Below are 56858 nucleotides of genomic sequence, written 5' to 3' on the forward strand. Positions count from 1 at the left end.
TAACAACCCAATACAGAATGTCCCTAAGCCAACGATTAATATAGTAATAACCAGTGCTTTTTTGCGCCCGACCTTATCGCCAATATGCCCAAAGACAATTCCTCCTAATGGTCTAGCCAGGAAACCAACGGCATAGGTTGCAAAAGCAGCCAGCGTACTAATTAACGGATCGTCACTTGGGAAAAATAAATGACCAAAAAAGAGTACGGCTGCTGTCCCATATGCAAAGAAGTCATAGTATTCGGCAGCAGTACCAATTGCGGAGGCTGAAGCCACTCTGCGAATAATGGGTTTATTATCTACGTTATTTTTAATATCGACTGAATTAACCATAAGTTTTACCTTCTGTAGGGTATTGAGTTAATCAACATCTTTCGTACGTAAAATTTATATTTACCAGTTCCACAACGTGCCATCTTCCAGACGAGCAACAGGCAGATATGCAGGGTCATACGGATATTTCGCCGCCAGCTTTTCATCAAACTCGATCCCAAGACCTGGTTTGTCTCCAGGATGCATATAGCCGTTATCAAAGGTCCAGTTGTGCGGGAACACTTCCAACATTTGCTCGGAATACCCCATATATTCCTGTACGCCGAAGTTCGGCACCCACAGATCAAAGTGCAACGCGGCGGCCATGCATACTGGAGACAGATCGGAAGGTCCATGCGAACCGGTACGTACCTGATACAGCGACGCGAAATCGGCAATTCGACGCATGCCAGTGATACCGCCCGCATGGGTGATGGTGGTGCGGATATAGTCGATCAATTGCTCTTCGATAAGCTGTTTGCAGTCCCAGATGCTGTTGAAAACTTCCCCTACCGCAATCGGCGTGACCGTATGCTGGCGGATCAGGCGGAAGCATTCCTGGTTTTCAGCCGGGGTTGGGTCTTCCATCCAGAACAGACGGTATTGCTCGATGCTTTTGCCGAAACGGGCCGCTTCAATTGGCGTCAGACGGTGGTGCATATCGTGCAAAAGATGTTCGTTGAAACCAAACTTGTCGCGCACGGCTTCAAACAGTGTTGGTGTGAAATCGAGGTACTTCTCCGTTGACCATAACTGCTCTTCTGGCCACTGCCCTTTGGTGGCGGGTTCGTAGGCCAGTCCTTTGCCTTTAGACATACCGTAAGTGGTTTTCATACCCGGCACGCCGCACTGCACGCGAATTGCTTTAAAGCCCATCTCTTTATGACGCGCATAATCTTCGAGTACGTCATCAACGGTATGGCCTGTGGTGTGACAGTAAACCATAACGCCTTCACGAGATGCACCGCCGAGCAGCTGGTACAACGGCATATTCGCCGCTTTCGCTTTGATGTCCCACAATGCCATATCCACCGCGGAAATCGCCGACATGGTGACCGGACCACGACGCCAGTACGCGCCTTTGTAGAAAAACTGCCAGATATCCTCAATTCGGTGCGCATCGCGACCAATCAGCTGCGGACAAACATGATCTTTCAGATAGGACGCTACGGATAACTCGCGTCCGTTTAACGTGGCATCTCCCAGCCCAGTGATCCCATCGTCTGTCGTAATTTTCAACGTGACAAAATTACGCCCCGGACAGGTGACAAACACTTCAGCCCCAACAATCTTCATCTCTTATTCCTTGCATTTGTTCTTGTGATGCAGGAAATTTACCCAACTGAGCTACTACCATACAAGTATGAAGATCAAAAAAGCGCTGATTGATCACAAAAAAGGCGCTATGCGCGCCCCCATCCAACCACAATAATCAGCATGCCGCACAGGGCCACCAGCGCACCTGACCAGTCGTACAGGCTAAGTTTTACGCCGTCAACAATGCGTAGCCAAAGCAACGCAGTCACCACGTAAACTCCACCATAGGCCGCGTACACACGCCCACTTGCTGCCGGATGCAGCGTCAGTAACCAGACGAATAAGGCCAGTGACATCCCGGCGGGTATCAGCAGCCAGGCCGTAGCCCCTCGCTTAAGCCAGAGCCAGGGTAAAAAGCAGCCAATGATTTCGCATAACGCGGTGATGAAAAAAAGGAATGTGGTCTTAAGCATTGATGTTATTCAGTTACCTTCGGTTTAACCATGATACGACAGAATGTCGTTAGCGTATCCATCACCGCAGAGTGGGTATGCCCGCAAGCCAGAATAGTGTAGAATTTAGCCCTGTTTTATTGTTTTTTCCCTTTCCCATAAAAGGAATTCACCATGAATATTACACTGACCAAACGCCTGTGCCTGACGGCTATGCTGACGCTGGCTGCGGCTGTGTACACCTCTTCCGCATTTGCTGAAACCAGTAAATTGATCATTGAATCCGGGGACAGTGCGCAAAGTCGTCAACAGGCAGCAATGGAAAAGGAACAATGGAACGATACGCGTCAGTTACGCCAGAAGGTCAACAAGCGTGCAGAGAAAGAGTGGGACAAAACCGACGCAGCTTTCGATAGCCGTGATAAATGCGAACAGAGCGCTAATATTAATGCGTACTGGGAGCCCAACACCTTGCGCTGCCTCGACCGCCGCACTGGCCGCACCGTTGCCCCATAATGATTGCACTTTGAAAGATATTGAAAGGATACGATATGACTAGCGCCCTCAGTGTTAAGCTGCGCCCGCTGGAGCGTGAAGATTTACGATTTGTCCATCAGCTTGATAACAACGCCAGCGTAATGCGTTACTGGTTTGAAGAACCTTACGAAGCATTTGTTGAGCTGTCAGATCTGTATGACAAGCATATCCACGACCAAAGTGAACGTCGCTTTGTTGTGGAATGCGACGGTGAAAAAGCCGGACTGGTGGAGCTGGTTGAAATTAACCATGTGCACCGCCGGGCAGAATTCCAGATCATTATTTCGCCGGAGTATCAGGGCAAAGGCTTGGCTTCCCGGGCTGCTAAGCTGGCGATGGATTACGGCTTTACCGTACTTAACTTATATAAGCTGTATCTGATCGTTGATAAAGAGAACGAAAAAGCCATCCACATCTACCGTAAACTCGGGTTTATGGTCGAAGGCGAGCTGATTCATGAATTCTTTATCAACGGTCAATACCGCAACACTATCCGCATGTGTATCTTCCAGCAGCAGTATCTGGCAGAACATAAAACGTCAGGTCCCAACCTGCTGCAACCTACCGCTCAATAAAGACTGACTAATAGTAATCGATGGTGTTTTCAATCGAGTAATGGTGTTCAACTGCCGGCTTCACGCTCTCGTCAACGATAATAAGCTGGCAGTTGACCGGATTAGCATAGTCATCATACTTGCACGTTTGTTTTACATTACCTAACGGATGGTTATTGAGCAGGCTTACCGCGGTGTAATCCAGCTTCTTCAACGGGTCAACCGACGGTTTGGCATCAACCTGCAAGGTATTGTCCTTATTGACGGTGGTTTTACCCAGCGGGTAACCTTCCGCATCATAGCGATATTGCACCTTCATCTCTTTTCCCGTGGCGGAAACGACAAAACCGTTATCGTCGGTATCCCATACCACGCCCGCCGCAGGCAGTTCTGCTAACTGACATTTACCCTGTAAGCGGATCCGTTTTTCCAGCGTTTTGGCGTCCCGGTAATAGTTAGCATCCAGGACCAGCGCCATGCCGGTATTGCTTTCAATATCATGCAATTCAAGCGTATCGAAGCACCCTTCCTGTGAGAGCGTACCGACAACGCGCTTGGTGACTTCACCTTTGTCATTAAGCAGCGTCTGGCTGAAATCTTTAACCGGCCCGCGCAGCGGATCGAAATCAAATTCATTGGAAAAACTGGCCATTTCCGGCGTAAAGGAATCCAGGCCTTTGGCGTTATCACACCCGGCCAGCACGACGCACAGGAAACCTAATAAGATCTTTTTCTTCACATTTTTCACCGGGATAAGAAGATAATTCTCAATCATATTAGCAAATACAGTTATTTACACCAGAAATGCTAATCTTAGTCCAGGTCGATCATAAAGGAGCTGATGATGAAATACATAACAGGAATTGCCGCGCTCTTACTGGCCGTCGCGTCCCCGCAGGTTTTGGCGGCACCGGCGTCATGTGAACGCGTGAAAAGCGATATCGAACAGCGGATCATTAATAATGGCGTTGCTGAATCCAGCTTTACGCTGAACATTGTTCCCAACGATCAGGCCGATCAGCCTGATTCACTGGTCGTGGGACATTGTGCAAACGATACGCACAAAATTCTCTATACCCGAACCAACAGTGGCAACGCCCCTGCCAATAGCACCCCTGCCCAGGACGGGCACGTCGCCGAACCGCAATAAATCACGCCCTCCGTGCGCGGAGGGTCACTCCAGTTTGATATGCATTAAGATGACATACCCATAAGTGGGTAAACTCAAACCATTATTAGCATGCTATTAATTTCGTTATAGAAATTAATATATAGCGATAACTATAATGGGGTGAGTAATGTCAAAAACTGAGCAATATGGAGGCATTAGCCGCAGGACGTTAGTGAAATCCTCGGCAATCGGTTCGCTGGCGCTTGCCGCGGGTGGGCTGTCGTTACCTTTCGGAATGCGCACTGCCGCCGCAGCGGTACAGCAGGCGATACAACCCGTTGAAGAAAAAGTGGTTTGGGGCGCTTGTTCCGTAAACTGCGGCAGCCGTTGTGCCCTGCAACTCCACGTCAAAGATAATGAAGTCGTATGGGTGGAGTCCGATACGACCGGGAACGATATTTATGGTCAACACCAGGTTCGCGCCTGTTTGCGTGGCCGCTCAATCCGTCGACGGATCAATCATCCGGATCGCCTGAATTACCCCATGAAGCGCGTGGGCAAACGCGGTGAAGGTAAATTTGAGCGTATAACCTGGCAGGAAGCACTGGATACCATCAGTGCCAGTTTGAAAAATACCGTGCACAAATACGGTAACGAGGCCGTGTATATCAACTACACCTCTGGCATTGTAGGCGGCAACATTACTCGCTCCTCCCCTTATGCCTCGCTGGTCGCTCGCCTGATGAACTGCTATGGCGGATTCCTGAGTCATTACGGCACCTACAGTACCGCACAAATCGCGGCGGCAATGCCTTATACATATGGTTCAAACGAAGGCAACAGCACCTCCGATATCGAAAACACGAAGCTGGTGGTGATGTTCGGCAATAATCCCGCCGAAACGCGTATGAGCGGAGGTGGAATAACTTACTTCCTGGAACAGGCCAGGGAGCGCTCTAATGCCCGGATGATCGTCATCGACCCGCGTTATACCGATACCGCAGCGGGTCGTGAAGATGAATGGATCCCTATTCGTCCGGGGACCGATGCCGCATTAGTAGCCGGAATCGCCTGGGTCCTGATTCACGAAGATCTCGTTGACCAGACGTTTCTGGATACATACTGCATCGGTTACGACGAGAAAACCCTGCCCGCCGACGCACCCGCTAATGGGCACTACAAAGCCTATATTTTGGGCAACGGTGATGACGGTATCGCTAAAACTCCCCAGTGGGCCTCACATGTTACCGGGATCCCAGCCGAGCGCATTATCAAACTGGCTCGGGAAATCGGCAGTACAAAACCCGCATATATTTGTCAGGGCTGGGGTCCGCAACGCCAGGCTAACGGCGAGCTGACCTCACGCGCAATCGCGATGTTGCCGATCCTGACCGGCAACGTTGGCATCAACGGCGGCAATAGCGGTGCACGAGAATCAACCTACACCATCACGATTGAGCGTATGCCGCTGCCAGAAAATCCCATTAAGACCCAGATATCCTGCTTTAGCTGGACCGACGCAATCGTCCGGGGCCCGGAAATGACCGCTACCCGCGATGGCGTACGTGGGAAAGATAAGCTCGACGTGCCGATTAAATTTATCTGGAACTACGCGGGCAACACCATCACCAATCAGCACTCAGATATCAATAAAACGCATGAGATCCTTCAGGACGACACGAAATGCGAAATGATTGTGGTCATTGAAAACTTCATGACCTCTTCGGCCAAATATGCCGATATTCTGCTGCCTGATTTAATGACCGTCGAACAGGAAGACATCATTCCTAACGATTATGCAGGCAACATGGGTTACCTCATTTTTATTCAACCCGCGACGTCGCCTAAGTTCGAGCGCAAACCGATCTACTGGATAATGAGTGAAGTCGCAAAACGTCTTGGCGATGATGTCTATCAACGGTTTACTGAAGGCCGTACCCAGGAGCAGTGGCTTCAGTATTTGTATGCAAAAATGCTGGCTAAAGACCCCGCGCTCCCGACTTATGACGAGCTGAAAAAAATGGGGATCTATAAACGCAAAGATCCTAACGGACACTTTGTCGCCTATAGAAAATTCCGCGAGGATCCACAGACCAACCCGCTCAAAACGCCGTCTGGCAAGATTGAAATATACTCCAGCCGACTGGCGAAAATTGCCAGTACATGGGAACTGCAAAAGGACGAAGTAATCAGTCCGCTTCCCGTTTATGCATCCACATTTGAAGGCTGGGATGACCCGAAACGCAGTTCATTCCCGCTGCAGATGTTTGGTTTCCACTACAAATCCCGCACCCACTCCAGCTACGGCAATATAGATGTTCTCCAGGCGTCCTGTCGTCAGGAAGTATGGATAAATCCCATCGATGCCCAAAAACGGGGGATTGCAAATGGCGATATGGTGCGAGTCTTTAACGATCGCGGTGAACTGCGTATCCCAGCAAAAGTAACGCCACGAATTTTGCCCGGAGTAAGCGCAATGGGCCAGGATGCATGGCACGATGCCGATATGGCTGGCGATAAGATTGACCATGGCGCCTGCGTCAATACGCTGACAACTCAGCGCCCGTCGCCGCTGGCAAAAGGCAACCCACAGCATACTAACCTGGTCGAGATCGAGAAGGCATAAGGACTAACCCATGACAACTCAGTATGGATTTTTTATTGATTCCAGCCGTTGCACGGGGTGTAAAACCTGCGAGCTGGCCTGCAAAGATTACAAGGATCTCACTCCCGACGTCAGTTTCCGGCGTATTTACGAATACGCTGGAGGCGACTGGCTGGAAGATAACGGCGTCTGGCAACAGAATGTCTTCGCCTATTACCTCTCCATTGCCTGTAACCACTGCGAAGATCCGGCCTGCACCAAGGTTTGCCCCAGCGGCGCTATGCATAAGCGTGAAGATGGTTTTGTGGTGGTGGATGAAGACGTATGCATAGGCTGTCGCTACTGCCACATGGCCTGCCCTTACGGCGCACCGCAGTACAATGCCGCCAAAGGTCATATGACCAAGTGCGATGGCTGTCATGACCGCGTGGCCGACGGCAAAAAGCCCATCTGCGTCGAGTCCTGTCCGCTGCGCGCGCTGGACTTTGGTCCAATTGATGAGCTGCGCAAAAAGCACGGTGAACTGGCGGCGGTCGCTCCGCTGCCAGGTGCGCACTTCACCAAACCGAACATTGTGATCAAACCCAACGCCAATAGCCGCCCGACCGGGGATACCACGGGTTATCTGGCGAATCCGCAGGAGGTGTAACATGGGCAATGGATGGCATGAATGGCCGCTGGTCCTGTTTACGGTGCTGGGCCAGTGCGTGGCCGGAGCGCTGATAGTGAGTGGCTATGGCTGGCTGACCGCTAAAGACGAGGTGGCAAAACAACGTATCGTGCGCAGTATGTTTTTTCTGTGGCTGATAATGGGCATCGCCTTTCTCGCCTCGGTAATGCACCTGGGTTCGCCACTGCGCGCCTTTAACTCGCTGAACAGAGTTGGCGCATCTGCGCTGAGTAACGAAATCGCCAGTGGTTCACTGTTTTTCGCCGTCGGTGGCCTGTGGTGGCTGGTGGCGTTTCTCGGTAAAATGCCCGCAGCGTTAGGTAAAATCTGGCTGCTGGTGGGCATGCTGCTGGGTCTGGTATTTGTGCTGGCGATGACCAGCGTCTACCAGATAGACACTGTCCCGACCTGGTATAACGGCTACACTACGGTGGCATTTTTTATGACGATGTTGCTGAGCGGACCGCTGTTTGCCGCCCTGCTACTGCGTGCTGCGGGTGTTTCCTCTGGCACCGCCAGATTCGCCTACGTGAGCGTTTTGGCCCTACTGGTGATCGTGGCGGTTATTGTTCTGCAGGGACTGTCACTCGGCGGGATCCACAGTTCGGTACAATCCGCCAGCGCGCTGGTTCCCGACTACGGAAGCTTGCAGGTCTGGCGCATCATTCTGCTGGCCGCCGGTCTGGGCTGCTGGATATGCCCGCTGATCTGTCGTAAAGCACCATCCGTCGGCGGCCTGGCGCTGGGCTTAGTGTTAGTCCTCGCCGGTGAAATCATTGGCCGCGGATTGTTTTACGGTTTACATATGACAGTCGGAATGGCTGTTGCAGGTTAACTTTCGGGTGCGGGGCAACCCGCACTGTTCAGGATTGTTTGCATGACCCATTTTTCGCAAGGTGACAACTTTTCTACCGCGGCGCGCGTACTCGGCGCACTGTTTTACTATGCGCCAGATAGCGCGGAAACCTCTGCATTAGTCAGTGCGTTAAGAGCCGATGGCTGGCAGGCGCAGTGGCCGCTCGATCAGGCAATGCTTTTCCCGCTGGCAGCACGGCTACAAGCCGAGGTCGATGAGCCTCTCCCGCAGGCCTGGCAACGCCTGTTTGTCGGTCCATATGCGCTACCCTCTCCGCCCTGGGGATCCGTCTGGCTGGATCGTGAAAACGTGTTGTTTGGCGACTCTACGCTGGCACTCCGTCAGTGGATGCGGGACAACGGCATCCAGTTTGCCATGCAGCAAAATGAGCCAGAAGATCACTTTGGTGCACTGCTGTTGCTGACGGCCTGGCTTGCTGAAAATGAACGCCACACCGAGTGCGAACAGCTGCTGGCCTGGCATCTGTTCCCGTGGTCATCCCGCTTCCTTGATGTGTTTATCGAAAAAGCTGATCACCCGTTTTACCAGGCGCTGGGGGAGCTGGCCCGTCTGACGCTGGCGCAATGGCAGTCGCAGTTACTGATCCCGATAGCCGATAAGCCACTTTTCCGTTAGTTTCATCACAGGCAGGATGTGTCCTGCCTGTGTAGCATCCTGTTGCGCACGCTGAGCTTTTGCTTCTGTTGCCAAATAGCCGCAAAATAAAGCGTCTGAAATTTCCTGTCTGGCCACTCATGCATCATTTACATGCTTATCCTGACCTGCGCGCCATGTTCCGCCGCCTGCTGATTGCTGCGCTGATTGGTATCCTTGCTGCGTTGGCCGTCGCAGGATTTCGCCACGCCATGCTCCTTCTTGAATGGTTGTTCCTGAGCAATGACACAGGGAGTCTGGTCAACGCGGCAACAAACCTTTCCCCTGTAAGACGCATGCTGACACCTGCGTTAGGAGGGCTGGCGGCGGGTTTGCTGCTTTGGGGATGGCAAATGTTCAACCGGTTACGCCCGCAGGCTCCCACTGATTACATGGAAGCCTTGCAAACTAATGGACAATTTGACGTCAGTGCAAGCCTGGTGAAATCGCTGGCCTCGTTACTGGTCGTCTCCAGCGGGAGTGCCATCGGGCGCGAAGGTGCCATGATTTTACTGGCAGCGCTGGCAGCCTCCAGCTTTGCTCAACGCTTCACCCCGCGCACGGAATGGAAGTTATGGATTGCCTGCGGAGCCGCTGCGGGTATGGCCGGAGCGTATCATGCCCCACTGGCGGGCAGTCTATTTATTGCTGAAGTGTTGTTTGGCACCTTGATCCTCGCGTCACTGGGACCGGTGGTGGTATCCGCCGTCGTCGCCTTGCTCACCACCAATATGCTGAGCGCCAGCAATGCGCTGCTGTATGCCGTGCACTTCACACGGGAACTGCATGCGCTGGAATACGTCATGATCATCAGTACCGGTCTGGCTGCCGGCGTTTGCGGACCGCTATTCATGTGGTTGATGACCGCCAGCCATAATGGTTTTTTGCGCTTAAAACTCTCGCCCCCGTGGCAACTGGCGCTCGGCGGGCTGATCGTTGGCCTGCTGTCATTGCTCACGCCTGCGGTCTGGGGTAACGGCTACAGCGTGGTGCAGTCATATTTACTCTCCCCACCGCTGCTGGCCGTGGTGAGCGGGATCTTCATCTGCAAATTACTGGCGGTGCTTGCCAGCAGTGGTTCCGGTGCGCCTGGCGGTGTGTTTACGCCAACGCTGTTTGTCGGTCTTTCGGTGGGTATGCTGCTGGGACGAGTGTGGGGATTATGGCTTCCGGGTCCGGATGAGATTGCCATTCTGCTGGGATTAACGGGGATGGCCACGCTGCTGGCAGCGACCACGCATGCGCCAATAATGTCGACACTGATGGTTTGTGAAATGACCGGGGAGTATCGTCTGCTCCCCGGATTGCTGATTGCCTGTGTGGTGGCGTCTGTGCTGTCGCGAACGTTACGCCAGGACTCTATCTACCGACAACACGCTGCCGAGCATTGACAGACGGATGTACTGAGACAGCTCGCGCTGCTCTGCACGAGGCAGATAAGGCAGTTCACCGATCAGCGGTGCGGGTAATTTTTTGCCCAGCACATCAATGATTTCCGCATAATGTGCTAGCCCCGGATTGATTCGGTTCGCGACCCAGCCAATCAAAGGCAATCCGTCGCTGGCAATCGCCTGTGCGGTGAGGATGGCATGATTAATACAGCCTTCCTGGATACCCACCACCATCAGTACCGGCAGTTGTTCCTGCACCACCCATTCAGATAACGGACGCAGATCGTTCATCAGGCTCCGCCAGCCTCCTGTGCCTTCCACGACAACGTGATCCACTTTTTCGCTGAGGCTTGCAAGGCCGTTGGATAACAGGGTGTAATTGACCGGACCACTATGCGCTACGCTGCTTTCATCCTCACTCAACGCAATCGGGTTGACCGCCTCGTAGGGCAGTTCGATAGTGGACACGCTTTGCAGCACCAGCGCATCTTTGTTGCGCAGACCTTCAGGTGTCTCTTTGCTTCCTTTGGCCACGGGTTTATAGCCCGCAACGCTTTTACCCCCTGACGCTAACGCTTGTAGTAATGCGCGGGAAACCACGGTCTTCCCAACAGAAGTGTCTGTACCTGTAATAAAGAAACGCTTCAGCATCACTAACTCCACCGTTATGCTTTGAAAATATAAGTCAGGAAAATAATACAGTGGAGAAAGTCTAAGGTATGACGACGAGAATCGGCTTGAGATAGCGCAATTTTTCGTACAACAGTTAAAAAATGTTAACCCTGTAATAGACGAATCAACAAAGAACCGTTATACATCGCGTCCTTCACGAGCGCCGCCCCTGCCATCGTCCCTTGATTGGTGAACTGCGTACTTTCGACGACAATATGCTGACTGTAGGCCGGGAGCGCTTGCTGACGAATGCTGTCAGCAATAGTGGGAAACAAAATATCCGCCGCTTTACTGAGCGGAGAACCAATCAATATCTTTTGCGGGTTGAACAAATTCACCATGATGGCCAGAATCCGTCCGACATGGGTCCCGACACCGCTAATGATATCTTTCGCCAATAAATCCCCCTGCATCGCCGCCAGACACAGCGCGTCTACCGTTAACGGTTGCCCGTGTAGAGAAGAACTCATTGACTGCTTCAAGCGTACCTGTGCCAGTTCGAGCACGCTGTCGACGCTGGCGATCGTTTCCAGGCAACCATGGTTGCCGCAATAGCAGCGTTTGCCGTAGGGGTCCACCTGGGTATGACCAATTTCCACCAGGCTACTGCTGCCGGCATGCAGTAGATGACCGTCGGTGATTACTCCGGCCCCCACGTTATGATCGATAACCACCTGAATGACGTCGCGTGCGCCGCGCGATGCGCCAAAAAGCGCCTCGGCCATAGTCCAGGCGCTGATATCATGCTGAATATAGACCGGCACGCCGGTATGATTTTCAAGCGCTTCACCCAGCGGCATCTCTTTGACATCGTCGTAGAATGGCATGCGATGAACGATACCGTTTTCAGTATCAATAATGCCGGGTAAGGTAATGGCGATGGAGGTTAAGCGCTCCAGCTTTTGCTGGTGGCGGATGAAAAACTGATCGACCTGGGTAATAACGCGTTCCAGCAATGGTGTTTCACTGACCAGCGCCATTTCAAGACAATCTTCAACCACCAGTTTGCTGCTCAGATCGCGCAGCGCCAGAAAGATCTCGCCGCGACTGATACGAATGGATAAATAGTGCCAGGCTTCCGTTTCCACAACCAGCCCAACGGCCGGACGTCCACGGCTGCCCGCTTCCTTGATTTCCAACTCTTGCACCAGGTGCGCTTCGAGCATTTCGCGGACAATTTTAGTAATACTGGCAGGCGCCAATTGTGCCAGGCGAGAGAGATCAATGCGCGATACCGGACCCAGCTGATCAATCAGGCGATAAACCGCGCCCGCATTGGTCTGCTTAATTTGATCGATATGCCCAGGCTGACTATCAGCAACCACCACTTACTCCCTTTATTTTCGCGCTCCGAAATAATCTGCGGGCTATGGTGAAGCACTTCAATGGCTTCCGTCAACTTTTTACTTAGCCTTGTGATTTACTGCACATTTTCGCCCATTTTTAAACTAAATTAATCGCCTGAACGGCCGCCAGTAGTTGCTCGCGAAAGCGTTGCGCGGCGTGACTTTGCTCATGATGTTTTGGCCACACCAGCCACATTTCCGAAACGGCATCGTCTTCCGCTATCGGGATCCAACACATTTCATACAATTGCACCCGTTTAAAGGAAGCGGGAAGAATGGAAACACCTAATCCTGCGGCCACCAGCCCGATGATAGTCATCGCCTCGCCAACCTCCTGAGTGATAGTCGGCTTCAGTCCATAGCGACGCATGAGGCCAAGAATATCGTCATACAACCCCGTCCCCACATGCGGATCAAAAAAAACAAATGGCTCATTGGCCAACTCCGCCAATGTGACCACCGGCTTTTGCGCCAGCGGATGCGCGCGCGGGATCATTGCCATCAGCGGCTCATGCAGAATGATTTCACGCTCCAGCGTTTCCGGAAGCTGCGTGTTGCGCAGAAGTCCCAAATCCAGCGTTCCTTCATTGAGCGGAGCAATTTGCTCGCGCGTGTTCATTTCACGGGTTTGCATATGTACAGCGGGGTAGCTCTGGCGAAAGAGGGATAACGTATCTGAAACCGCTTTGATAAACGGTGCCGATGACGTAAAGCCGATACGCAATTCCCCCGCTTCTCCCAGATGCAGACGCTCAGCCCTGGCAGCGGCCTCATTAACCAGCCCCAGGATCTGCCGACTGTCTGCCAGAAACTGCTTTCCGGCAGAGGTCAGCGCCACGCTGCGGTTAGTGCGCGCCAGAAGTCGGGCGCCGACCTGCTGCTCGAGGATCTGGATTTGCTGGCTCAGCGGCGGTTGCGAAATATTCAGCCGTGCCGCCGCCCGGCCAAAATGCAATTCTTCGGCAACCGCTACAAAGTAACGTAAATGACGCAGCTCGATATTCATATTTTTAAGATATCATTTGAGATTATTAATATATTAGACAGAATAATGCGATTTTCATACTCTTAAAGCTAGTCATGTAGAGGTAATTGATTGAGCAAGGATTTCAAGTGAGCCGTACAACCACTGTCGATACCGCGCCGACAAGCGATGTTGATGAACAGAGAGTTACCCCGCCGGATAGTTTTATCAAACGCGGAACATCCCCATTTATGCGCGTCACGCTGGCGCTGTTTTCGGCCGGACTGGCGACATTTGCTCTCCTCTATTGCGTGCAACCCATACTGCCAGTGCTCTCGCACGAGTTTGGGGTCTCTCCCGCCAGCAGCAGTATTTCGCTTTCCATCTCAACGGCGATGCTCGCGATCGGTTTACTGTTTACCGGTCCACTTTCCGATGCGATAGGCCGTAAGCCGGTGATGGTTACCGCCCTGCTGCTCGCGTCCTGTTGTACGTTGCTTTCGACGATGATGACCAGTTGGCACGGTATTTTAATCATGCGTGCGCTGATAGGTCTTTCGCTCAGCGGCGTGGCGGCAGTGGGAATGACCTATCTGAGCGAGGAAATACATCCCAGCTTCGTCGCCTTCTCAATGGGCTTATATATCAGCGGTAACTCGATTGGTGGTATGAGTGGCCGTTTGATAAGCGGCGTGTTTACCGACTTTTTTAACTGGCGTATCGCGCTGGCGGCGATCGGTTGTTTTGCCCTCGCCTCCGCGCTGATGTTCTGGAAAATCTTGCCGGAATCTCGTCATTTCAGACCAACGTCGCTACGACCGAAAACGTTGTTTATCAACTTTCGTTTGCACTGGCGCGACAGAGGGTTGCCGCTGCTGTTTGCGGAAGGTTTTTTACTGATGGGGTCGTTTGTCACGCTGTTTAATTACATCGGCTACCGTCTGATGCTCTCGCCGTGGGAACTCAGCCAGGCGGTTGTCGGTCTGTTGTCCGTGGCCTATCTGACCGGGACCTGGAGCTCACCGAAAGCGGGGTCGATGACCACCCGCTATGGACGTGGTCCGGTAATGCTCTTTTCAACCGGCGTGATGCTAGTTGGACTGTTGATGACCCTGTTCACGTCGCTGTGGCTGATCTTCGCCGGGATGCTGCTCTTTTCAGCCGGGTTCTTTGCCGCGCACTCTGTGGCAAGCAGTTGGATTGGACCACGGGCAAAACGCGCTAAAGGCCAGGCATCTTCCCTGTATCTGTTCAGCTATTATCTGGGTTCCAGTATTGCCGGTACGCTGGGTGGCGTATTCTGGCACAGCTACGGCTGGAACGGCGTGGGCGGATTTATCGCCCTGATGCTGGTGCTGGCGTTGCTGGTCGGTGCACGTCTGCACCATCGTCTGCACGTATAATCCACGATGCCCGGGTTCCGGGCATCGCCTTCATCAGCCATGCTGTAACGTCTGAGCCCCCATTTGCAGGGCAATAACCGTCCCGTTCATCGCTATATGGAGTATAACCGGCATCAACAGGCCGTTGCTTTTCAGTCTGGCGATGATCAAAACCTGCGACACAAGAAACAGCATCAGCAACGTGCGCAGATCCACATACTGGGTATGCATGATGGCAAAAATGACCGATACCACCACCGACGACAGCCAGGTTTTATTATTGAACCAATACTGGAATGCATTGAATAAACAGCCCCTGAAAACAATCTCTTCATACACTGGCGCAATAAATATCAGGGTCAGAGTGGATAACCACAGCGCGTAGCTGTTTAGGGATATCTGGCTGGTCACCCACGCTTCGGTTTGTCTGAGGCCCAGAAACCATGGCAGGATAAGCTGAATAAACAGCAGCGCCACGAACAAAATGGCAAACCATCTGGCGTTGAAAATTCCCTTTCCCAGCCCCTCTCTTTTTCTGAAGAAGAAGTAATACAGCGGGACCAGCACAACAAATTCCAGCGCAAACAGCAGCGGAAAAAGTAGCCCTTTGGCAAGCAGAACCTGGCTGGCGGGGAAAAACAACGGAATAAACGTGAGGCCAAACATCAGCAAAAACATGGTAAAACAGCCAGCAACCGCTTTGGTCCTGACGATATACAGGTTGTCGGCATCCTGTGACATACGATCTCCTTGCGCTTATCAAAGATAACTTGATGAATTATCAATATATGATAAAAATTCTCATTATCACTGACAACCTACCAACTTTTACGCAATGCCCACGGTTTACAACGTGTATAGCGTTACAGACTCTTTTCAGCGGAACATTCTCATCAGCTACTCAGTGGAGAATCCGCCAGCGGCAACGAAAAACGGAAACAGGCCCCTGCCGTTGAATTAATCAGGCGGATATCTCCCCCATGCAGTTCGAGCATTCTGCGCACGATCAGTAAGCCCAGACCACCACGCTCAGCCCGCTGCTCACGGGGTAGTAACGCCGTCGGGCGCTGAAATAATACTTCGCGAACAGCCTCTTCGACGCCAGGCCCGCTGTCCTGCACTTCTGCTAACAAGCGGTCTTCCTCACGCCAGACTTTTAACCACACTTCGCCCCCGTCAGGCGTATGACGGATAGCGTTATCCAGCAAATTCGTGACGATTCTTTCCATCATCGATAAATCGGCATTCACCAGCGGTAATGGACCAATTACGTCAAGGTGCAACTGCAAATGACGCGTGGCAACGGGTAGATCAAATTTCTGTGCCACATCCTGGATCAGCTCGCCAATAGCAAAACGTTCACGCTGCGGTTTTATGCCGCCATGCTCAAGTCTCGCCAGCTCAAAAAGCTGTTGTGACAGATGGCGAACCTTATGCCCCTGGCGCAGTGCAATGCTTAGATAATGCCGGTTTTCCTCCGGCGTCATCGTATCGGCTTTCAGCGACAGCATTTCCAGATACCCCAGCAGTGAAGTGAGCGGCGTACGTAAATCGTGCGAAATATTAGCGATAAACTCTCTGCGCTGACGATCGCTGTCAGCTAATAAATCCCATTGGTGAGCAATTTTCTGTGCTAACTCAATAAATGCATTGTTCAGCAACGCAATTTCATTCGCCGGAGCTAAATCGGGCTTTTTCTGCGCCAACTGTTTGATGACGCTAATGCTGTCCTGCTCCAGATTAACCACCTGACCGGTCAGCCTTTTCACCGGATTCGTCACCCATCTCCACACCAGGTACCCCGCGATTGCACCGGCTAATAAAACCAGTATTAACGTCCCGGTCACGGTGTTCCAAAGCGTTTTTTGCCAGGCGGCATTCGCCAATATATTGAGATCTTCGCCCTGGAGAATAATGTATAAATAGCCATGCAGCTTGCCGTTAAATAAAACTGGCGCGGCGCTGAATACCTTTTGCAGGCTGCTGCGCGGATCATTGCCATAGACGGGCAACTCGTCCGAATTAAGGAAAACCTGAATCGGCTGTACGCTAATGTTCTGGCGCTGAATATGCCCAGGCGGAGCGGCATCAGCAAGTATCTCGCCTGACGGTGAAACCAGATACAGCTCCACGCTTGGGTTTAGCGTCATCAGGTGATTGAACAGTCCTTTTAAGGTCTGCCGATTAACCTGCCCGCTGGCATCAATAAGCGACTCACTTTTGACAATCTTGCTCGCCAATTCCAGCGAGAGCCTTTGCACCATGGCGTCGCCATACTGTTTACTGCTGCGGATCTGGACAACGCTGACCGCAACCGCGCAAATCAACATAATAGCGGTAAAGACCAGGGTCAGACGCTGGCTCAGCGACAATCGATAAATCATGGTTGATGCTCCGCGTTAACCGCAGCAAGCTTATAGCCCCGTCCCCAAACGGTAAGAATAATTTCCGGCTCCGCAGCATCTTTTTCAATTTTAGTGCGCAGGCGATTAATATGACTGTTCACCGTATGCTCATATCCTTCGTGCTGGTAGCCCCACACCTGGTCTAACAACGCCTGACGCGAAAAGACCTCGCCGGGATGGCGGGCGAAAAAATAGAGCAGATCGAATTCACGCGGCGTTAAATCGAGGGATTTACCCTGCAGGCGGACTTCCCGGGCTAATGGATCAATCTCCACACCATGGACGGTGATAATCCCCGCCTCCATACGCAGGTTCTGACTCATCGCCTCCTGACGGCGAAACAACGCCTTCACCCGGGCCATCAATTCCAGCACCGAGAAAGGTTTGGCTAAATAATCATCGGCGCCCATTTCCAGCCCCAGTACGCGGTGAGTTTCACTGGTGCGAGCGCTGATAATAATGACAGGTAGATAGAAGCTCATTTGCCGAATGCGACGACATATCTCCAGACCGTCCACGCCCGGCAGCATCAAATCGAGGATAACGGCATCCCAGACGTGCTTCTCCAGTAGCTCGACCGCTCGTGCCCCATCAGCCTCATGAATAATTTCGTACCCCTCATCCTTCAGGCTAAGTTGCAAAAGTGAGGCAATATCGCTGTCATCTTCCACCAAAAATATCTTTTTTGCGCCTGCCATCAGTGTCATCCCCCTCTCGTCATGCTGAAAGCTTACCTCAGGCAAGGGGCGGAAGTTATCACAAAATTTTTAACTTTTCGTGAGGAATCAGGGATACGCATGCGTCCAGTATGACGTTATAGATAGGTCAGGCATCAACAGGGAAACGTCGATTTGTTTTCCTTAACATGAAAATAAAAAGGAAAAGTTATGCAGAAAAAACATCCACTTCGGGAAGCTGATGTTACCGCCGAGTCCGTTTTTTTTATGCAACGACGACAGATCCTCAAAGCTCTTGGGATAGGTGCGGCGGCGGCTTCGTTCTCTTCCCCGACACAGGCCGGTCTGCTGAATTGGTTTAAAGGCAACGATCGTCCGCCTGCACCGGCGGGCAAACCGCTCGAGTTCACAAAACCCGAGATCTGGCAAAACAATCTGCCCTTGACGCCGGAAGACAAGGTAACGGGCTACAACAATTTCTACGAATTTGGTCTGGATAAAGCCGATCCTGCCGCGAATGCCGGTAGCCTGAAAACCGATCCCTGGACGTTAACCATCAGCGGTGAAGTGAACAAACCTTTAACGTTGGATCATGATGCGCTGACGACTCGTTTTCCATTAGAAGAGCGTATTTACCGGATGCGCTGCGTTGAGGCGTGGTCGATGGTTGTACCGTGGGTCGGCTTTCCTTTGCATAAATTATTGGCGCTGGTTGAACCCACCAGCCATGCCAAATACGTCGCCTTTGAAACACGCTACGCGCCTGATGAAATGCCCGGCCAGAAAGATCGCTTCATTGGTGGCGGGTTGAAGTATCCCTATGTTGAAGGTTTACGTCTGGACGAGGCCATGCACCCGCTTACCCTTCTGACCGTGGGCGTGTATGGCAAAGCGTTGCCGCCGCAAAACGGAGCGCCAATACGCCTGACCGTACCCTGGAAGTACGGCTTCAAGGGCATTAAATCGATAGTCAGTATTAAGCTGACGCGTGAACAGCCGCCGACGACCTGGAATATGTCGGCACCTAACGAATACGGTTTTTACGCCAATGTCAATCCGCAAGTCGATCACCCCCGCTGGTCTCAGGCCACAGAGCGTTTTATCGGTTCGGGTGGCATTCTCGATGTGCAGCGACAGCCCACGTTGCCTTTTAATGGTTATGCCGATGAGGTGGCTTCTTTATATCAGGGCATGGATCTACGGGAGTATTTTTAAGTGAGGTTAACCGCAAAACAGATAACCGGCCTGAAAGTACTGCTGCATCTCGCCGGTTTATTACCCCTGCTATGGCTCTTCTGGGCCGCGCAGCGTGGTGAGTTGGGGGCCGACCCGGGTAAAGATATCCAGCACTTTACGGGCATCACCGCGCTGAAGTTTCTGCTTGCTACCCTGCTGGTGTCACCGCTTGCCCGCTACGCAAAGCAGCCGTTGTTGTATCGCACCCGTCGATTATTAGGGTTATGGTGTTTTGCATGGGCCACGCTGCATATGACCAGCTATGCGCTGCTGGAGTTGGGTATACAAAATCTGGGATTATTGGGACGTGAACTGGTTTCACGCCCATGGTTAACGTTGGGCATGACTGGTTGGATAATCTTATTCCTGCTGACGCTGACCTCCACGCAAGCCGCGCAACGTAAAATGGGCAAACGCTGGCAAACGTTGCACAACTACGTCTACCTGGCGGCCGTTTTGCTTCCGCTGCATTATCTGTGGTCGGTAAAAGTGTTATCACCGCTCCCCATTATTTATGCCCTCTGTTTTCTCGTGCTACTGGCTTTTCGCTATAAAAAGCTGTTACGCAAAGTCGCGTACAAAGGTGTGTTTATGAAAAGTGAATGAATCACGGTAAACTTCTCATCACACCTAAACAGAACGAGAACAAAAAATGAGTAACAATGATAATTACCATCAGCTCACCCGCACGTTCCAGCGGCTCTCTCGCTTCTCCCACCTCTCGGCAATCGCCAGTTGGGACATGTTTACCATGATGCCATCTGGCGGCAGCAAAGCTCGCGGCGAAGCACTGGCCGAGCTGAGCGTGCTTGAGCACCAGTTGTTAACCGACCCGGAGGTGGCAACGTGGATCGCCGCAGCCCAACAGGAAGACCTTAACGATGTTGAGCAGGCCAACCTGCGCGAAATGTCGCGACTGCATCATCAGGCATCCCTACTACCTGAATCGTTGGTAGAAGCGAAATCACTCGCGGGTAGCCGCTGTGAGCATGCCTGGCGCAGCCAGCGACCAGCCAATGACTGGGAGGGATTTTCCGAAAACCTGAAAGAGGTCGTGAAGCACAGTCGTGAAGAAGCCCGGCTGCGTGCCGAAGCCACAGGCTGTTCGCCGTATGACGCGCTACTGGACATATTCGAACCAGGGATGACCAGTGCCCAATTGGATGTCTTGTTTGCAGACGTTAAGAGCTGGTTACCGGATCTGCTCAACAAGGTGGTGGCAAAGCAGTCTCAGCAGTCGCTCATCGCCCCGGTTGGGCCTTTCCCAACCGCAATCCAGCGAGAGTTGGGCCTTGAAACGATGGCGCAGTTGGGATTCGATTTTACTGCTGGTCGACTGGATATCAGTGCGCACCCCTTCTGTGGTGGCGTACCTGAAGATGTGCGTATCACCACCCGCTATGATGAAAACGAATTACTTAGCGCGCTGTTTGGCGTGATCCATGAAACCGGTCACGCCCGCTATGAGCAAAATCTGCCGCACAGTTGGTCAGGGCAACCTATCGCCCTGGCACGCTCAACCGCCATTCATGAGTCCCAGAGTCTGTTCTTTGAGATGCAACTGGGGCGCAGTAAAGCATTTCTGACGCGGTTAATTCCTGCTGTGACGCGCCACTTTGGCGATCAGGCTGCGTTTGAAGAAAGCAATTTCATCGCCTGGAACCAGCAGGTTAAACCCGGTTTTATCCGTGTTGATGCCGACGAGGTGAGCTATCCTGCTCACGTTATCCTGCGTTATGAAATCGAACGCGCGCTCATTAATGGCGATATTGAAGTAGATGATATCCCGGCATTGTGGAATGAGAAAATGCAGTCCTGGCTTGGGCTGTCAACCATCGGTAACTATCGTAACGGTTGTATGCAGGATATTCACTGGACCGATGGCGGCTTTGGCTACTTCCCTTCCTATACTTTAGGCGCCATGTATGCGGCGCAGTTATTCAGTGCCGCTAACCGCGCATTGCCTGATTTAGAGCAGTCTATTGCGCAAGGTGAGTTTGGTGCCCTGTTTGACTGGTTACGTCAGAATATCTGGCAGCATGGCAGCCGTTTTACCACTGAACAGCTTATTACCCAGGCCACCGGAGAGCCGCTCAGCAGCCGTTATTTCCGCGCTCACCTGGAAGCCCGCTATTTGTAATCTCATACCGTGAGTCATTGTACATATCGTTACACGCCGAAACCAATGACTCACGGAAGCCCTGTGATTACAGCGATATAGTTATTTCAACGGCCCCGCAGTGGGGTTGAATGAAAAGCCAAATCGAGGGTATGAGAATGAAAAAAGTATTAGCTCTGGTTGCTGCCGCTGCTATGGGTCTGTCTTCTGCTGCATTTGCTGCTGAAACAACTGCTACCACCGCTCCGGCTGCTGCTGCAACCACCAAAGCAGCTCCGGCAAAAACCACTCATCATAAAAAACAGCACAAAGCAGCACCGCAGAAAGCGCAGGCTGCCAAGAAACACGCTAAAAAATCCACCACAAAACCGGCTGTAGAACAGAAAGCGCAGGCAGCTAAGAAACACACCAAAAAAGCAGCGACCAAACCCGCTGCAGAACAAAAAGCACCAGAGCAGAAAGCTCAGGCAGCAAAAAAACACACCAAAAAAGCCGTAAAACACGACACCGCTAAACCCGCTGCTCAACCAGCTGCATAACACATTTATAGTTACTATGGCGTCCCCCACGCCATAGCATACGGCGCTAAATCGACCTGATTTAGCGCCGCCTTTTGGAGGGTAAAATGGTGTCACATTATCGCTTTGAGTTCATTCTTATTACCCTGATAATTTGCGCCCTCATTGCCATGCATTTTTATCTTTCCTGAGTGTAGTTATCTGATTTTACTCCCACTTTCCCGCCGTCCCGTCTATAGTATTAACTGAGGGTTTGCTGTTAAAAATCATAATTCCCCACCAGAGTGTGATATGCATAAAACCATTGCTGTGTTACTGGGTTCAATTTGTTTACTTCCTGTCGTTGCGCATGCGGACCAGCCTGCAACGGCCAGCGCTGAAGCAGAAAACGTAAAAACGCTGTTTTTTGGTCATGACGATCGCATAAAAGTGACTGACCCAACGCAATCTCCTTGGGACGCTATCGGGCAACTGGAAACCGCCAGCGGTAACCTGTGTACCGCCACGCTCATATCACCACGTCTGGCACTGACTGCCGGACACTGCTTACTCACCCCCCCGAAAGGCAAGCCGGATAAAGCCGTGGCATTACGCTTCGTGTCGAAAAAGGGTGTCTGGCGCTACGAGATCCACGGCATTGAAGGACGGGTTGATCCCTCGCTCGGAAAACGTTTAAAAGCCGATGGCGATGGCTGGATTGTGCCGCCTTCCGCGGCCCCGTGGGATTTTGGTCTGGTGGTGCTGCGTTACCCACCTTCTGGCATCACACCGCTGCCATTATTTGAAGGTGATAAAACGGCATTAACCGCGGCGCTGAAAACCGCAGATCGTAAAGTTACGCAGTCGGGTTACCCGGAAGATCATCTCGATGACTTGTACACGCATCAGGATTGCGTGGTGACCGGTTGGGCGCAGAATACCGTTTTGTCGCACCAGTGCGACACACTCCCGGGCGACAGCGGTTCACCATTGATGTTGAAGACAGATACTGGCTGGCAGTTGATTGGTGTACAAAGCTCCGCTCCGGCGGCGAAAGATCGCTGGCGGGCCGATAATCGCGCCATATCCGTGACCGGTTTTCGCGATAAGCTGGATGAGTTGGCGAACAAATAACTTATGCTGCCCGTAGTAACGGGCAGCACTGAGATCAGGCAAGTTTAATCATCACCATTCCGGCAAGCAGCAGCGCCAAACCGATCCAGCCTTTATGATTCAGGCGCTGACCAAACAATACCCAACCTGCCGCTAACGTCGCGGCAATCCCAAAGCCGCCCCACAAGGCGTAGGCAACAGAAAGGTCGATACCTTTTACCGCCTGGGACAGCGCGCTAAAGGCCGCTAACACCGCTGCCAGCGACAGCACGCCATAAGTCTTGCGGCGAAACCCATCTGAAAATTTCAAAAAGACGTTAGCGACGATTTCGAGCACAATGGCTATGCCAAGCCATGCGCCGTGAACCCACTCAAACTGCTGCATGGCTCACCTCTCTGCCCGCCTTTGTCGGTTTTCGTGTACCGGATTTAATCAGCACAATACCTAACACCAGCGAGACCAGTCCAGCCACCTTCATCGTGGACAAGGTTTCGTCAAATAACAGCACGCTGAACAGCGTAATAAATAAAATACCGATACCTTCCCATAAGGCATAGGCCACACCAAGGGCAATTTTTTTAACGGCAAAACTGAGAAAAATATACGATAAGGCAATCATTACCAGCATTAAAATAAAGCCCGAATTACCATGGCCGACGCTTGCCCATTTCATTGACAGCGTACCAGTAATTTCAGCCGCGATGGCCAGACCTAATAATATCCAGTAAAACATAATGCTTCTCCTGCTTGAGAATATAGTCCTTTGGGCCTACTGCATGCAGTAAACCAAAAAATAAAATTAGTTAGCTCAGCGCACAGCGCCAGCTCAGGCAGAAGAAAGGACTAAAGCGCGTTGCGCCAGTGTTGCTCACCCGCAAGCAAGAAAGTGGAGGAGGTACGAAGAAGTGAAGGTAAACGCAAAAACATCCTGAACATATTGTCCATAATATTACAATTATCCGCAGTGTTGCTTCTCATCATCGCGGATGATAATTGTCCTCGGTAGTTAAACACAGATGATTTGTACCATAGCTTCAATGCGAACTCAAAGTCTTTTCACTTCTTTACCTGCCCCATTTGATTTTTGTTATAACGGCTCGACGCAAATCACATTATTATTCAGATTCAAAAATGAAAAATGCAGGAATACACATGGCGAAACCGATCATCACGCTTAACGGCCTAAAAATAGTCATTATGCTGGGCATGCTGGTTATCATCCTGAGCGGCATCCGCGTTGCCGCAGATATCATCGTCCCATTTATTCTGGCGTTATTTATTGCCGTCGTGCTTAACCCCGTGGTGCAGCGGATGGTCAAACTTCGCATACCGCGCGTAATAGCGGTATCATTGCTCATTGTTATTATTGTGATGCTAATGGTGTTGCTATTAGCGTATTTAGGTACATCCTTAAATGAGCTTGCACGAACGCTGCCGCAGTATCGCTCTTCACTGGTTATCCCCCTCAAAAACCTTGAGCCGTGGTTACAGCGCGCAGGGATCGGCGTTTCCGTGGATGAACTCGTCAAATATATCGACCCGAACGCGGCAATGACGCTGGTGACCAATTTACTGGCGCAGTTGTCTAATGCCATGTCATCGATATTTTTACTGCTGTTGACGGTGGTTTTTATGCTGCTGGAAGTACCGCAGTTACCCAACAAACTCAAACAAATGATGAGTCGTCCCATTGAGGGAATGGCGGCGATTCAACGAGCCATCGACAGCGTTTCCCACTATCTGGTGCTCAAAACGGCGATCAGCATTGTGACCGGGTTGGTGGCCTGGGGCATGCTTGCCGCACTCGACGTGCGTTTCGCTTTTGTCTGGGGACTGCTGGCCTTTGCGCTCAACTATATTCCTAATATCGGTTCGGTGCTGGCCGCCATTCCCCCTATTGCTCAGGTGCTGGTATTTAGCGGCCTTTATGACGCCCTGGTGGTTTTCGCAGGTTATCTGGTCATTAACCTGGTGTTCGGGAATATCCTCGAACCGCGGATCATGGGGCGTGGACTTGGGTTGTCTACGCTGGTGGTGTTTCTGTCGTTAATCTTCTGGGGCTGGTTACTGGGGCCTGTCGGGATGCTGCTTTCTGTGCCGCTGACCATCATCGTGAAAATCGCGCTTGAGCAAACCAACGGCGGTCAAAGCATTGCCGTGTTGCTGAGCGATCTCAATAAAGAGTGAATTCGCCCCGCCATTGCGGGCATTTTTATCGTTTAGCCCGTAGCGCCAGAACGGCGCTACACAACGTAAATAACGCAATTATCCAGGCCATAGTCCATGGTGTTCCGTCGCTGAAGGCGGCCAGCAGCAATGACGAGATAATGCCGCTACCGTATTGTAACGCGCCAATCAGCGCGGAGGCTGAACCGGCGATGCTCGGTACCGCGTCCAGCGCGGCAGCGGTTGAAGTAGCAGCAATAATGCCATTCATTGAGAAAAACAGAAAAACGGTGATGATAATGGCTTCAACGCCACCTGACTCCAGCTTAACCAGCACCGCAAGCGCCACTGCAGCCAGCGCCGCCAGCATCGTCGCATACTTTAGCAGTTGCTCCAGAGAATGCCGTTGCACCAGACGACAGTTTACTACGCTCATGACCATGACTCCGACAATATTGAGCGCAAACAGCCAGCCGTAATGCTGTGGTTCAACATGATAATAGCTAATATAAACAAACGGCGAACCGGTAATAAACGCATACGCGGCAACGTAATAACACGTCAGGCTCAGGGTGTAGCGCATAAAACGTCCATTGGCGAATAGCGAACGATAATTACGAAATGCGCCAGCTAAAGAAGCTTTCACCCGTTTCTCTTCCGGCAATGTTTCCGGCAGCCAGTTTAAGGAGATAAACATCAGCGCTCCTATCACCGCCAGCAGCCAAAAAACAGAGTGCCAGGTGCTCAGGCGAATAATTTGTCCGCCAATCAACGGTCCTGCTATTGGCGCAATCGCCATGACCAGCACCAGAGTTGAAAGCATTTGCGCCGCGCGAGTACGTGCAAAGAGATCGCGGATCATCGCCCGCGCCAGCATAGGTCCGGTACAGGCCCCAAACGCCTGAAAAACTCGCCAGAAAACAATTTGCGTAATACTCGTGGACATCGCACATCCTGCGGAGCCGATGATAAAAAGCACCATGCCAATTAACAGCGGTTTACGCCGTCCCAGATGATCGCTTATCGGCCCCCAAATCAATTGCGCAATGGCGAAACCTACCAAAAAACCGGTGATCGTCAGTTCTACATTGCCATGTAAATCCTCTGCCATTGTCGGCATTGCCGGAAGATAAATGTCGGTGGAAAGCGAGGCAAAGGCCATCAGGCCACTGAGGATCAGAATAAAAGTAAGACCAGTCTGGCTTGCTATAGCCGCCGACGAGGCATGTTTACGTGTACTCATAGCGCCCTGTTATGTTCTAAAAAGTCAGGAAGCAGTATATACACGGCGTTTTACGGTGATTAGACGGTTAAAACCGTATGGGTTTATGAGTGGTAATCATGAATAGCGGAGTATTAAAAAAACGGCCTCCGCAGAGGCCGTCTTGGTTTGCGCTGACGATTACAGCGCTTTCAGGATCGCATCCACGCTGGCTTTGGCATCGCCAAACAGCATATGGGTGTTTTCTTTAAAGAACAGCGGATTCTGCACGCCAGCATAGCCGGTGTTCATAGAACGTTTGAACACGATAACGTTCTGCGCTTTCCATACTTCCAGCACCGGCATACCGGCGATTGGGCTACGCGGATCGTCCTGCGCCGCCGGGTTTACCGTATCGTTGGCGCCAATCACCAGCACGGTATCGGTATCGGCGAAATCATCATTGATTTCATCCATTTCCAGCACGATGTCATAGGGTACTTTGGCTTCCGCCAGCAGCACGTTCATATGACCTGGCAAGCGCCCTGCTACCGGGTGAATACCGAAACGTACCTTGATGCCGCGCGCGCGCAGTTTCTCGGTGATTTCAGCAACCGGATATTGCGCCTGTGCCACGGCCATGCCATAGCCCGGGGTGATTATCACGGAGTGCGAATTCTTCAGCATTTCTGCCGTGTCTTCCGCATTAATCTCACGATGCTCACCGACTTCTTCATCAGACCCCGTAGAAGAACCGTCAGAACCAAAGCCACCGGCAATCACGCTGATAAACGAACGGTTCATCGCCTTACACATGATGTAAGACAGGATCGCACCGGAAGAACCGACCAGCGCACCGGTGACGATCAGCAGATCGTTGCTGAGCATAAAGCCCGCCGCCGCCGCCGCCCATCCTGAATAGGAGTTAAGCATTGAAACGACGACCGGCATATCCGCACCGCCGATGGACGCCACCAGATGCCAGCCAAAGGCTAACGCAATAATGGTCATCACCAGCAGCGCCAGAACCTGCAGACCCACGCTTTCGGTACGAACAAACACCACCAGCAGCAGGAAAGAAACAACCAGTGCCGCCAGGTTCATTTTGTGACGATTCGGCAGCATCAGCGGTTTAGAAGAGATCTTACCGCGCAGTTTGCCAAACGCCACCACGGAACCGGTAAAGGTCACCGCACCGATGAAGATACCAAGGAACACTTCCGTCAGGTGAATGTTCACCAGAATCGGTTCCAGGCCCGTGTCGTGATACAGGTAGCTGTTGAAACCCACCAGTACCGCCGCCAGACCGACGAAGCTGTGCAGAATCGCCACCAGCTCCGGCATCTCGGTCATCTCGACTTTCTTCGCCAGACGAATACCAATCGCGCCGCCGATGATCATCGCCACCAGGATCCACGCAACGTTGCCGGTCTCCGGGCCAAAAATCGTGGCAATCAGCGCAATCGCCATCCCGGCGATACCGTAGTTGTTACCCTGTTGAGAGGTTTCGTGTTTCGAAAGCCCCGCCAGGCTGAAAATAAACAGGATCGCGGCAACAATGTATGCAGCTGTAACTAATCCTCCAGACATATGTTACCCCTTAGTTTTTCCGGAACATTTTCAGCATGCGCTGAGTCACGGTGAAGCCACCGAAAATATTAATGCTGGCAATAAGCACCGCGATAAAACTCAGGAAACTCACCCAGCCACCCTGGCCAATTTGCAATAACGCCCCGACAACGATGATCCCGGAGATAGCGTTTGTCACGGACATCAGCGGAGTGTGTAGCGCGTGCGACACATTCCAGACCACGTAGTAACCCACTACACAGGAAAGCGCGAACACCGTAAAGTGCCCCAGGAACTCTTTCGGCGCGACATCAGCAAGCCATCCAAACAGTATGACGACCAGTGCCATCAACGCATATTTGCGCCACGGTGAGGCCGGTTTTTTCTCTTCTTTCGGCGCGGGCGCGGCTTTTGGCGCAGCCTGCGGCTGAGCAGAAACCTGGATCGGCGGCGCAGGCCAGGTGATTTCACCCTCGCGAACCACCGTAACGCCACGTACGACCACGTCGTCAAAATCGACGGTGATATTGCCGTCTTTCTCTTTGCACAACAGCTTGAGCAGGTTAACGAGGTTCGTGCCATAAAGCTGGGAAGACTGCGTCGGCAGTCGGCCTGGCAGATCGGTATAACCGATAACCTTCACCCCGTTCTCGGTGGTGGTCACCTGGTTAGGCACGGTATATTCGCAGTTACCGCCGTTTTGCGCGGCGAGATCGACAATCACGCTGCCCGCCTTCATCGAATCGACCATTTCGCGGGTGATCAGTTTCGGTGCCGGTTTGCCCGGAATCAACGCGGTGGTAACGATAATATCAACGTCTTTCGCCTGCGCGGCGAAGAGCGCCATTTCGGCTTTGATGAACGCTTCGGACATCACCTTGGCGTAACCGTCGCCGCTGCCGGCCTCTTCTTTAAAGTCCAGTTCGAGGAATTCAGCGCCCATACTCTGAACTTGCTCTTTCACTTCCGGACGGGTGTCAAAAGCACGAACGATAGCGCCCAGGCTGTTTGCCGCACCGATAGCAGCCAGACCTGCCACACCCGCACCAATCACCATGACCTTGGCAGGTGGAACCTTGCCCGCGGCGGTGATCTGCCCGGTGAAGAAGCGGCCAAATTCATGAGCGGCTTCAACAATGGCACGATACCCGGCGATATTCGCCATCGAGCTTAAGGCATCAAGCGACTGCGCGCGCGAAATACGCGGCACGGAATCCATCGCCATAACCGTCACGTTGCGCTCTGCCAGCTTCTGCAACAGCTCAGGGTTTTGCGCGGGCCAAAGAAAACTCACCAGCGTCGTGCCCGGGTTGAGCAACGGGATTTCCGCCTCTTCCGGCGCGTTGACCTTCAGGATGATCTCTGACTGCCAGACGGCATTTCCGTCAACAATTTCTGCGCCTGCTTGTACAAACGCCTTATCGTCAAAACTTGCCAGTTGACCTGCACCGCTTTCAACCGCGACGCTGAAACCCAACTTAAGCAGCTGCTCAACCGTCTTCGGCGTAGCTGCGACGCGGGTTTCATTGGTTAACCGTTCTCTTGGTATGCCAATTCGCATAATGTTCCCTTCCATCTGTATTTGTGATGATGGTTTATCAATGTTCGCACGAGGCATGCGCGCACTCTCGAAAGAGGTCAGTGTTACCCCAATAAAATAAAACAGTAACAAACTCTGTATAACCTACTGAAAATGACGCCTGTGATCTAGCGCCAAAAAACAGTATTTATTATGAAATTCGCGAAATAGAGATGAATCGAACCGCTGGCAGATAAAATACCCTAAAAATAGCCCACAAAGGCCGATAATTCGCTCAAGCGAAGCGGCAAAACATGATTACGTGCCTGCCAAAAACAATTGATTAACATTAAATTAACTTATGAAATTCAACTGCTTTATCAGTTTTGGTCGCCAAACGCCGAAATTTTCGACATATCACAAAATGTTATCTGTGTTGTTACGTCACGTGGCACGATGAGTGAAAAATGACGCAGACACTGACACAATTTAAATGCAATAATCAGCGACGTTTCTAGTCAATAACAATACCAGTACCTGGTTTGCGCAAGGCGAAGGATTATTTTTATGAAGCTTAAGAACACTCTCCTGGCGTCCGCACTTATTTCTGCGACTGCTTTTTCTGTAAATGCAGCGACAGAATTGACGCCGGAGCAAGCGGCTGCCCTGAAACCCTATGACCGCATTGTGGTTACCGGTCGTTTTAATGCTATCGGTGACGCGGTGACCGCCGTATCACGCCGTGCAGATAAAGACGGTGCAGCCTCCTTTTATGTTGTTGATACCTCAGATTTTGGCAGCGGCGGTAACTGGCGCGTTGTAGCCGACATCTATAAAGCCGATGCTGAAAAAGCGGAAGCGTCCAAAAACCGTGTCATTAACGGCGTGATGGAATTACCGAAAGATCAGGCCGTTCTGATAGAACCATTCGATACCGTTACGGTGCAGGGCTTCTACCGCAGCCAGCCTGAAGTGAACGATGCCATCACCAAAGCAGCGAAAGAGAAAGGCGCTTACTCCTTCTACATCGTGCGCCAGGTCGATGCCAACCAGGGCGGCAACCAGCGTATTACCGCATTCATCTATAAAGCTGATGCGAAAAAACGCGTAGTACAAAGCCCTGATGCGATCCCAGCAGATTCAGATGCCGGACGTGCCGCATTAGCCGCCGGTGGCGAAGCCGCGAAGAAAGTTGAGATCCCAGGCGTTGCGACTACCGCGTCTCCGAGCGCTGAAGTCGGTCGTTTCTTCGAAACGCAATCCACCAAAGGTGGGCGTTACACTGTCACGCTACCGGATGGAACCAAAGTTGAAGAACTGAACAAAGCAACCGCCGCTATGATGGTGCCGTTCGACAGCATCAAGTTCACCGGTAACTATGGCAACATGACTGAAATCTCTTACCAGGTTGCCAAACGCGCAGCGAAGAAAGGCGCTAAGTATTATCACATCACCCGCCAGTGGTCTGAACGTGGTAATAACATGACCATCAGCGCTGACCTGTATAAGTAATACTCAGTACCTTATCAGGTCTACAGCCTTGTAGACCTGATAATTTCCCGCCATCCTCCCCTCGGGCGAAACAAAAACAGCAGTATTAAGACTACTTTTCACACTATTAGTCACAAATCTCTCTATCCCCATTGCATGCGTTCTCTTCTCTCCGTAAAATCCCGCGCCTTAGTGGCTTTCACCATTTTTATGCGGTTTGCCAAAATAATTATTCTCTCACTCTCGTTTTTGTCACTGGATACAAATGGAAAAGAAATTGGGTCTGAGCGCACTCACCGCGCTGGTTTTAAGCTCAATGCTCGGCGCTGGTGTTTTCAGCCTGCCACAAAATATGGCGGCGGTAGCAAGCCCGGCTGCATTACTGATTGGTTGGGCGATTACCGGTGCGGGTATCCTTTTGCTCGCCTTTGCCATGCTGATTCTGACGCGTATCCGTCCTGAACTGGATGGCGGCATATTTACCTATGCACGTGAAGGTTTCGGTGAGCTGATTGGCTTCTGCTCCGCGTGGGGATACTGGCTGTGTGCTGTTATCGCTAACGTTTCGTATCTGGTGATCGTTTTCTCTGCGCTCAGCTTCTTTACCGACACGCCGGAGTTACGTCTGTTTGGCGATGGTAATACCTGGCAGTCGATTGTTGGCGCATCGGTGCTGTTGTGGGTGGTCCATTTTCTGGTGCTGCGTGGTGTGCAAACGGCAGCCAGTATTAACCTGGTGGCGACGCTGGCGAAATTACTGCCGCTTGGTCTATTTATCGTGCTGGCGTTTATGCTGTTTAAGCTCGACACCTTTACCCTCGATTTTACCGGCGTAGCGTTGGGCGTTCCCGTCTGGGAGCAGGTAAAAAACACCATGCTCATCACCCTGTGGGTTTTCATCGGTGTGGAAGGCGCGGTGGTGGTTTCAGCTCGTGCCAGAAACAAACGCGATGTCGGACGCGCTACGCTGCTGGCGGTACTCGCCGCGCTGGGCGTTTATCTGCTTGTCACCCTGCTGTCTCTGGGCGTTGTCGCACGTCCCGAACTGGCGGAGATCCGCAACCCGTCAATGGCCGGTCTGATGGTGAAAATGATGGGGCCATGGGGTGAGATTATTATTGCCGCAGGTCTGATTGTCTCCGTGTGCGGTGCTTATTTAAGCTGGACGATTATGGCGGCGGAAGTGCCGTTCCTCGCCTCCACGCACAAAGCGTTTCCACGCATTTTTGCGCGGCAGAACGCGCAAGGCGCGCCATCGGCGTCGCTGTGGCTGACCAATATCTGCGTACAGATTTGCCTGGTGCTGATCTGGCTCACAGGTTCCGACTACAATACGTTATTAACCATCGCCTCAGAAATGATTCTGGTGCCCTATTTACTGGTCGGCGCATTTCTGCTGAAAATTGCCACTCGTCCAATTCATAAGGCTGTCGGTATCGGAGCGAGTATTTATTGCATATGGTTATTGTATGCGTCAGGTCCGATGCACCTGCTGCTGTCTGTGGTGCTGTATGCGCCAGGGCTGCTGGTCTTCCTTTATGCCCGTAAAACACACGCGCATGAAAACGTATTAAAACGCCAGGAAATGGCGCTGATCGGCCTGCTGCTAGTTGCTGCTGTTCCGGCGACCTGGATGTTGATGGGGTAACATTGTCCCCATCGTTCGCGACACATGGAGATTACGATGGGTAAAAAACCCCCTTTGCCAATTCTTATCACCGGAGGAGGTCGACGTATCGGCCTCGCCGTCGCATGGCACTTTATTAATCAAAAACAGCCAGTTATCGTTAGCTACCGCACGCATTATCCGGCTATTGATGGCCTGCGAGATGCGGGCGTGCTGTGTATCCAGGCTGATTTTTCCACCGATGAAGGCGTACTGGCCTTTGCGGATGAGGTCAAAGCACAGACGGATGGCCTGCGAGGTATTGTGCATAATGCCAGTGCCTGGCTTGCAGAAAAGCCCGGTGCGCCGTTAACCGAAGTACTGTCGGCCATGATGCAGATTCACGTCAATACCCCCTACCTGCTCAACCACGCGCTGGAAGGATTGCTGCGCGGGCATGGACACGCGGCCAGCGATATTATCCATTTTACGGATTATGTTGTAGAGCGTGGCAGCGATAAGCACATCGCTTATGCAGCCAGCAAAGCGGCGCTGGACAACATGACCCGCTCGTTCGCGCGCAAACTGGCACCGGAAGTAAAAGTGAACGCGATTGCCCCCTCGCTAATCCTGTTTAACGAGGGTGACGATGCAGAGTATCGTCAGCAGGCATTGAACAAATCACTGATGAAAACAGCGCCGGGTGAAAAAGAGGTCATTGATTTAATTGACTATCTGTTGACCAGCTGTTTTGTCACCGGGCGTAGTTTTGCCCTTGATGGCGGGCGTCATCTGCGTTAGTGCAGTTTAATCCAACAAAAAATAAGCAACCACGCGCTCAGGCCCCAGCACACCACTGAACCGCCGAGCGCAACGGGTAAGCGCATAAATCCAGTGAAATACCACAGCGAAACGAGGTAAACAAAATAGGGAATAATCGACCACATGCTGAAGACAATGGTTGTACGTAACGCTTCGATCCCACGTTCACTGGCCACGATATAGTGGGCAATCAACGCAAAGGTCGGGAACAACGGAATTAATCCGGCAATATAGTAGTTCTTTGTTTTCGCCAGCACACCAATTAACACCACCACCAGCGCACCGAGCGCCGCTTTTATAACGAGTCCCATCACTCTGCCTTAACACATCAATAACATCAGCCCCTAGCATAACGGAAGCGTTCTTGTTTAGAAAAGATTAATGGAAGGAAAAACCGGGGCGGTGTATGTTGGCGTTTTATATTCAAAATGAATGATATGAACACCATCGTATTTGTTGAAGATGATCCCGAAGTTGGCTCGCTGATTGCAGCCTATCTGGCCCGGCATGATATTGAGGTTATCGTTGAGCCTCGAGGTGATTTGGCCGAGGAGAAAATCCTGCAAGTTCAACCCGATTTGGTGTTATTAGATATCATGCTGCCGGGCAAAGATGGGATGACTATCTGCCGCGATTTGCGCGGACGCTGGCAGGGTCCAATTGTCCTGCTCACCTCGCTGGACAGCGATATGAACCATATCCTGGCGCTGGAAATGGGTGCCTGTGACTATATTCTGAAGACAACGCCGCCAGCAGTGCTGCTTGCTCGCCTGCGTCTGCATCTGCGCCAGAATGAACATTCAGTCCAGTCTAAAGGCATTCAGGCGGCAACCATCACGCCGCACACGACGCTGCGCTTTGGCACACTCACTATCGACCCAACCAATCGTTCCGTGCTGCTCGGCGGCGAGCAAGTCTCTCTTTCCACCGCAGATTTTGAATTACTGTGGGAGCTGGCAACCCATGCCGGGCAAATTATGGACCGCGATGCGCTGCTGAAGAACCTGCGCGGCGTAAGTTATGACGGCATGGATCGCAGCGTTGATGTCGCGATTTCCCGGTTACGCAAAAAACTGCTCGATAACGCGACTGAACCCTATCGAATCAAAACGGTGCGCAACAAAGGTTATCTGTTCGCACCGCACGCCTGGGACGATGAACCTCAAATGTAATCCCATCGGGCCGACCATTATACGTTACACCGTCACTTATAATATCACCCAGATTTGGGTGATGAAGATGGTGTGTATCATCACCGCGAATTAGTCAGCCCTCAAGTAAGATCCGAGCCTTCCCTTTCACGGAAGGCTTTCTTTTGTGTTAACTAAACGTCAGCCCGTCGTATTTTTTCCAACGGTAATTTACTGCAGAAATAATCCAGCAGCCGATAAAGACGCCAATAATCGCAAACCCGACATTCCCCATATGGTCACTCAACTCGCTGACGGTATCCCACAAACCTCCCTGGAGCGAAAATGCGTCAGAGAGAAGCCCCAGCGCCTCCAGCCCGCCAATAAATAGCGCAACAATTACCGAGGTCCCGGTGATGGTCATATTGTAATAGAGCTTACGCTGCGGCTTATTGAATGCCCATCCGTAGGCCTCAACCATCAGGATACTGTCAAGGCAGTCAATCAGCGCCATGCCGCAGGTAAACAGCGCCGGGAACACGAGAATTGACCACACCGACATGCCACTGGACGCGCTTGAAGCAGAAATTCCGAGCAGAGAAATTTCAGTAGCGGTATCAAAACCCAGGCCAAACAAAAAGCCGACAAAATACATATGCCAGTCTTTGCCTACCAGCCGAAACGCCGAGCGGAAAAGCCAGTTCAGCGGGCCTGAAACTGTCATATCCTCTGTGGTGCCATCGTAAGTACCGGTGCGTTTTAGATGACGAAAAGCCTTCCAGACATGACAGAAAATAACGAGATTAATGGTAGCCAGAATCAGCAGAAATACGGCAGAGACCGTGGTACCTATCAGACCGCCGACATTCTGAAACCATGCCATGTGTTGCTTAAACACGCTGGTGGTCAACGCAATGCCAATGCTTGCCAGTACCACAATGGTGGAATGCCCCAGGGAAAACCAGGCTCCCGTCGTCAGGGCGCGTTTTTTCTGCTGCATAAGTTTGCGCGTAGCGCTATCTATCGCGGCGATATGATCGGCATCAACAGCATGGCGCAAACCATAGCACCATGCGATCAGACTAAGCGCCAGTAACGACGTGTTGTTGCTAAACGCGGTGAAAGCCCACAGCCACGCCACGATGTTTGCCCCGATGAGTAAGACCATCAACAAAATAATGTTCGGGCGCTTTTTTAATAATAAAAACAATGCGTTCATTGCTCACAGCCTGTCAAATTTGCGCTAAAAAACACACTACACCGCCGTTCACTGATTGATTAATAAAACATTTACCAGGCTAATGATAACTCTAAAGAATTACCAGCCCAGTGTCGTAGATCAAAATTGATTACCCCCAAAAGCGAGTTCCGCGCTCGCTAACTCTGCGATGCGCAGGGGTATCGTGGCGCAGTCTCCTTCTTGCAGAAACCAGGCAGACGACAACCCACACCAGGCAATAATCCACATCAGCAAACGCTGCCGTTCAATCCTCGCGATTTCAGACACAATATTTACCCGTTGTGCGAATCTTTCTGGCTCAATGGCGACAGGTTTGGTGGGATCGGCAAGATCGGGATTAGTAAAAATATTGGCGTAATCAAAGCCACGCTCGCCCACCAGCCCTTTAGGATCGATAGCCAGCCATCCTTTCGTTCCGAAATCAAGAATATTGCCGTGGTGTAAGTCACCGTGCAATACGACTTCATTCTGGGGAGAGGAGAGCAATACGTTTGCCACCTCTGCACAATGCGTCAGGATGCCGACATGCTTTTTCGCGGCAGGAGCCAGATCGCGAAACCAATAAAGTAGCGGTGTTAACGCAGGCGTTGACGCATTCCGGGGGAGATGGAGTCGACTGGCTGCATGGCAAATAATGCGACAGGCCTGCGCATCATTGCCGGACCAGGACATGTCCGCTAAAGACCCCGCCCCTGTTGCACGTTCTAACAGAATCGCCCCTGCTGCATGAGCAAGCACTTTCGCAGCACCATTCCCGTTCCACCAGACCATTAGTTCGCAGCCGTTTCGTTCACTGTCATCGTCGGTGAGTTTGAGTATGGCTTTCTGACCATCTTTGGTCACCACGGGCAAAAGCTGTGATGTGTGCGTCTCAAGCGGTTGGCCATCAGGAGTAAGTCCCCAACGGCTGAGCCAGGAGTTGAACAGACTATTTTCCAAACATTATCCTCATTTTTTTCGCCGGAAATGACCCTCGACAGGGACGGTGTAGACATTATTCCTGCTTTCTGCTGGTTGGGCCACAACGACCCACGCCCACCATTCCTGGCTTATCGTGTAGAGCACTAAAGGGCACACCCTTGCGTATCGGTGTGCCATGCTGACTGTGTTTTTTCAATAGAGGAAGACACGATGATCACGTTATGCAAAGCCTGTGGAACATCCTATGAGGTGGCAGACGCCCTTCCTGAACATTGCGATATCTGCCAGGACGAACGTCAGTATGTCCCCGCGACCGGGCAGGAATGGGTCGATTTTGCCGCACTTTGTGCTTCGCACACAAATAAGTGGCGGCAGCATGACAGCACCCTCCTCAGCATCCGCACCGTTCCTGGTTTTGCAATTGATCAACGGGCGTTTATTCTGCGTACTCCGGAAGGCAATATTTTATGGGACTGCATTGCCACGCTCGACGACGCCACAAAAATGCTAATAACGTCCCTGGGCGGGCTTAAGGCCATCGCGATTTCGCATCCTCATTACTACACCACCATGCAAGACTGGGCTGACGAATTTAACGCTCCCATTTATCTCCATGCCAACGACCGCAAGTGGGTAATGCGCGACAGCCCGTGGATTAAATTTTGGGATGGCGACACCCTGGAACTGACACGCGACGTCAATGTGATACGCCTTGGCGGACACTTTGCTGGCGGCTGCGTTCTGCACTGGGCGCGAGATGAAGGCGTGGTACTTTCCGGCGATATCGTTCAGGTCACCCCTGGGGCGCATGCCGTCTCCTTTATGTGGAGCTACCCCAATATGTTGCCATTGCCAGCCGCAACGGTCAGCGACATTACCCACCGCCTGAGTACGGTGAAATTTAAGCAACTCTATGGCGCGTTTGAAGGGAAAGACATAACGAAAAATGTCGATGACATCGTGCAGCGCTCAGGTGAAAAGTACGTTTCCTGTCTCAAGTAAGCAGGCAGCCTGTCACTGACGTTCACCAGGATGAAATGGGATAGAAATGATAGGCCGCTCCGATGACAGACACATTCACTATCACACTGATAATGAAGTAGGTTTTGAATGGCTGTTTTTGTGTTTTATGGCGAAAGAGTTGTTGAGCGGCTATCGCGCCACCCCACCCGCCAACAACGCCAAACAGCAGCAAAGTGGACTCCGGCACTCGGCGCCAGGCCCTGCGCGCTGCCATTTTATCCGCACCGTACATTGCCAACGTCAGTATGTTGGCGAGCAAAAACCATATAACAAAGGGATGCGAGGTGAAAATGCAGCCTAACGCTGCGAAAATGAGTAGTAAATAACAACAGCGATTGAAATTCATATTTTTATATCACAGCAATTTTGAGAGTATCGGTGAGCATTATATTATGTATTCGGTGATTTTTTATGAAGAAGCTGTTTGTACAGTTTTATCTCCTGCTGTTTGTCTGCTTTCTGGTGATGACCCTGCTGGTCGGCCTGGTCTATAAATTCACCGCAGAGCGCGCAGGCAGACAATCGCTCGACGATTTAATGAAAAGCTCGTTATACCTGATGCGCAGCGAGCTTCGCGAGATCCCGCCACGTGACTGGGGTAAAACGCTGAAGGAGATGGATTTGAACCTCTCCTTTGACCTGCGCGTTGAACCGTTAAATAAGTACACGCTAGACGTTCAAACAATGCAACGTTTGCGCGAAGGCGATATCGTGGCGCTTGACGATCAGTACACATTTATTCAACGGATCCCACGCAGCCATTACGTGCTGGCCGTCGGCCCGCTTCCCTATCTCTATTTTCTCCATCAAATGCGTTTGCTGGACATCGCGTTGATGGCGTTTATTGCTATCTCACTGGCCTTTCCGGTACTTATCTGGATGCGTCCGCACTGGCAGGAAATGCTACGACTGGAAGCTGCTGCACAGCGTTTTGGGGAAGGACATCTGGGCGAACGCCTCCATTTTGACAGCGGTTCCAGCTTTGAGCGATTGGGTATCGCGTTTAACCAGATGGCAGACAATATCAATGCGCTAATCGCCAGTAAGAAACAACTTATCGATGGCATTGCCCATGAGCTTCGTACCCCACTGGTACGCCTACGTTATCGTCTGGAAATGAGTGATAACCTCACCGCGCAGGAATCCCAGGCGCTGAATCGCGATATTGGTCAACTGGAAGGGTTAATCGAAGAATTACTGACCTATGCCCGGCTGGACCGCCCGCAAAATGAACTGAAGCTCAGCGTACCGGATCTGGCCGTTTGGCTGACAACCCATCTGGAGGATGTGCAAAGCGTAAACCCTGAGCGTGCGGTGCACTTACGCCATCTTAATATTGGTGACTACGGCGCGCTGGATATGCGCCTGATGGAGCGCGTACTGGATAATCTACTGAATAACGCCCTGCGCTATTGCCAGTCTACGGTGCAAGCGAGCCTGTTATTGAATGGCAATCAGGCGACGCTGGTTGTGGAGGATGACGGTCCCGGAATTGCTCCAGACGCCCGCGAACAGGTTTTTGAACCGTTTGTACGCCTTGACCCCAGCCGTGACCGGGCGACCGGTGGTTGCGGGCTTGGGCTAGCCATTGTTCACTCGATCGCATTGGCTATGGGCGGTACGGTCGTTTGTGATGAAAGTGAACTCGGCGGCGCCCGCTTTTGTTTCAGTTGGCCCGTCTGGCATAACATTCCTGAAATTTCAGCTGCCTGACCCATTCGGCTCGGTGGTCAAATGGTGTAGGTTGTGCTATAAAAAAGTATGTTGTAACTAAAATGGTAAATCTATGGCCCGTTACGATCTCGTCGACCGCCTGAACGGCACCTTCCGCCAGATGGAGCAAGAGCTGGCGCTTCTGAACGACAATCTGTTGCAGCAGACGCTGCTGATTGCGCGCGTCTTCTCGTTACCGGAAGTGGCCAAAGAGGCAGAGCATGCCCCACTGCAGAACATTGATGTTAAGCAACATTTAGGTAAAGAGGCTGAAACGCTGGCGCTACGCCACTATCGTCATCTGTTTATCCAGCAACAGTCCGAGAATCGTAGCAGCAAAGCGGCCGTCCGCCTGCCAGGCGTACTGTGTTATCAGGTAGATAACGCAGTTCAGCGCGCTCTGGAAGAGCAAATACAGCGTATTAACCAGCTAAAAACTACCTTCGAGCGCATTGTCACGGTGGAATCAGGACTGGCACCGGCAGCGCGTTTTGAATGGGTGCATCGCCACCTGCCGGGACTGATTACGCTGAATGCCTATCGTACGCTCACCCTTGTCAGAGAGCCTGCCACCCTGCGATTTGGCTGGGCCAACAAACACATTATTAAAAATCTGAAACGCGATGAAGTACTACAACAACTGGAAAAAAGCCTGACGTCGCCGCGCAGCGTACATCCCTGGACGCGGGAAGAGTGGCAGGCGAAGCTTGAACGGGAATATCAGGATGTCGCCGCCCTGGGCCAGCAGGCGCGCCTGAAGATTAAACGGCCGGTAAAAGTGCAGCCCATCGCCCGCGTCTGGTACAAAGGAGAACAAAAGCAGGTGCAATATGCCTGCCCGACGCCCTTGATCGCGTTGCTCAACAATGAAAACGGCATGACCGTACCAGATATCGGCGAGTTACTGAATTATGATGCCGACAATGTTCAGCATCGTTTTAAACCTCAGGCGCAGCCGTTGAGATTGATTATTCCCCGGCTGCACCTGTACGTTGCGGATTAACTGCCTGGCCGCATACTGCCAACCATCAGTTCCGGACGTACCCAGCTGTCAAACTCCGCTTCGGTTAGATACCCCAGCGCCAGGGCGGAGGCTTTTAACGTCAGCCCCTCTTTGTGCGCCTTTTTGGCAATTTCAGCGGCTTTATCATAACCGATATGGGTATTGAGCGCGGTCACCAGCATTAGCGACTCGTTGAGCAGTTGATCGATTCGTTCACGATTAGGCTCGATTCCTGTCGCGCAGTGCTCGTTAAAGCTTTCCATACCGTCAGCCAGCAGACGCACCGACTGCAGGAAATTGTGGATGACCATCGGTCGGTAAACGTTAAGCTCAAAATTACCTGACGCTCCGCCCATGTTGATGGCGACATCGTTGCCCATTACCTGACAGCAAAGCATGGTCAGCGCTTCACACTGGGTAGGATTGACCTTACCCGGCATAATGGAGCTGCCCGGTTCATTTTCAGGAATCGAAATTTCGCCAATCCCGCAACGTGGACCGGATGCCAGCCAGCGCACATCGTTGGCGATTTTCATCAGCGATGCCGCCAACCCTTTTAGCGCGCCGTGGGCGTGAACCAGTGCATCGCAGGTAGCTAGCGCTTCAAATTTATTCGGTGCGGTAACGAACGGCGCACAGGTAATGTCCCGCAATTCATCCGCGACCCGACGGGCATATTCCGGATGCGTGTTCAGTCCGGTCCCTACCGCGGTTCCTCCCAGCGCCAGTTCCGCCACGTGGGGTAAGCTGTTTTCAATGTGTCTGAGGTTATGTTCAAGCATTGCCACCCAGCCGGAAATCTCCTGGCCGAGCGTAAGCGGGGTTGCATCTTGCAGATGTGTACGACCAATTTTGACGATATCCGCGAAAGCGTGTGATTTATCACTGAGCGTTTTGGTTAACACATTTAACTGCGGGATCAGTGAGTTACGCAGTGCCAGCAGCGCGGCAACGTGCATTGCGGTCGGGAACACATCATTCGAGCTTTGGCTTTTATTAACATCATCGTTGGGGTGAACTTTCCGTTCCATCCCCCGCACGCCGCCCAGCAACTCGCTGGCCCGGTTTGCCAGCACCTCGTTCATGTTCATATTGCTTTGCGTACCTGACCCGGTTTGCCAGATGGCCAGCGGAAACTCATCGCGGTGTTTATCCGCCAACACCTCATCTGCGGCCTGCATAATAGCCCTGGCTTTATCCTCCGCCAGCAGCCCGAGATCCTGGTTAACCTTTGCTGCGGCGCGTTTCGTCAGCGCCAGCGCATGGATCAGCGAGACCGGCATTTTCTCCGTAGAGATACGAAAATGCTCCAGCGAACGTTGGGTTTGCGCGCCCCAAAGCTTATCGGCTGGAACATCAATCGCCCCCATTGAATCATTCTCGCGGCGTACCGTTACCATTACCTGCTCCTTACATTAACAATTGATTAGGTTATGTTTCGACATTGCCCATTTGCATTGGTCTTATGAGTATTAACGAGGATTAATCTGTCGCTTGGTGGTTCGTGCGGTAAAAAAAACCGCCCCGAAGGGCGGCTGACGTTACTTAACGCAGCGTGCGCACTGCGACGTCTGAATCTGCTTGAAGAAATCGTTGCCTTTGTCATCCACCAGGATAAACGCCGGGAAATCTTCCACTTCAATTTTCCAGATGGCTTCCATCCCCAGTTCAGGGTATTCCACACACTCCAGACTCTTGATACTGCCCTGGGCCAGCACCGCGGCCGGGCCGCCGATACTGCCTAAGTAGAAGCCACCATGCTTATGACAGGCATCGGTCACCTGCTGGCTGCGGTTGCCTTTTGCAAGCATGATCATGCTGCCACCTGCGGACTGAAGCTGGTCAACATACGAATCCATACGCCCTGCCGTGGTTGGTCCAAGCGAACCAGAGGCATAGCCTTCCGGCGTTTTTGCCGGGCCAGCGTAATAGATCGGATGATCTTTAACATACTGCGGCAAACTTTCACCGTTATCCAGACGTTCTTTCAGTTTCGCATGCGCAATATCACGGCCAACAATAATGGTACCGTTAAGCGACAGACGTGTAGAAACCGGGTACTGCGACAGCTGAGCCAGGATCTCTTTCATCGGACGATTGAGGTCAACGCGTACCGCTTCGCCTTCTCCCGCCTGGCGCAACTCTTCTGGTATAAATTTGCCTGGATTATGCTCCAGTTTTTCGATCCAGATACCTTCACGGTTGATCTTAGCTTTGATATTTCGATCGGCTGAGCAAGAAACGCCCATACCAACCGGACACGACGCACCGTGACGCGGCAGGCGGATCACGCGGATATCATGAGCGAAGTATTTCCCGCCGAACTGCGCGCCCAGCCCCAAATTCTGTGCCTCAATCAGCAGCTCTTTTTCCAGCTCCACATCGCGGAATGCCTGACCATGTTCGTTACCTTCGGTCGGCAGCTCATCGTAATATTTAGCCGACGCCAGTTTCACCGTTTTCAGCGTGGCTTCCGCTGACGTTCCACCGATCACAAACGCAATGTGATACGGCGGACAGGCCGCTGTTCCCAGCGTTCGCATTTTCTCAACCAGGTAATTTTTTAATTTGCCCGGCGTGAGCAGCGCTTTGGTCTCCTGGTACAGATAGGTTTTGTTCGCCGAACCACCGCCTTTGGCAATACACAGGAATTTGTATTCATCGCCATCGACGGTATACAAATCTATCTGTGCCGGCAGGTTGGTACCGGTGTTCACCTCTTTATACATATCCAGCGCGGCGTTTTGTGAATAGCGCAGGTTATCTTCGATGTAGGTGTTATACACACCGCGCGCCAGCGCAGCTTCATCACCGCCGCCGGTCCAGACGCGCTGACCTTTTTTACCCACGATAATCGCGGTGCCGGTGTCCTGACAGGTCGGCAAAATACCTTTTGCCGCAATATCAGAATTCCGCAGGAATTGCAGGGCCACATATTTGTCGTTTTCGCTGGCCTCCGGGTCACGCAGAATGTCGGCCACCTGCTGCTGATGCGCAGGACGCAGCATAAACGATGCATCATGGAAGGCCTGACGAGCCAGCAGCGTTAAGGCTTGCGGCGCGACTTTAACAATCTCCTGCCCTTCAAATTCGGCAACGGAGACATGGTCGCTGGTCAGCAGATAGTATTCGGTATCATCCTTTTTGAGGGGGAAAGGATGCTGATAATGAAAGGGTTTGTTTGACATTGTGCTCTCACTTACTGCTCGGTCTGGTTATTCTCTGGGCAGATGTTCCATTGCCCTGCTTCCCTGCCGCAGGTCGGGTTGTAGAAGGAAAGGCTTTCTGCAACCGGAATTACTCAGGGTATTAAAAGCGAGTCACCATATCCTACACAATTTTTTAACAAAAACTGAGACAAGTACGACTTTTTACATGTGCAGGTTACTTCGCTCAGGGTTTCTTGGTTTAATAGCCGTAGAAAATTCCACATTGAAACAGGGCTTGAGAATGCAAAAACTCATCAACTCAGTGCAGAACTACGCCTGGGGAAGTAAAACTGCGTTAACGGAACTTTATGGGATTGCCAACCCCACTCAGCAACCGATGGCTGAGCTGTGGATGGGCGCGCATCCGAAAAGCAGTTCGCAGGTTCTGAACGCTGACGGCCAGACGGTCGCTCTGCGTGATGTCATCGAACACGATAAATCCGCACTGTTAGGCGATGCTGTTGCGAAACGCTTTGGTGAACTGCCTTTCCTGTTTAAAGTACTGTGCGCCGCGCAACCTCTTTCGATTCAGGTTCATCCTAACAAGCACAACTCTGAAATCGGATTTGCCAAAGAAAACGCGGCGGGGATCCCGATGGATGCCGCCGAGCGCAATTACAAAGATCCTAACCACAAACCGGAACTGGTTTTTGCTTTGACGCCGTTCCTGGCGATGAACGCATTCCGCGAGTTCTCTGACATTGTCGCATTGTTACAACCGGTGTCCGCCGCGCATCCGGCTATTGCGCATTTCCTGCAGGAACCGAGCGCGGAACGTCTGAGCTATCTTTTCGCCAGCTTGCTGAATATGCAGGATGAGGAGAAATCCCATGCGCTGGCGATCCTGAAATCGGCGCTGAACAGCCAGCACGGTGAACCGTGGCAAACCATTCGCCTGATCGCCGATTTCTATCCGAATGACAGCGGGCTCTTCTCCCCGCTGCTGCTCAATGTGGTGAAACTCAATCCTGGCGAAGCGATGTTCTTATTTGCCGAAACGCCACACGCCTACCTGCAAGGTGTAGCGCTGGAAGTAATGGCTAACTCGGACAACGTGCTGCGCGCCGGACTGACGCCAAAATACATTGATATCCCGGAGCTGGTCGCCAACGTTAAGTTTGTCGCCAAGCCAGCCAATCAGTTGCTGACCACGCCAGTTAAGACTGACAGCGAACTGGACTTCCCCATTCCGGTCGACGATTTCGCGTTCTCCTTACATGAACTGACCGCCAATGGCGCAGATATCAGCCAGCAAAGTGCGGCCATTTTGTTCTGCATCGAAGGTGAAGCCGTGCTGAGCAAGGGCGAGCAGCGTCTGGTGCTGCAGCCGGGTGAGTCGGCCTTTATTAGCGCGAATGAATCGCCGGTAAACGTCAGCGGCACGGGCCGTTTAGCTCGGGTTTATAACAAGCTGTAGCAAGATACTGATATTTTTAACAACTCTTGCTAAGCTGTAGTGAGTTAAAGACATGTCACTCCTCCAGGCGTCTTCAAACGCCTGGTTTTATTTTATGGATATCAAAATGAAAAAATCGCTGGTAGCTGCGGGTGTGGTGGTTGCACTGGGTATCGTCTGGACGGGCGGCGCGTGGTACACAGGAAAGAAACTCGAAACGCATCTCGCCGAGATGGTGACACAGGCAAACGATCAGTTAAAACGCTACTCTCCAGAGGCGGGCATTGAACTGAGTTATCAAAACTACCAGCGCGGCGTGTTCAATAGCCAACTGCAGTTGGTGGTGAAACCTGTCGCCGGGCAGGCAGATTCCTGGCTGAAACCGGGACAAAGCATCGTCCTGAATGAAACCGTGGATCACGGTCCTTTCCCGCTGGCTCAGCTGAAATCACTGAATCTTGTTCCGGCAATGGCCTCCGTGAAAACGACGCTGGTCAATAACGACGTGACGAAGCCGCTGTTTGATATTGCCAAAGGTGAGACGCCATTCATCATTAATTCCCGTATTGGCTACAGTGGGGATACCCGTTCCGATCTCTCCCTCAAACCGCTGAACTACGAGAAAGGCGACGAAAAAGTGGCCTTTAGCGGCGGGGAGTTCCAGTTTACGGCAGATAAGGATGGTAATGCGGTGTCGCTGACTGGCGAGGCGCAAAGTGGCCTGGTTAATGCCGTCAATGAGTATGATCAGAAAGTACAAGTTACTTTCAATAACCTGAAAACTGAAGGTTCCAGCAGTATCGCAAGCTTTGGTGAGCGCATCGGCGATCAGAAATTGTCCCTCGAAAAACTGTCGATTTCAGTTGAGGGCAAAGAGTTGGCGGTGCTGGAAGGCATGGGTATCGATGGCAAATCCGATCTGATTAACGATGGCAAAACCGTCAACAGCCAGTTGGATTACACCCTGAACAGCCTGAAATTGCAGGGCCAGGATATGGGGAGCGGTAAGCTGACATTGAAAGTTGGCCAGATTGACGGTGAAGCGCTGCACCAGTTCAGCCAGCAGTACAGCGCCCAAACCAAAGCGCTGATGGCGCAGATTGATGTGGTCCAAAATCCTGAGCTTTATCAGCAGAAAGTCACCGAAGCCTTCTTTAATGCGCTACCGATTTTGATGAAAGGCGAACCGGTTGTCACCATTGCTCCACTGAGCTGGAAGAATGCAAAAGGTGAAACCACATTTAATCTGTCACTGCTGCTAAAAGATCCGACCGCAAACACGGTGGAGCCGCAAACGCTGGCCCAGGAAGTGGATCGTTCCGTCAAATCGCTGGATGCGAAACTGACCATCCCTGTCGATATGGCGACTGAGTTCATGACGCAAATTGCCAAACTGGAAGGATATCAGCAGGAAGAAGCGGCTGGTCTGGCGAAGCAACAGGTTAATGGCCTGGCGGCGATGGGGCAGATGTTCCGCATTACGACTTTGCAGGACAACGTTATCGGCACCAGCCTGCAATACGCAAACGGCCAGATGACGCTGAACGGACAAAAAATGCCGCTGGATGAGTTTGTTGGTATGTTCGGTATGCCTTCTCTTACACAGCCGGATGCCCCTGCCATCCCGCAACAATAATCACTCGTCAGTGACAGGCCCGATAACAGTGTTTATCGGGCTTTTTTATTTCGCCGCCACCAGACGAGCGGAAAGCGTCAGATTGCGTGAATGACCTTCATCGTGGGCAATGCATTGTAGCATACGTTCAGCAAGGGTGTATCCCATTTCACGCGCGGGCGAACAGGCCCAGGTAATCGGGATATCGTCCAACGCGTTTTCCGCCACATCAGCGAATCCGGCCAACGATATTTGCTGTTCGAAATAGCGATCGACACCAATTTCACCACTCTGACGTCCTGCTCTCATCAGGCCAAACCAGGCGCCTATGGCGATTATTTCGTTGTAGCACACCACCGCGCTGATCGTGGGATTGCGGCGTAACAGCGCCGTTACCTCTTCTGCGGCCTGCTTCTGGCTGGTTGAGCACTCCAGCACCCAGTCGCTATGAAACGGTAAACCATATTTTAGTAAGGTTGCACAATAACCGCCGACGCGCTCTGCGCGAGTCAATGAAGAACTCTGCCCGCCCAGCCATGCAATACGCTGGTGTCCGTGGCGGATAAGATGTTCAACCAGTAACTGTGCAGCCTGCATGTTATCGGGCCTGACGGTGTCTGCGTCATCCATGTAGCTGGCGCGTGATGCAAATACCACCGGGATCCCTTTATCAGCGGCCAACTGTTGCAGTGCATCACTGCTACCGGCGGCCCCGGCAATGACCACGCCATCCACCCCCTGGTTGAGTAACATCGCGAAACGCTGCGCCAGCTGCTCCCCATCTTTACCGCCGTGCAGTAAGAAGACCATGCGCCCCTGCGCTTCTAACGCTTCCGTCAGACCCGCCGTCAGCTCGGCGTAAAACGACGTTGAAAGATCGCGTACAATCAAACCAACTACTCCGCTCTGCCCGCCGCGCAGCGCTGATGCCTGGCGGTTACGCACAAACCCCAGTTGCTCAATAGCAGCATTCACCCGCTCCCCAGTCGCTGATGAAATTCGCCCTTTTCCACTGAGCACCAATGAGACGGTGCTGACCGAAACCCCCGCAGCCAGCGCAACATCATGGATGGTTATTTTTTTGGCTATAGCCATAAAAACAGAAAACTCCCTGATAACGTGACGGATAAAACGTTTTATCAATCACTTATATTTATACCCCCTATTATCGTTCGATAATGTGATTTATACCGCACTAAAATTAGGTAAAACGTTTTATCTTCTCGCCATCATTAGTCAGCTAGCCTTTACAAGGAGTCGTTTGATGACGGCGAGAACCACACCAAAAATAACGTTATGGGAATTTTTCCAGCAGTTGGGCAAAACCTTTATGCTGCCTGTAGCGCTGCTTTCATTTTGCGGGATCATGTTGGGGATCGGCAGCTCGTTGAGCAGCCATGATGTCTTAACGCTGATCCCGGCGTTGGGGAATCCGGTGCTTCAGGCCATCTTTACCTGGATGAGTAAAGTTGGCTCATTTGCGTTTAGCTTCCTGCCAGTCATGTTCTGTATTGCCATTCCTCTGGGCCTGGCGCGCGAGAACAAAGGCGTTGCGGCGTTTGCCGGTTTTGTCGGTTATGCGGTCATGAACCTCGCCGTCAATTTCTGGTTAACCGCCAAAGGTATCTTACCCACCACAGATGCGGCGATCCTGAAAGCCAACAACGTGCAAAACATTCTGGGGATCCAGTCGATCGACACCGGGATCCTCGGTGCCGTTATTGCCGGGATCATTGTCTGGATGCTGCATGAACGCTTCCACAACATTCGTCTGCCGGATGCGCTGGCGTTTTTCGGTGGTACGCGCTTTGTGCCTATCATCTCCTCGGTGGTGATGGGATTGGTCGGGTTGGTCATTCCCTTGATTTGGCCGGTTTTCGCCATGGGCATTACCGGACTCGGTCACATCATCAATAGCGCGGGGGAATTTGGTCCTATGCTGTTTGGTACCGGTGAACGTCTGTTGCTGCCTTTTGGCCTGCACCATATTCTGGTGGCACTCATTCGCTTCACCGAAGCTGGCGGCACACAGGAAGTCTGCGGCCATAGCGTGAGCGGCGCACTGACTATTTTCCAGGCTCAACTGAGCTGCCCGACAACGCAAGGTTTCTCTGAAAGCGCAACACGCTTCCTGTCCCAGGGTAAAATGCCGGCGTTCCTCGGCGGTTTACCGGGTGCGGCATTAGCCATGTACCACTGCGCACGCCCTGAAAATCGTCATAAAATTAAAGGGTTATTAATTTCTGGTCTGATTGCCTGTGTCATCGGCGGTACAACTGAACCACTTGAGTTCTTATTCCTGTTCGTCGCTCCGGTTCTGTATGTAATCCACGCCCTGCTAACCGGTCTTGGCTTCACCGTGATGGCGGTGCTTGGCGTCACTATCGGTAACACTGACGGTAACCTGATTGACTTCGTGGTGTTCGGCATCCTGCACGGATTGTCCACCAAGTGGTACCTGGTCCCTGTTGTCGCGGCTATCTGGTTTGCGGTGTACTACGTGATCTTCCGCTTCGCCATCACGCGTTTCAATTTGAAGACGCCGGGCCGTGAAGTCGAAATTGCCAGCAATATCGAAAAAGTAATGGCCGGAGCGCCTGGTAAATCAGGTTACAACGTCCCTGCTATTCTGGCGGCGCTGGGCGGCGCGGAAAACATTGTCAGCCTTGATAACTGCATCACCCGTCTGCGCTTGTCAGTGAAAGATATGTCGCTTGTTAACGTACAGGCTCTGAAGGACAATCGTGCCATTGGCGTAGTACAACTCAATCAGCATAACCTTCAGGTCGTTATCGGTCCGCAGGTCCAGTCAGTGAAAGACGAGATCGCGGTTCTGATGAACACCGTACAGGCTTAAGGACAACAATATGTTTGATTTTTCAAAGGTTGTGGACAGGCACGGTACCTGGTGTACTCAGTGGGATTACGTTGCCGACCGTTTTGGTTCAGCCGACCTGCTGCCATTCACCATCTCCGATATGGATTTTGCCACCGCACCTTGCATTCTGGAGGCGCTGACTCAGCGCCTGTCACATGGCGTGTTGGGTTACAGCCGCTGGAAAAACGATGAGTTTCTGGCGGCGATAAGCCACTGGTTTCTTTCGCGGCATAACACTCAAATAGATCCTCAGTCGCTGGTATACGGCCCCTCGGTCATCTATATGGTGTCGGAGTTGATCCGCCAGTGGTCATCCGTGGGCGATGCGGTGGTTATCCATACTCCGGCTTACGATGCGTTTTACAAAGCGATTGAAGGTAATCAGCGCCAGGTGTGCGCAGTCGGACTAGAAAAACGCGCCGACGGCTGGTTTTGCGACATGGTTGCGCTGGAGAAAGCCCTGTCTCGACCTGAAAGCAAAATTCTTCTGCTTTGCAGCCCACAAAACCCAACGGGCAAAGTGTGGACGCGCGACGAGCTGGAAGCCATGGCGGAACTGTGTCAGCGCCATGGTGTAAAAGTTATCTCCGATGAGATTCATATGGATATGGTATGGTCAGACCGGCCGCACATCCCGTGGAGTAACGTCGCGCGCGGCAGTTGGGCACTGCTCACTTCCGGCTCAAAGAGTTTTAATATTCCGGCACTAACCGGGGCTTACGGACTCATTGAAGATGCTCAAAGCCGCAACGATTACCTCAGCGCGTTAAAAGGCCGCGATGGTCTTTCCTCGCCTGCGGTGCTGGCGCTTAGCGCACATATTGCCGCTTATCAACAGGGTGCAAGCTGGCTTGATGCGCTGCGCGATTATCTTGCCAGCAATCTGCATTACGTTGCGTGTGAGCTTAATGCCGCATTCCCCGAACTCAACTGGCAGATTCCGCAATCCACCTATCTGGCATGGATTGACCTGCGTCCGCTCAATATTGATGACCATGCCTTGCAGGATGTTCTCATCCACCAGCAGAAAGTCGCTATCATGCCGGGATATACCTACGGAGAAGAAGGTCGCGGTTTTGTACGCCTCAATGCCGGATGCCCAAGATCCAAGCTTGAAAAAGGCGTTCAGGGGCTGATTAACGCCATCCGTTCTGTACGCTAATTAAGTTTGCGCAATGAAATTATTCATTGCGCAACATAGCTTTTTATCCCGATTTTTTCATATAATACGACGCACTTTACCTAAATACACGAGTGCGACCATGATTGATACTTCCCTCCCCCTGACCGACGTCCATCACCACCTTGATGGTAACATCCGTGCCCAAACGATCCTGGATCTGGGTCGTCAGTTCAATTTAACGCTTCCGGCACAAACGCTGGAAACGCTGATCCCTCATGTGCAAGTCACATCAACTGAGCCGGATTTAGTGAGCTTTTTATCCAAGCTCGACTGGGGCGTGAAGGTACTGGCCTCTCTGGATGCGTGTCGCCGCGTGGCATTTGAGAATATTGAGGATGCAGCACGTAACGGTCTGCACTATGTAGAATTACGTTTTTCACCCGGCTATATGGCGATGGCGCATCAACTCCCGGTTGCGGGCGTGGTTGAAGCCGTCATTGCCGGCGTACGCGAGGGCTGCAAGACCTTTGGCGTCGAAGCTCGCTTAATTGGCATTATGAGCCGTACCTTCGGCGAAGCCGCCTGCCTGCAGGAACTGGATGCGCTGTTAGCCCACCGTGACCATATTACGGCACTGGATCTGGCGGGTGACGAACTCGGTTTCCCGGGCAGTCTGTTCCTGTCGCATTTCAATCAGGCGCGCGACGCCGGTTGGCGTATTACCGTGCATGCGGGCGAAGCCGCGGGACCAGAAAGTATCTGGCAGGCTATTAAAGAGCTGGGCGCAGAACGTATTGGTCACGGCGTAAAAGCCGTTGAAGATCGTGCATTGATGGATTACCTCGCCGAACACCGTATCGGCATCGAATCCTGCCTGACATCGAACATTCAGACCAGCACCGTCGCCTCTCTGGCAACCCACCCGCTGAAAACATTCCTTGAGCATGGCGTTTTAGCCAGCTTGAATACGGACGATCCGGCGGTACAGGGTGTGGATATTATTCACGAGTACACCATTGCCGCGCCAGCGGCAGGACTCACGCGCGAACAGATCCGTCAAGCGCAAATCAACGGCCTGGAAATGGCATTTCTGAGTAACGAAGAAAAACGTGCCCTGCGCGAGAAAGTCGCGGCAGCGTGACGGTTAGAGTGCCGGATGCGATGCTGAGCATCGCCATCCGGCATTTGCCTAGTCAGGCAAGGCACAACGTCGAGCGATGTTTCGCCGATTCAAGACCCAGCTCAATCAGCTCCATGATTTGAATAGCTTGTCTCGCCGGTACCGGGTTTTCACCATGACCATTTAGCGCATCACGAATGCCAGCATAGTACGCCGGGTAATTACCCGGTACAGTCAGCCAGGTCTCTTCAACCTGCTCTTCACCTTCTATTCGCGTCAACACGCCATCGCGCATGTCGTAACCCCAGTCTTCCTGAGGCAGTCGCTCGCCATTTTTCAGGCGCTCTTCCTGCGGGTCAAGACCATACTTCACATAGCTGCCACGCGATCCGTGCACAATATAACGGGCCGATTCTGCGGCAGCAAGCATGGTGCCGTGCAGAATCACACGACGCTGCGGATAAGTCAGGATGGCATGGAAGTAATCCGTCGCTTGCGCACCTGGGCGGAGCTGAGCCAGGTCTACCGTCATGCTGACGGGCAAACCAAACAGGTTAATCGCCTGATCCAGAAGATGCGGAGCTAAATCATACCAGATGCCGCTTCCCGGCCCCCCCTGTTCACGCCAGCGATCACGAACCTGCGGGCGGAATCGATCGAAATGGGATTCGAAATACGCCACCTCCCCCAAAACGCCATCCGCCAGCAGGGCTTTCAACGTCAGAAAATCACTGTCCCAGCGGCGGTTATGGAAAACGGACAGCACGCGGCCAAGGCTACGCGCCAACGCATCCAGTTCGCGTGCTTGTGACAGTGTCACGGTAAAAGGCTTATCAACAACCACATGTTTGCCCGCTTCCAGTGCAGCCTTCGCTAACGGGAAGTGAGTGTCATTAGGCGTGGGGATCACAATCAGGTCGATATTCGGATCGTTAAAAAGGTGTTTAGGCTCAGCAACAACCGCCACCGTTGGCCAGTCTGCCTTCACTTTTGCTTCATCACTACTGGAAACCGCAGCCAGTTCGAGGCCCGGTGTGCCCACAATCAGGGGGGCATGGAAGGTTTTACTGGCGTAACCATAGCCAATTAGCCCAACGCGGATGTTGTCACTCATGTTATAGCCTCTCAATTCAGGACTGACCTATTTCACACCATACCCTGCAACGTCTCAATAGTTTAATAACCATTGCGCTACAAAGGTTGTTTATTAACTTAAGTCAAACATATGCCACTTATGCTTAACTTGCAGCGAAAAAGAGGGAGAAATCGTTCCCAATTATCTTGCTGTATTATTGAGAGATTAGTAACATTTGCAGCCTGTGTTTATGGATAAATCAAAGCAAATGTCATCAGTAATGAATCGTCTTATTGAATTAGCAGGTTGGATTGTTCTCACCGTCTCTGTGATCCTGCTGGGTGTTGCCAATCATATTGACAATTACCAGCCACCGGAGCCCGTTGCTGCTGTGCAGAAGAAATAAGCATCTGCAGTCCCTTATAACCCGGCAATTAACATCGAGTAACGGCAGGGGTTGGCTGCAAAAGATCGAATTTTGTCAAAAAAAGAGAATAATGCCGCATCCCACTCCGGTGCATATTGCCTGCTGTAGCGAAGCGCGTTACCCTTACCGCAGGTGCGCATAGCGCCTGCTTTTCCACAGGTATGAACACTCTTCTCACATTTGCGCGTCAATCCGCTTTTACCTGTGCATGTTGTTTATTATTTATATTTACTACTCCGTTGGTATTATTTTATTAATATGGATTTCCATTTATGACTGTTCAGGATTACTTATTAAAATTCCGCAAAATCAGTTCACTCGAAAGTCTGGAAAAACTGTTCGACCATCTTAACTACACGCTCACCGACGATAGCGACATTATCAATATGTATCGCGCTGCAGACCATCGCCGTGCGGAGCTTATCTCAGGAGGTCGTCTGTTTGATGTTGGTCAGGTACCCAAATCAGTCTGGCATTACGTGCAATAAAGAAGAAAGTAGCGCTCAACGTTAAAAGCTTTATAATAATTGCCCCAAAATGAATGGCATGTTTGATTGCGCGCGTAAACCTGGAGAAGAGATGACTACCACACCGGCACAACGTATCGGGGGCTGGCTACTTGGGCCACTGGCCTGGCTGTTAGTCGCATTGTTGAGCGCTTCGCTGGCGTTATTACTTTATGTCACTGCGCTGGCTACACCGCAAACCTTCCAAACGCTGGGTGCGCAAAGTACGGCAAATTTGCTGTTATGGGGCGTCTCTTTTATTACCGCGATTGCCATGTGGTATTACACGCTGTGGCTGACGATTGCGTTTTTCAAACGCAGAGCCTGTGTGCCTAAGCATTATATTCTATGGCTGCTGATCTCCGTGTTACTGGCGATTAAAGCGTTTGCGTTTTCACCGGTTCCGGACGCCTTTGCCGTGCGCCAACTGCTGTTCCCATTGCTGGCTGCAGCACTGCTGGTGCCCTATTTCAAACGCTCGCAACGCGTTAAATCGACGTTTGTGAATCCGTAATAACCCTACAGTTAACCTGTTGTCGCCTGTTGTAGATTGTCAGATAATAGGCGGCTTTTTTATTTCAGGCCGAAAAATGACTGATTACCTGCTGCTGTTTGTCGGAACTGTACTGGTCAATAACTTTGTACTGGTCAAGTTTCTGGGGCTCTGCCCGTTTATGGGCGTTTCCAAAAAACTGGAAACCGCAATGGGTATGGGCCTTGCCACGACGTTTGTCATGACACTGGCATCCATCTGCGCATGGCTGATTGACACCTGGATCCTCATTCCACTCAATCTCATCTATCTGCGCACGTTGGCTTTTATTCTGGTCATCGCCGTCGTCGTGCAATTTACCGAGATGGTTGTACGCAAAACCAGCCCTGCACTTTACCGCCTGTTGGGGATCTTCCTACCGCTGATCACCACTAACTGCGCGGTATTAGGCGTGGCGTTACTGAATATCAATCTCGGTCATAACTTTTTACAGTCGGCGCTATACGGTTTTTCCGCCGCCGTCGGCTTCTCGCTGGTGATGGTACTGTTCGCCGCCATCCGCGAACGCCTCGCCGTGGCGGACGTGCCTGCTCCGTTTCGCGGTAATGCGATTGCGCTGATTACCGCTGGTTTAATGTCATTGGCCTTTATGGGCTTTAGTGGTTTGGTGAAGTTGTAATGAATGCTATCTGGATTGCCGTTGCCGCAGTGAGTCTACTGGGTCTGGCGTTCGGCGCTATTTTGGGTTACGCCTCACGACGTTTTGCCGTCGAAGATGATCCTGTCGTGGAGAAAATTGATGAAATTCTCCCGCAAAGCCAGTGTGGACAATGCGGCTATCCGGGCTGTCATCCTTACGCTGAAGCGATCGGCTCTCAGGGCGAAAAAATCAACCGTTGCGCACCCGGAGGCGAAGCGGTGATGTTAAAAATTGCCGCCCTGCTGAACGTCGACCCGCAGCCGATTGATGGTGATGAACACGATGTTACCCCCGTGCGTATGCTGGCGGTCATTGATGAAAATAACTGTATCGGTTGTACAAAGTGCATTCAGGCCTGCCCGGTTGATGCGATCGTGGGCGCGACCCGCGCCATGCACACGGTGATGAGCGATCTCTGCACCGGGTGCAACCTGTGCGTTGATCCGTGCCCGACGCAATGTATCGAATTACGCCCGGTGGCCGAGACACCTGATAGCTGGAAATGGGATTTAAACACCATCCCTGTGCGCATCATTCCCGTGGAACAACATGTTTAAGTTATTCTCTGCATTCAGAAAAAACAAAATCTGGGACTTTGATGGCGGCATTCATCCACCAGAAATGAAGACCCAGTCGAACGGTACGCCGCTGCGACAGGTTCCGCTGGCGCCACGCTTTGTTATTCCGCTGAAACAACATATTGGCGCGGAGGGTGAGCTGTGCGTAAACGTAGGCGACACCGTGCTGCGTGGTCAGGCGTTAACCCTTGGGCGTGGTAAAATGCTTCCGGTACATGCGCCAACGTCAGGCACCGTTGTTGCTATTGCGCCGCATTCTACTGCACATCCATCGGCATTAGCTGAGCTGAGCGTTATTATTGACGCCGATGGCGAAGATCGCTGGATTGAGCGAGACGGCTGGGCCGATTACCGTTCCCGCAGCCGGGAAGAGCTGATCGCACGTATTCACCAGTTCGGCGTCGCCGGACTGGGTGGCGCGGGTTTTCCCACCGGCGTTAAGCTGCAGGGCGGCGGAGATAAAATTGAAACGCTGATCATTAACGCTGCTGAATGCGAGCCGTACATTACGGCTGATGACCGCCTGATGCAGGACTGCGCGGCGCAGGTCGTCGAAGGTATCCGCATCCTGGCGCATATTCTTCAGCCACGCGAAATTCTACTGGGCATTGAAGATAATAAGCCACAGGCAATTTCCATGCTGCGCGCGGTGCTGGCTGATTCACACGATATCAGCTTACGCGTGATCCCCACCAAGTACCCGTCAGGCGGGGCCAAGCAGTTAACGCAAATCCTGACCGGCAAGCAGGTTCCCCACGGGGGACGCTCCTCAGATATCGGCGTGCTGATGCAAAACGTTGGAACCGCCTACGCGATTAAACGTGCGGTGATTGACGGAGAACCGATTACCGAACGTGTCGTGACGCTGACCGGCGAAGCCGTCAGCCGCCCGGGCAACGTCTGGGCGCGTTTAGGCACGCCGGTTCGTCATCTGCTCAATGACGCGGGCTTCTGCCCTTCCGCTGACCAGATGGTGATTATGGGCGGGCCGCTGATGGGCTTTACGCTGCCGTGGCTGGATGTACCGGTGGTGAAGATAACCAACTGTCTTCTGGCGCCCTCTGCCAGTGAAATGGGAGAAACGCCGGAAGAGAAAGGCTGCATTCGCTGTAGCGCATGCGCCGATGCCTGTCCGGCCGATCTCCTGCCGCAACAGCTTTATTGGTTCAGTAAAGGGCAGCAGCACGACAAAGCAACGGCGCACAATATCGCGGACTGCATTGAATGCGGTGCCTGCGCCTGGGTATGCCCAAGCAATATTCCACTGGTGCAGTATTTCCGTCAGGAAAAAGCCGAGATTTATGCCATTAGCCAGGAAGAAAAACGTGCCGCTGAAGCGAAAGCGCGATTTGAAGCCCGACAGGCGCGACTCGAACGTGAAAAAGCAGCACGTCTTGAACGTCACAAAAGCGCTGCCGTTCAGCCTGCGGCTAAAGATCATGATGCCATTGCCGCCGCGCTGGCTCGCGTAAAAGAAAAGCAGGCTCAGGCAATGCAGCCGGTAGTCATTCAGGCTGGCGAAA

58 protein-coding genes (2 of these 58 running past the window's edge) are annotated in these 56858 nt (G+C 52.1%); 34 read left to right on the top strand and 24 right to left on the bottom strand.

What is annotated here, in order from left to right; all coding sequences use genetic code 11:
- The 3 genes from OGV38_RS20455 to OGV38_RS20465 form a co-directional block, all read right to left on the bottom strand.
- Positions 1-333, bottom strand: the beginning of a protein-coding gene (locus OGV38_RS20455; protein ID WP_286474742.1) for an MFS transporter. 1002 nt of this gene lie to the left of the window's left edge; the window shows 333 of its 1335 coding nt (coding positions 1-333); the start codon lies at positions 331-333; the stop codon falls past the left edge of the window.
- Between the two features lie 60 nt (positions 334-393).
- Entirely contained in the window at positions 394-1608 is a 1215-nt protein-coding gene (gene rspA / locus OGV38_RS20460) for a starvation-sensing protein RspA (RefSeq protein ID WP_016153056.1), read from the bottom strand.
- Between the two features lie 107 nt (positions 1609-1715).
- Positions 1716-2042, bottom strand: a complete 327-nt coding sequence (locus OGV38_RS20465; RefSeq protein WP_075848236.1) for a YnfA family protein — start codon at positions 2040-2042, stop codon at positions 1716-1718.
- 153 nt (positions 2043-2195) lie between these two features.
- Here OGV38_RS20465 and OGV38_RS20470 point away from each other — a divergent pair, with 153 nt between their 5' ends.
- Positions 2196-2537, top strand: a complete 342-nt coding sequence (locus tag OGV38_RS20470) for a DUF1283 family protein (RefSeq protein WP_016153054.1) — start codon at positions 2196-2198, stop codon at positions 2535-2537.
- Between the two features lie 35 nt (positions 2538-2572).
- Positions 2573-3133 carry a spermidine N1-acetyltransferase gene (gene speG / locus OGV38_RS20475; protein ID WP_006684613.1) on the top strand — a complete coding sequence of 187 codons (561 nt, stop codon included), beginning with the start codon at positions 2573-2575 and terminating at the stop codon, positions 3131-3133.
- Positions 3134-3140: 7 nt separating this feature from the next.
- Here the strand turns inward: speG and OGV38_RS20480 are convergent, their stop codons facing one another.
- Complete coding sequence (locus OGV38_RS20480; protein WP_104651636.1) at positions 3141-3851, bottom strand: YnfC family lipoprotein; 711 nt, start codon at positions 3849-3851, stop codon at positions 3141-3143.
- A 102-nt stretch (positions 3852-3953) separates the two neighbouring features.
- Here OGV38_RS20480 and OGV38_RS20485 point away from each other — a divergent pair, with 102 nt between their 5' ends.
- The 6 genes from OGV38_RS20485 to clcB all read left to right on the top strand — a co-directional run bounded on the left by OGV38_RS20485 (position 3954) and on the right by clcB (position 10399).
- Positions 3954-4262: a DUF1161 domain-containing protein gene (locus tag OGV38_RS20485; RefSeq protein ID WP_085951053.1), complete on the top strand. Its 309-nt coding sequence runs from the start codon at positions 3954-3956 to the stop codon at positions 4260-4262.
- A 148-nt stretch (positions 4263-4410) separates the two neighbouring features.
- On the top strand, positions 4411-6849 hold the full coding sequence (gene ynfE / locus OGV38_RS20490) for a selenate/tellurate reductase subunit YnfE (protein WP_286474744.1): 2439 nt from the start codon (positions 4411-4413) through the stop codon (positions 6847-6849).
- Positions 6850-6859: 10 nt separating this feature from the next.
- Positions 6860-7477: a DMSO/selenate family reductase complex B subunit gene (locus OGV38_RS20495; RefSeq protein ID WP_047417533.1), complete on the top strand. Its 618-nt coding sequence runs from the start codon at positions 6860-6862 to the stop codon at positions 7475-7477.
- Position 7478: 1 nt separating this feature from the next.
- Positions 7479-8333 carry a dimethyl sulfoxide reductase anchor subunit family protein gene (locus OGV38_RS20500; protein WP_269517281.1) on the top strand — a complete coding sequence of 285 codons (855 nt, stop codon included), beginning with the start codon at positions 7479-7481 and terminating at the stop codon, positions 8331-8333.
- Positions 8334-8375: 42 nt separating this feature from the next.
- Entirely contained in the window at positions 8376-8990 is a 615-nt protein-coding gene (gene dmsD, locus OGV38_RS20505; protein ID WP_269517282.1) for a Tat proofreading chaperone DmsD, read from the top strand.
- Positions 8991-9109: 119 nt separating this feature from the next.
- Positions 9110-10399, top strand: a complete 1290-nt coding sequence (clcB, locus tag OGV38_RS20510; RefSeq protein WP_137367585.1) for a voltage-gated ClC-type chloride channel ClcB — start codon at positions 9110-9112, stop codon at positions 10397-10399.
- Here clcB and bioD read toward each other — a convergent pair.
- The 3 genes from bioD to ynfL all read right to left on the bottom strand — a co-directional run bounded on the left by bioD (position 10355) and on the right by ynfL (position 13423).
- A complete protein-coding gene (gene bioD / locus OGV38_RS20515; RefSeq protein ID WP_016153046.1) occupies positions 10355-11050 on the bottom strand; it encodes a dethiobiotin synthase in 696 nt (231 codons plus the stop codon). The genes clcB and bioD overlap by 45 nt on opposite strands.
- Positions 11051-11175: 125 nt before the next feature.
- Complete coding sequence (gene mlc, locus OGV38_RS20520) at positions 11176-12396, bottom strand: sugar metabolism global transcriptional regulator Mlc (protein ID WP_016153045.1); 1221 nt, start codon at positions 12394-12396, stop codon at positions 11176-11178.
- Positions 12397-12514: 118 nt separating this feature from the next.
- Entirely contained in the window at positions 12515-13423 is a 909-nt protein-coding gene (gene ynfL, locus OGV38_RS20525) for a multidrug efflux transcriptional activator YnfL/SxtR(Kp) (RefSeq protein ID WP_047358410.1), read from the bottom strand.
- Positions 13424-13530: 107 nt separating this feature from the next.
- On the opposite strand from ynfL, the gene ynfM reads away from it, so the two are divergent.
- Positions 13531-14784: a multidrug efflux MFS transporter YnfM/SxtP(Kp) gene (gene ynfM, locus OGV38_RS20530; protein WP_016153043.1), complete on the top strand. Its 1254-nt coding sequence runs from the start codon at positions 13531-13533 to the stop codon at positions 14782-14784.
- 33 nt (positions 14785-14817) lie between these two features.
- Here the strand turns inward: ynfM and OGV38_RS20535 are convergent, their stop codons facing one another.
- From OGV38_RS20535 to OGV38_RS20545, 3 genes are all read right to left on the bottom strand, one after another.
- Entirely contained in the window at positions 14818-15504 is a 687-nt protein-coding gene (locus OGV38_RS20535) for a CPBP family intramembrane glutamic endopeptidase (RefSeq protein ID WP_047500488.1), read from the bottom strand.
- A 152-nt stretch (positions 15505-15656) separates the two neighbouring features.
- Complete coding sequence (locus tag OGV38_RS20540) at positions 15657-17147, bottom strand: sensor histidine kinase (protein ID WP_269517283.1); 1491 nt, start codon at positions 17145-17147, stop codon at positions 15657-15659.
- Positions 17144-17866 carry a winged helix-turn-helix domain-containing protein gene (locus OGV38_RS20545; protein ID WP_016153040.1) on the bottom strand — a complete coding sequence of 241 codons (723 nt, stop codon included), beginning with the start codon at positions 17864-17866 and terminating at the stop codon, positions 17144-17146. Before OGV38_RS20545 ends, OGV38_RS20540 begins: the two co-directional genes overlap by 4 nt.
- Before the next feature lie 189 nt (positions 17867-18055).
- Between OGV38_RS20545 and msrP the strand changes: the two genes are divergently transcribed.
- The 6 genes from msrP (at position 18056) to OGV38_RS20570 (ending at position 22831) form a co-directional block, all read left to right on the top strand.
- Complete coding sequence (gene msrP / locus OGV38_RS20550; RefSeq protein WP_269517284.1) at positions 18056-19060, top strand: protein-methionine-sulfoxide reductase catalytic subunit MsrP; 1005 nt, start codon at positions 18056-18058, stop codon at positions 19058-19060.
- Entirely contained in the window at positions 19061-19687 is a 627-nt protein-coding gene (msrQ, locus tag OGV38_RS20555; RefSeq protein ID WP_137352252.1) for a protein-methionine-sulfoxide reductase heme-binding subunit MsrQ, read from the top strand.
- A 46-nt stretch (positions 19688-19733) separates the two neighbouring features.
- Positions 19734-21221: a carboxypeptidase M32 gene (locus OGV38_RS20560; RefSeq protein ID WP_049268640.1), complete on the top strand. Its 1488-nt coding sequence runs from the start codon at positions 19734-19736 to the stop codon at positions 21219-21221.
- 137 nt (positions 21222-21358) lie between these two features.
- Positions 21359-21739 (top strand): acid resistance repetitive basic protein Asr, encoded by a 381-nt coding sequence (asr, locus tag OGV38_RS20565; RefSeq protein WP_286474797.1) that lies wholly within the window; start codon positions 21359-21361, stop codon positions 21737-21739.
- A gap of 86 nt (positions 21740-21825) precedes the next feature.
- Positions 21826-21909, top strand: a complete 84-nt coding sequence (gene ydgU, locus OGV38_RS25185; protein WP_049259791.1) for a small membrane protein YdgU — start codon at positions 21826-21828, stop codon at positions 21907-21909.
- Positions 21910-22009: 100 nt separating this feature from the next.
- Entirely contained in the window at positions 22010-22831 is an 822-nt protein-coding gene (locus tag OGV38_RS20570; RefSeq protein WP_101700677.1) for a trypsin-like serine peptidase, read from the top strand.
- 34 nt (positions 22832-22865) lie between these two features.
- Here OGV38_RS20570 and mdtI read toward each other — a convergent pair whose 3' ends face one another.
- The 3 genes from mdtI to OGV38_RS25190 all read right to left on the bottom strand — a co-directional run bounded on the left by mdtI (position 22866) and on the right by OGV38_RS25190 (position 23825).
- Complete coding sequence (gene mdtI, locus OGV38_RS20575; RefSeq protein WP_016153035.1) at positions 22866-23195, bottom strand: multidrug/spermidine efflux SMR transporter subunit MdtI; 330 nt, start codon at positions 23193-23195, stop codon at positions 22866-22868.
- Positions 23182-23547, bottom strand: a complete 366-nt coding sequence (gene mdtJ, locus OGV38_RS20580; RefSeq protein ID WP_161623250.1) for a multidrug/spermidine efflux SMR transporter subunit MdtJ — start codon at positions 23545-23547, stop codon at positions 23182-23184. Before mdtJ ends, mdtI begins: the two co-directional genes overlap by 14 nt.
- A 107-nt stretch (positions 23548-23654) precedes the next feature.
- Positions 23655-23825 carry a protein YdgV gene (locus tag OGV38_RS25190; RefSeq protein WP_085951052.1) on the bottom strand — a complete coding sequence of 57 codons (171 nt, stop codon included), beginning with the start codon at positions 23823-23825 and terminating at the stop codon, positions 23655-23657.
- A 138-nt stretch (positions 23826-23963) separates the two neighbouring features.
- Here OGV38_RS25190 and OGV38_RS20585 point away from each other — a divergent pair, with 138 nt between their 5' ends.
- Positions 23964-24998 (top strand): AI-2E family transporter, encoded by a 1035-nt coding sequence (locus OGV38_RS20585; protein ID WP_019076755.1) that lies wholly within the window; start codon positions 23964-23966, stop codon positions 24996-24998.
- A gap of 25 nt (positions 24999-25023) precedes the next feature.
- On the opposite strand, the gene OGV38_RS20590 is transcribed toward OGV38_RS20585, so the two are convergent.
- From OGV38_RS20590 to pntA, 3 genes are all read right to left on the bottom strand, one after another.
- Positions 25024-26220 carry a multidrug effflux MFS transporter gene (locus OGV38_RS20590; RefSeq protein ID WP_269517285.1) on the bottom strand — a complete coding sequence of 399 codons (1197 nt, stop codon included), beginning with the start codon at positions 26218-26220 and terminating at the stop codon, positions 25024-25026.
- Positions 26221-26379: 159 nt separating this feature from the next.
- On the bottom strand, positions 26380-27768 hold the full coding sequence (pntB, locus tag OGV38_RS20595; RefSeq protein ID WP_016153031.1) for a Re/Si-specific NAD(P)(+) transhydrogenase subunit beta: 1389 nt from the start codon (positions 27766-27768) through the stop codon (positions 26380-26382).
- A 10-nt stretch (positions 27769-27778) separates the two neighbouring features.
- Positions 27779-29308, bottom strand: coding sequence for a Re/Si-specific NAD(P)(+) transhydrogenase subunit alpha (gene pntA / locus OGV38_RS20600; protein WP_029139532.1), 1530 nt, complete (start codon positions 29306-29308; stop codon positions 27779-27781).
- A 525-nt stretch (positions 29309-29833) separates the two neighbouring features.
- Here pntA and ydgH point away from each other — a divergent pair.
- The 3 genes from ydgH to folM all read left to right on the top strand — a co-directional run bounded on the left by ydgH (position 29834) and on the right by folM (position 33164).
- Positions 29834-30778, top strand: coding sequence for a DUF1471 family protein YdgH (gene ydgH, locus OGV38_RS20605; RefSeq protein WP_016156455.1), 945 nt, complete (start codon positions 29834-29836; stop codon positions 30776-30778).
- Positions 30779-31022: 244 nt separating this feature from the next.
- The gene (locus OGV38_RS20610) at positions 31023-32405 is read left to right on the top strand and encodes an amino acid permease (protein WP_286474755.1); all 1383 of its coding nucleotides are present in this window, start codon (positions 31023-31025) and stop codon (positions 32403-32405) included.
- A 36-nt stretch (positions 32406-32441) separates the two neighbouring features.
- Positions 32442-33164, top strand: a complete 723-nt coding sequence (folM, locus tag OGV38_RS20615; protein WP_049041460.1) for a dihydromonapterin reductase — start codon at positions 32442-32444, stop codon at positions 33162-33164.
- Here folM and OGV38_RS20620 read toward each other — a convergent pair.
- The gene (locus OGV38_RS20620) at positions 33161-33496 is read right to left on the bottom strand and encodes a GlpM family protein (RefSeq protein WP_016153026.1); all 336 of its coding nucleotides are present in this window, start codon (positions 33494-33496) and stop codon (positions 33161-33163) included. The two genes, folM and OGV38_RS20620, sit on opposite strands and share 4 nt — an antisense overlap.
- 117 nt (positions 33497-33613) lie before the next feature.
- Here OGV38_RS20620 and rstA point away from each other — a divergent pair, with 117 nt between their 5' ends.
- A complete protein-coding gene (rstA, locus tag OGV38_RS20625; protein WP_016153025.1) occupies positions 33614-34357 on the top strand; it encodes a two-component system response regulator RstA in 744 nt (247 codons plus the stop codon).
- A 148-nt stretch (positions 34358-34505) separates the two neighbouring features.
- On the opposite strand, the gene OGV38_RS20630 is transcribed toward rstA, so the two are convergent.
- A complete protein-coding gene (locus OGV38_RS20630) occupies positions 34506-35534 on the bottom strand; it encodes a HoxN/HupN/NixA family nickel/cobalt transporter (RefSeq protein WP_101700679.1) in 1029 nt (342 codons plus the stop codon).
- Between the two features lie 120 nt (positions 35535-35654).
- Entirely contained in the window at positions 35655-36494 is an 840-nt protein-coding gene (locus OGV38_RS20635) for an aminoglycoside phosphotransferase family protein (protein WP_049041455.1), read from the bottom strand.
- A gap of 192 nt (positions 36495-36686) precedes the next feature.
- On the opposite strand from OGV38_RS20635, the gene OGV38_RS20640 reads away from it, so the two are divergent.
- Entirely contained in the window at positions 36687-37478 is a 792-nt protein-coding gene (locus tag OGV38_RS20640) for an MBL fold metallo-hydrolase (protein ID WP_269517286.1), read from the top strand.
- 22 nt (positions 37479-37500) lie between these two features.
- Here OGV38_RS20640 and OGV38_RS20645 read toward each other — a convergent pair whose 3' ends face one another.
- A complete protein-coding gene (locus OGV38_RS20645; protein WP_049041453.1) occupies positions 37501-37845 on the bottom strand; it encodes a DUF1294 domain-containing protein in 345 nt (114 codons plus the stop codon).
- 65 nt (positions 37846-37910) lie between these two features.
- Here OGV38_RS20645 and rstB point away from each other — a divergent pair, with 65 nt between their 5' ends.
- Positions 37911-39212: a two-component system sensor histidine kinase RstB gene (gene rstB / locus OGV38_RS20650; RefSeq protein ID WP_047417574.1), complete on the top strand. Its 1302-nt coding sequence runs from the start codon at positions 37911-37913 to the stop codon at positions 39210-39212.
- Between the two features lie 73 nt (positions 39213-39285).
- Complete coding sequence (tus, locus tag OGV38_RS20655; protein ID WP_181628666.1) at positions 39286-40215, top strand: DNA replication terminus site-binding protein; 930 nt, start codon at positions 39286-39288, stop codon at positions 40213-40215.
- On the opposite strand, the gene fumC is transcribed toward tus, so the two are convergent.
- Positions 40212-41615: a class II fumarate hydratase gene (fumC, locus tag OGV38_RS20660; protein ID WP_016153018.1), complete on the bottom strand. Its 1404-nt coding sequence runs from the start codon at positions 41613-41615 to the stop codon at positions 40212-40214. The two genes, tus and fumC, sit on opposite strands and share 4 nt — an antisense overlap.
- Positions 41616-41756: 141 nt before the next feature.
- Positions 41757-43403: a class I fumarate hydratase gene (gene fumB / locus OGV38_RS20665; protein WP_047358425.1), complete on the bottom strand. Its 1647-nt coding sequence runs from the start codon at positions 43401-43403 to the stop codon at positions 41757-41759.
- A gap of 262 nt (positions 43404-43665) precedes the next feature.
- Here fumB and manA point away from each other — a divergent pair, with 262 nt between their 5' ends.
- Together manA and OGV38_RS20675 are read left to right on the top strand one after the other, a co-directional pair.
- On the top strand, positions 43666-44841 hold the full coding sequence (gene manA, locus OGV38_RS20670; protein WP_269517287.1) for a mannose-6-phosphate isomerase: 1176 nt from the start codon (positions 43666-43668) through the stop codon (positions 44839-44841).
- A 106-nt stretch (positions 44842-44947) separates the two neighbouring features.
- Positions 44948-46456 (top strand): YdgA family protein, encoded by a 1509-nt coding sequence (locus OGV38_RS20675; RefSeq protein ID WP_286474762.1) that lies wholly within the window; start codon positions 44948-44950, stop codon positions 46454-46456.
- A 45-nt stretch (positions 46457-46501) separates the two neighbouring features.
- Here OGV38_RS20675 and OGV38_RS20680 read toward each other — a convergent pair whose 3' ends face one another.
- A complete protein-coding gene (locus OGV38_RS20680) occupies positions 46502-47530 on the bottom strand; it encodes a Mal regulon transcriptional regulator MalI (RefSeq protein WP_286474765.1) in 1029 nt (342 codons plus the stop codon).
- 169 nt (positions 47531-47699) lie between these two features.
- On the opposite strand from OGV38_RS20680, the gene malX reads away from it, so the two are divergent.
- The 3 genes from malX to add all read left to right on the top strand — a co-directional run bounded on the left by malX (position 47700) and on the right by add (position 51577).
- Entirely contained in the window at positions 47700-49292 is a 1593-nt protein-coding gene (gene malX, locus OGV38_RS20685; protein ID WP_016153013.1) for a maltose/glucose-specific PTS transporter subunit IIBC, read from the top strand.
- Between the two features lie 10 nt (positions 49293-49302).
- Complete coding sequence (locus OGV38_RS20690; RefSeq protein WP_149381844.1) at positions 49303-50475, top strand: MalY/PatB family protein; 1173 nt, start codon at positions 49303-49305, stop codon at positions 50473-50475.
- A 100-nt stretch (positions 50476-50575) separates the two neighbouring features.
- A complete protein-coding gene (gene add / locus OGV38_RS20695; protein WP_286474768.1) occupies positions 50576-51577 on the top strand; it encodes an adenosine deaminase in 1002 nt (333 codons plus the stop codon).
- Between the two features lie 52 nt (positions 51578-51629).
- Here the strand turns inward: add and OGV38_RS20700 are convergent, their stop codons facing one another.
- Positions 51630-52670: an oxidoreductase gene (locus tag OGV38_RS20700; protein ID WP_016153010.1), complete on the bottom strand. Its 1041-nt coding sequence runs from the start codon at positions 52668-52670 to the stop codon at positions 51630-51632.
- Positions 52671-52911: 241 nt separating this feature from the next.
- On the opposite strand from OGV38_RS20700, the gene blr reads away from it, so the two are divergent.
- The 6 genes from blr to rsxC all read left to right on the top strand — a co-directional run.
- Positions 52912-53037 carry a division septum protein Blr gene (gene blr, locus OGV38_RS20705; protein WP_019076739.1) on the top strand — a complete coding sequence of 42 codons (126 nt, stop codon included), beginning with the start codon at positions 52912-52914 and terminating at the stop codon, positions 53035-53037.
- A gap of 293 nt (positions 53038-53330) precedes the next feature.
- Positions 53331-53546, top strand: coding sequence for a transcription modulator YdgT (gene ydgT / locus OGV38_RS20710; protein ID WP_003832804.1), 216 nt, complete (start codon positions 53331-53333; stop codon positions 53544-53546).
- A gap of 91 nt (positions 53547-53637) precedes the next feature.
- Positions 53638-54078, top strand: a complete 441-nt coding sequence (locus tag OGV38_RS20715) for a DUF2569 domain-containing protein (RefSeq protein WP_016153009.1) — start codon at positions 53638-53640, stop codon at positions 54076-54078.
- A gap of 76 nt (positions 54079-54154) precedes the next feature.
- Positions 54155-54736, top strand: coding sequence for an electron transport complex subunit RsxA (gene rsxA / locus OGV38_RS20720; protein ID WP_003029144.1), 582 nt, complete (start codon positions 54155-54157; stop codon positions 54734-54736).
- Complete coding sequence (rsxB, locus tag OGV38_RS20725; protein WP_006684670.1) at positions 54736-55314, top strand: electron transport complex subunit RsxB; 579 nt, start codon at positions 54736-54738, stop codon at positions 55312-55314. The genes rsxA and rsxB overlap by 1 nt, the downstream gene beginning before the upstream one ends.
- On the top strand, positions 55307-56858 hold the 5' portion of the coding sequence (gene rsxC, locus OGV38_RS20730) for an electron transport complex subunit RsxC (protein ID WP_142689577.1). It continues 380 nt past the right edge of the window; only the first 1552 of its 1932 coding nucleotides appear in the window; its start codon is at positions 55307-55309; its stop codon lies beyond the right edge, outside the window. Before rsxB ends, rsxC begins: the two co-directional genes overlap by 8 nt.

It is taken from the genome of Citrobacter sp. Cb080 (assembly GCF_030334745.1).
Taxonomy (GTDB): Bacteria; Pseudomonadota; Gammaproteobacteria; order Enterobacterales; family Enterobacteriaceae; genus Citrobacter; species Citrobacter braakii.

Bases quoted from the DNA above. Each gene is read 5' to 3' on its own strand.
- OGV38_RS20470 (WP_016153054.1), top strand. From the start codon at position 2,196: ATGAATATTACACTGACCAAACGCCTGTGCCTGACGGCTATGCTGACG.
- OGV38_RS20690 (WP_149381844.1), top strand. From the start codon at position 49,303: ATGTTTGATTTTTCAAAGGTTGTGGACAGGCACGGTACCTGGTGTACT.
- clcB (WP_137367585.1), top strand. From the start codon at position 9,110: ATGCATCATTTACATGCTTATCCTGACCTGCGCGCCATGTTCCGCCGC.
- OGV38_RS20570 (WP_101700677.1), top strand. From the start codon at position 22,010: ATGCATAAAACCATTGCTGTGTTACTGGGTTCAATTTGTTTACTTCCT.
- OGV38_RS20495 (WP_047417533.1), top strand. From the start codon at position 6,860: ATGACAACTCAGTATGGATTTTTTATTGATTCCAGCCGTTGCACGGGG.
- OGV38_RS20590 (WP_269517285.1), bottom strand. From the start codon at position 26,220: ATGAGTACACGTAAACATGCCTCGTCGGCGGCTATAGCAAGCCAGACT.
- pntB (WP_016153031.1), bottom strand. From the start codon at position 27,768: ATGTCTGGAGGATTAGTTACAGCTGCATACATTGTTGCCGCGATCCTG.
- rsxB (WP_006684670.1), top strand. From the start codon at position 54,736: ATGAATGCTATCTGGATTGCCGTTGCCGCAGTGAGTCTACTGGGTCTG.
- OGV38_RS20500 (WP_269517281.1), top strand. From the start codon at position 7,479: ATGGGCAATGGATGGCATGAATGGCCGCTGGTCCTGTTTACGGTGCTG.
- OGV38_RS20560 (WP_049268640.1), top strand. From the start codon at position 19,734: ATGAGTAACAATGATAATTACCATCAGCTCACCCGCACGTTCCAGCGG.
- speG (WP_006684613.1), top strand. From the start codon at position 2,573: ATGACTAGCGCCCTCAGTGTTAAGCTGCGCCCGCTGGAGCGTGAAGAT.
- mdtI (WP_016153035.1), bottom strand. From the start codon at position 23,195: ATGCAGCAGTTTGAGTGGGTTCACGGCGCATGGCTTGGCATAGCCATT.
- OGV38_RS20645 (WP_049041453.1), bottom strand. From the start codon at position 37,845: ATGAATTTCAATCGCTGTTGTTATTTACTACTCATTTTCGCAGCGTTA.
- msrP (WP_269517284.1), top strand. From the start codon at position 18,056: ATGCAGAAAAAACATCCACTTCGGGAAGCTGATGTTACCGCCGAGTCC.
- OGV38_RS20630 (WP_101700679.1), bottom strand. From the start codon at position 35,534: ATGAACGCATTGTTTTTATTATTAAAAAAGCGCCCGAACATTATTTTG.
- rstA (WP_016153025.1), top strand. From the start codon at position 33,614: ATGAATGATATGAACACCATCGTATTTGTTGAAGATGATCCCGAAGTT.
- rstB (WP_047417574.1), top strand. From the start codon at position 37,911: ATGAAGAAGCTGTTTGTACAGTTTTATCTCCTGCTGTTTGTCTGCTTT.
- OGV38_RS20640 (WP_269517286.1), top strand. From the start codon at position 36,687: ATGATCACGTTATGCAAAGCCTGTGGAACATCCTATGAGGTGGCAGAC.
- ynfL (WP_047358410.1), bottom strand. From the start codon at position 13,423: ATGAATATCGAGCTGCGTCATTTACGTTACTTTGTAGCGGTTGCCGAA.
- OGV38_RS20535 (WP_047500488.1), bottom strand. From the start codon at position 15,504: ATGTCACAGGATGCCGACAACCTGTATATCGTCAGGACCAAAGCGGTT.
- OGV38_RS20700 (WP_016153010.1), bottom strand. From the start codon at position 52,670: ATGAGTGACAACATCCGCGTTGGGCTAATTGGCTATGGTTACGCCAGT.
- malX (WP_016153013.1), top strand. From the start codon at position 47,700: ATGACGGCGAGAACCACACCAAAAATAACGTTATGGGAATTTTTCCAG.
- pntA (WP_029139532.1), bottom strand. From the start codon at position 29,308: ATGCGAATTGGCATACCAAGAGAACGGTTAACCAATGAAACCCGCGTC.
- fumC (WP_016153018.1), bottom strand. From the start codon at position 41,615: ATGGTAACGGTACGCCGCGAGAATGATTCAATGGGGGCGATTGATGTT.
- rsxA (WP_003029144.1), top strand. From the start codon at position 54,155: ATGACTGATTACCTGCTGCTGTTTGTCGGAACTGTACTGGTCAATAAC.
- OGV38_RS20620 (WP_016153026.1), bottom strand. From the start codon at position 33,496: ATGGGACTCGTTATAAAAGCGGCGCTCGGTGCGCTGGTGGTGGTGTTA.
- ydgT (WP_003832804.1), top strand. From the start codon at position 53,331: ATGACTGTTCAGGATTACTTATTAAAATTCCGCAAAATCAGTTCACTC.
- OGV38_RS20610 (WP_286474755.1), top strand. From the start codon at position 31,023: ATGGAAAAGAAATTGGGTCTGAGCGCACTCACCGCGCTGGTTTTAAGC.
- OGV38_RS20715 (WP_016153009.1), top strand. From the start codon at position 53,638: ATGACTACCACACCGGCACAACGTATCGGGGGCTGGCTACTTGGGCCA.
- OGV38_RS20545 (WP_016153040.1), bottom strand. From the start codon at position 17,866: ATGGCAGGCGCAAAAAAGATATTTTTGGTGGAAGATGACAGCGATATT.
- OGV38_RS20585 (WP_019076755.1), top strand. From the start codon at position 23,964: ATGGCGAAACCGATCATCACGCTTAACGGCCTAAAAATAGTCATTATG.
- OGV38_RS20485 (WP_085951053.1), top strand. From the start codon at position 3,954: ATGATGAAATACATAACAGGAATTGCCGCGCTCTTACTGGCCGTCGCG.
- OGV38_RS20465 (WP_075848236.1), bottom strand. From the start codon at position 2,042: ATGCTTAAGACCACATTCCTTTTTTTCATCACCGCGTTATGCGAAATC.
- dmsD (WP_269517282.1), top strand. From the start codon at position 8,376: ATGACCCATTTTTCGCAAGGTGACAACTTTTCTACCGCGGCGCGCGTA.
- fumB (WP_047358425.1), bottom strand. From the start codon at position 43,403: ATGTCAAACAAACCCTTTCATTATCAGCATCCTTTCCCCCTCAAAAAG.
- manA (WP_269517287.1), top strand. From the start codon at position 43,666: ATGCAAAAACTCATCAACTCAGTGCAGAACTACGCCTGGGGAAGTAAA.
- add (WP_286474768.1), top strand. From the start codon at position 50,576: ATGATTGATACTTCCCTCCCCCTGACCGACGTCCATCACCACCTTGAT.
- rspA (WP_016153056.1), bottom strand. From the start codon at position 1,608: ATGAAGATTGTTGGGGCTGAAGTGTTTGTCACCTGTCCGGGGCGTAAT.
- bioD (WP_016153046.1), bottom strand. From the start codon at position 11,050: ATGCTGAAGCGTTTCTTTATTACAGGTACAGACACTTCTGTTGGGAAG.
- ydgH (WP_016156455.1), top strand. From the start codon at position 29,834: ATGAAGCTTAAGAACACTCTCCTGGCGTCCGCACTTATTTCTGCGACT.
- OGV38_RS20675 (WP_286474762.1), top strand. From the start codon at position 44,948: ATGAAAAAATCGCTGGTAGCTGCGGGTGTGGTGGTTGCACTGGGTATC.
- OGV38_RS20540 (WP_269517283.1), bottom strand. From the start codon at position 17,147: ATGATTTATCGATTGTCGCTGAGCCAGCGTCTGACCCTGGTCTTTACC.
- OGV38_RS20680 (WP_286474765.1), bottom strand. From the start codon at position 47,530: ATGGCTATAGCCAAAAAAATAACCATCCATGATGTTGCGCTGGCTGCG.
- tus (WP_181628666.1), top strand. From the start codon at position 39,286: ATGGCCCGTTACGATCTCGTCGACCGCCTGAACGGCACCTTCCGCCAG.
- folM (WP_049041460.1), top strand. From the start codon at position 32,442: ATGGGTAAAAAACCCCCTTTGCCAATTCTTATCACCGGAGGAGGTCGA.
- blr (WP_019076739.1), top strand. From the start codon at position 52,912: ATGAATCGTCTTATTGAATTAGCAGGTTGGATTGTTCTCACCGTCTCT.
- ynfE (WP_286474744.1), top strand. From the start codon at position 4,411: ATGTCAAAAACTGAGCAATATGGAGGCATTAGCCGCAGGACGTTAGTG.
- ydgU (WP_049259791.1), top strand. From the start codon at position 21,826: ATGGTGTCACATTATCGCTTTGAGTTCATTCTTATTACCCTGATAATT.
- asr (WP_286474797.1), top strand. From the start codon at position 21,359: ATGAAAAAAGTATTAGCTCTGGTTGCTGCCGCTGCTATGGGTCTGTCT.